This window comes from Treponema sp. R8-4-B8 (assembly GCF_054786175.1).
Genome location: NZ_BDHE01000010.1, coordinates 1 through 56,398, shown reverse-complemented (window position 1 = coordinate 56,398; position 56,398 = coordinate 1). Strand labels below are relative to the sequence as shown.

The 56,398-nt window shown below is 40.8% G+C and carries 54 protein-coding genes, 3 tRNA genes and 2 pseudogenes; 32 read left to right on the top strand and 27 right to left on the bottom strand.

Annotation, left to right across the window (positions count from 1 at the left end; translation table 11 throughout):
- The 4 genes from ACYVRA_RS03340 to ACYVRA_RS03325 form a co-directional block, all read right to left on the bottom strand.
- The coding region (locus ACYVRA_RS03340; protein WP_461251330.1) for a family 43 glycosylhydrolase at positions 1–1,419 on the bottom strand (1,419 nt) is incomplete at its 3' end.
- A 50-nt stretch (positions 1,420–1,469) separates the two neighbouring features.
- Positions 1,470–2,570, bottom strand: coding sequence for a hypothetical protein (locus tag ACYVRA_RS03335; protein ID WP_461251329.1), 1,101 nt, complete (start codon positions 2,568–2,570; stop codon positions 1,470–1,472).
- 121 nt (positions 2,571–2,691) lie between these two features.
- Positions 2,692–4,563 carry a glycosyl hydrolase gene (locus ACYVRA_RS03330; RefSeq protein WP_461251328.1) on the bottom strand — a complete coding sequence of 624 codons (1,872 nt, stop codon included), beginning with the start codon at positions 4,561–4,563 and terminating at the stop codon, positions 2,692–2,694.
- Between the two features lie 9 nt (positions 4,564–4,572).
- On the bottom strand, positions 4,573–6,552 hold the full coding sequence (locus ACYVRA_RS03325; RefSeq protein WP_461251327.1) for a sugar-binding protein: 1,980 nt from the start codon (positions 6,550–6,552) through the stop codon (positions 4,573–4,575).
- A gap of 312 nt (positions 6,553–6,864) precedes the next feature.
- On the opposite strand from ACYVRA_RS03325, the gene ACYVRA_RS03320 reads away from it, so the two are divergent.
- Together ACYVRA_RS03320 and ACYVRA_RS03315 are read left to right on the top strand one after the other, a co-directional pair.
- Complete coding sequence (locus tag ACYVRA_RS03320; RefSeq protein ID WP_461251326.1) at positions 6,865–7,656, top strand: AraC family transcriptional regulator; 792 nt, start codon at positions 6,865–6,867, stop codon at positions 7,654–7,656.
- A 144-nt stretch (positions 7,657–7,800) separates the two neighbouring features.
- On the top strand, positions 7,801–10,611 hold the full coding sequence (locus ACYVRA_RS03315) for an ankyrin repeat domain-containing protein (protein WP_461251325.1): 2,811 nt from the start codon (positions 7,801–7,803) through the stop codon (positions 10,609–10,611).
- 179 nt (positions 10,612–10,790) lie between these two features.
- Here the strand turns inward: ACYVRA_RS03315 and ACYVRA_RS03310 are convergent.
- The 4 genes from ACYVRA_RS03310 to ACYVRA_RS03295 all read right to left on the bottom strand — a co-directional run bounded on the left by ACYVRA_RS03310 (position 10,791) and on the right by ACYVRA_RS03295 (position 15,038).
- A tRNA-Arg gene (locus ACYVRA_RS03310) sits at positions 10,791–10,864 on the bottom strand.
- Positions 10,865–10,898: 34 nt separating this feature from the next.
- Positions 10,899–12,350, bottom strand: coding sequence for a hypothetical protein (locus ACYVRA_RS03305; protein ID WP_461251324.1), 1,452 nt, complete (start codon positions 12,348–12,350; stop codon positions 10,899–10,901).
- A 67-nt stretch (positions 12,351–12,417) separates the two neighbouring features.
- On the bottom strand, positions 12,418–14,715 hold the full coding sequence (locus ACYVRA_RS03300; RefSeq protein ID WP_461251323.1) for a SpoIIE family protein phosphatase: 2,298 nt from the start codon (positions 14,713–14,715) through the stop codon (positions 12,418–12,420).
- Between the two features lie 5 nt (positions 14,716–14,720).
- The gene (locus ACYVRA_RS03295) at positions 14,721–15,038 is read right to left on the bottom strand and encodes an STAS domain-containing protein (RefSeq protein WP_461251322.1); all 318 of its coding nucleotides are present in this window, start codon (positions 15,036–15,038) and stop codon (positions 14,721–14,723) included.
- Between the two features lie 121 nt (positions 15,039–15,159).
- Here ACYVRA_RS03295 and ACYVRA_RS03290 point away from each other — a divergent pair.
- The 4 genes from ACYVRA_RS03290 to ACYVRA_RS03275 all read left to right on the top strand — a co-directional run bounded on the left by ACYVRA_RS03290 (position 15,160) and on the right by ACYVRA_RS03275 (position 18,700).
- A tRNA-His gene (locus ACYVRA_RS03290) sits at positions 15,160–15,231 on the top strand.
- A 212-nt stretch (positions 15,232–15,443) separates the two neighbouring features.
- Positions 15,444–16,049 (top strand): hypothetical protein, encoded by a 606-nt coding sequence (locus ACYVRA_RS03285; RefSeq protein WP_461251321.1) that lies wholly within the window; start codon positions 15,444–15,446, stop codon positions 16,047–16,049.
- 283 nt (positions 16,050–16,332) lie between these two features.
- Entirely contained in the window at positions 16,333–17,016 is a 684-nt protein-coding gene (locus ACYVRA_RS03280) for a hypothetical protein (protein WP_461251320.1), read from the top strand.
- A 172-nt stretch (positions 17,017–17,188) separates the two neighbouring features.
- The gene (locus ACYVRA_RS03275) at positions 17,189–18,700 is read left to right on the top strand and encodes a transposase (protein WP_461251302.1); all 1,512 of its coding nucleotides are present in this window, start codon (positions 17,189–17,191) and stop codon (positions 18,698–18,700) included.
- A 203-nt stretch (positions 18,701–18,903) separates the two neighbouring features.
- On the opposite strand, the gene ACYVRA_RS03270 is transcribed toward ACYVRA_RS03275, so the two are convergent.
- The 7 genes from ACYVRA_RS03270 to ACYVRA_RS03240 all read right to left on the bottom strand — a co-directional run bounded on the left by ACYVRA_RS03270 (position 18,904) and on the right by ACYVRA_RS03240 (position 22,570).
- Entirely contained in the window at positions 18,904–19,134 is a 231-nt protein-coding gene (locus ACYVRA_RS03270; RefSeq protein ID WP_461251319.1) for a Y-family DNA polymerase, read from the bottom strand.
- A gap of 4 nt (positions 19,135–19,138) precedes the next feature.
- Entirely contained in the window at positions 19,139–19,507 is a 369-nt protein-coding gene (locus ACYVRA_RS03265) for a S24 family peptidase (RefSeq protein WP_461251318.1), read from the bottom strand.
- A gap of 131 nt (positions 19,508–19,638) precedes the next feature.
- The gene (locus ACYVRA_RS03260) at positions 19,639–20,070 is read right to left on the bottom strand and encodes a tetratricopeptide repeat protein (protein WP_461251317.1); all 432 of its coding nucleotides are present in this window, start codon (positions 20,068–20,070) and stop codon (positions 19,639–19,641) included.
- A 64-nt stretch (positions 20,071–20,134) separates the two neighbouring features.
- Complete coding sequence (locus tag ACYVRA_RS03255; RefSeq protein ID WP_461251316.1) at positions 20,135–20,482, bottom strand: hypothetical protein; 348 nt, start codon at positions 20,480–20,482, stop codon at positions 20,135–20,137.
- Positions 20,483–20,535: 53 nt separating this feature from the next.
- On the bottom strand, positions 20,536–21,672 hold the full coding sequence (locus ACYVRA_RS03250; protein WP_461251315.1) for a hypothetical protein: 1,137 nt from the start codon (positions 21,670–21,672) through the stop codon (positions 20,536–20,538).
- A 216-nt stretch (positions 21,673–21,888) separates the two neighbouring features.
- Complete coding sequence (locus ACYVRA_RS03245; RefSeq protein ID WP_461251314.1) at positions 21,889–22,197, bottom strand: Y-family DNA polymerase; 309 nt, start codon at positions 22,195–22,197, stop codon at positions 21,889–21,891.
- A 4-nt stretch (positions 22,198–22,201) separates the two neighbouring features.
- Positions 22,202–22,570 (bottom strand): S24 family peptidase, encoded by a 369-nt coding sequence (locus ACYVRA_RS03240; RefSeq protein ID WP_461251313.1) that lies wholly within the window; start codon positions 22,568–22,570, stop codon positions 22,202–22,204.
- Between the two features lie 331 nt (positions 22,571–22,901).
- Between ACYVRA_RS03240 and ACYVRA_RS03235 the strand changes: the two genes are divergently transcribed.
- From ACYVRA_RS03235 to ACYVRA_RS03190, 10 genes are all read left to right on the top strand, one after another.
- Positions 22,902–23,459: a hypothetical protein gene (locus ACYVRA_RS03235; RefSeq protein WP_461251312.1), complete on the top strand. Its 558-nt coding sequence runs from the start codon at positions 22,902–22,904 to the stop codon at positions 23,457–23,459.
- Between the two features lie 332 nt (positions 23,460–23,791).
- Complete coding sequence (locus tag ACYVRA_RS03230) at positions 23,792–24,613, top strand: hypothetical protein (protein ID WP_461251311.1); 822 nt, start codon at positions 23,792–23,794, stop codon at positions 24,611–24,613.
- 432 nt (positions 24,614–25,045) lie between these two features.
- Complete coding sequence (locus ACYVRA_RS03225; RefSeq protein ID WP_461251310.1) at positions 25,046–25,276, top strand: hypothetical protein; 231 nt, start codon at positions 25,046–25,048, stop codon at positions 25,274–25,276.
- An 11-nt stretch (positions 25,277–25,287) separates the two neighbouring features.
- Positions 25,288–25,527 carry a cytidine/deoxycytidylate deaminase family protein gene (locus ACYVRA_RS03220; protein WP_461251309.1) on the top strand — a complete coding sequence of 80 codons (240 nt, stop codon included), beginning with the start codon at positions 25,288–25,290 and terminating at the stop codon, positions 25,525–25,527.
- 493 nt (positions 25,528–26,020) lie between these two features.
- Positions 26,021–26,338: a hypothetical protein gene (locus tag ACYVRA_RS03215; RefSeq protein ID WP_461251308.1), complete on the top strand. Its 318-nt coding sequence runs from the start codon at positions 26,021–26,023 to the stop codon at positions 26,336–26,338.
- Between the two features lie 563 nt (positions 26,339–26,901).
- Positions 26,902–28,173, top strand: a complete 1,272-nt coding sequence (locus ACYVRA_RS03210; RefSeq protein ID WP_461251307.1) for an adenine-specific methyltransferase EcoRI family protein — start codon at positions 26,902–26,904, stop codon at positions 28,171–28,173.
- 721 nt (positions 28,174–28,894) lie between these two features.
- Positions 28,895–31,189, top strand: a complete 2,295-nt coding sequence (locus ACYVRA_RS03205; protein WP_461251306.1) for an SUMF1/EgtB/PvdO family nonheme iron enzyme — start codon at positions 28,895–28,897, stop codon at positions 31,187–31,189.
- Between the two features lie 307 nt (positions 31,190–31,496).
- A complete protein-coding gene (locus ACYVRA_RS03200; RefSeq protein WP_461251305.1) occupies positions 31,497–31,700 on the top strand; it encodes a hypothetical protein in 204 nt (67 codons plus the stop codon).
- Between the two features lie 295 nt (positions 31,701–31,995).
- Positions 31,996–32,613 (top strand): hypothetical protein, encoded by a 618-nt coding sequence (locus ACYVRA_RS03195; RefSeq protein ID WP_461251304.1) that lies wholly within the window; start codon positions 31,996–31,998, stop codon positions 32,611–32,613.
- Positions 32,614–32,675: 62 nt separating this feature from the next.
- Complete coding sequence (locus ACYVRA_RS03190; protein WP_461251303.1) at positions 32,676–34,100, top strand: leucine-rich repeat domain-containing protein; 1,425 nt, start codon at positions 32,676–32,678, stop codon at positions 34,098–34,100.
- Between the two features lie 267 nt (positions 34,101–34,367).
- Here ACYVRA_RS03190 and ACYVRA_RS03185 read toward each other — a convergent pair whose 3' ends face one another.
- Complete coding sequence (locus ACYVRA_RS03185) at positions 34,368–35,879, bottom strand: transposase (protein ID WP_461251302.1); 1,512 nt, start codon at positions 35,877–35,879, stop codon at positions 34,368–34,370.
- A gap of 119 nt (positions 35,880–35,998) precedes the next feature.
- On the opposite strand from ACYVRA_RS03185, the gene ACYVRA_RS03180 reads away from it, so the two are divergent.
- The 4 genes from ACYVRA_RS03180 to ACYVRA_RS03165 all read left to right on the top strand — a co-directional run bounded on the left by ACYVRA_RS03180 (position 35,999) and on the right by ACYVRA_RS03165 (position 41,860).
- Entirely contained in the window at positions 35,999–36,853 is an 855-nt protein-coding gene (locus tag ACYVRA_RS03180) for a chitobiase/beta-hexosaminidase C-terminal domain-containing protein (RefSeq protein WP_461251301.1), read from the top strand.
- A gap of 143 nt (positions 36,854–36,996) precedes the next feature.
- Complete coding sequence (locus ACYVRA_RS03175; protein WP_461251300.1) at positions 36,997–39,747, top strand: chitobiase/beta-hexosaminidase C-terminal domain-containing protein; 2,751 nt, start codon at positions 36,997–36,999, stop codon at positions 39,745–39,747.
- A gap of 260 nt (positions 39,748–40,007) precedes the next feature.
- Positions 40,008–40,832, top strand: coding sequence for a transposase (locus ACYVRA_RS03170; protein WP_461251299.1), 825 nt, complete (start codon positions 40,008–40,010; stop codon positions 40,830–40,832).
- Between the two features lie 203 nt (positions 40,833–41,035).
- Positions 41,036–41,860, top strand: coding sequence for a transposase (locus tag ACYVRA_RS03165; RefSeq protein WP_461251298.1), 825 nt, complete (start codon positions 41,036–41,038; stop codon positions 41,858–41,860).
- Between the two features lie 300 nt (positions 41,861–42,160).
- Here the strand turns inward: ACYVRA_RS03165 and ACYVRA_RS03160 are convergent, their stop codons facing one another.
- The 7 genes and pseudogenes from ACYVRA_RS03160 to ACYVRA_RS03130 all read right to left on the bottom strand — a co-directional run bounded on the left by ACYVRA_RS03160 (position 42,161) and on the right by ACYVRA_RS03130 (position 47,404).
- A complete protein-coding gene (locus ACYVRA_RS03160; protein ID WP_461251297.1) occupies positions 42,161–43,060 on the bottom strand; it encodes a nucleotidyl transferase AbiEii/AbiGii toxin family protein in 900 nt (299 codons plus the stop codon).
- Complete coding sequence (locus tag ACYVRA_RS03155) at positions 43,057–43,701, bottom strand: hypothetical protein (RefSeq protein ID WP_461251296.1); 645 nt, start codon at positions 43,699–43,701, stop codon at positions 43,057–43,059. The genes ACYVRA_RS03160 and ACYVRA_RS03155 overlap by 4 nt, the downstream gene beginning before the upstream one ends.
- A gap of 23 nt (positions 43,702–43,724) precedes the next feature.
- Positions 43,725–44,629 (bottom strand): annotated as a pseudogene (locus tag ACYVRA_RS03150) (IS1595 family transposase).
- 139 nt (positions 44,630–44,768) lie between these two features.
- Complete coding sequence (locus ACYVRA_RS03145) at positions 44,769–46,013, bottom strand: hypothetical protein (RefSeq protein ID WP_461251295.1); 1,245 nt, start codon at positions 46,011–46,013, stop codon at positions 44,769–44,771.
- 90 nt (positions 46,014–46,103) lie between these two features.
- Positions 46,104–46,994 carry a hypothetical protein gene (locus ACYVRA_RS03140; RefSeq protein WP_461251294.1) on the bottom strand — a complete coding sequence of 297 codons (891 nt, stop codon included), beginning with the start codon at positions 46,992–46,994 and terminating at the stop codon, positions 46,104–46,106.
- Positions 46,984–47,187: a hypothetical protein gene (locus ACYVRA_RS03135; protein WP_461251293.1), complete on the bottom strand. Its 204-nt coding sequence runs from the start codon at positions 47,185–47,187 to the stop codon at positions 46,984–46,986. Before ACYVRA_RS03135 ends, ACYVRA_RS03140 begins: the two co-directional genes overlap by 11 nt.
- The gene (locus ACYVRA_RS03130) at positions 47,174–47,404 is read right to left on the bottom strand and encodes a helix-turn-helix domain-containing protein (protein WP_461251292.1); all 231 of its coding nucleotides are present in this window, start codon (positions 47,402–47,404) and stop codon (positions 47,174–47,176) included. Before ACYVRA_RS03130 ends, ACYVRA_RS03135 begins: the two co-directional genes overlap by 14 nt.
- Before the next feature lie 327 nt (positions 47,405–47,731).
- Here ACYVRA_RS03130 and ACYVRA_RS03125 point away from each other — a divergent pair.
- The 9 genes from ACYVRA_RS03125 to ACYVRA_RS03085 all read left to right on the top strand — a co-directional run bounded on the left by ACYVRA_RS03125 (position 47,732) and on the right by ACYVRA_RS03085 (position 52,549).
- A tRNA-Arg gene (locus ACYVRA_RS03125) sits at positions 47,732–47,805 on the top strand.
- Between the two features lie 141 nt (positions 47,806–47,946).
- Positions 47,947–49,245 (top strand): tyrosine-type recombinase/integrase, encoded by a 1,299-nt coding sequence (locus tag ACYVRA_RS03120; protein WP_461251291.1) that lies wholly within the window; start codon positions 47,947–47,949, stop codon positions 49,243–49,245.
- Positions 49,246–49,747: 502 nt separating this feature from the next.
- Positions 49,748–49,927 (top strand): hypothetical protein, encoded by a 180-nt coding sequence (locus ACYVRA_RS03115; RefSeq protein ID WP_461251290.1) that lies wholly within the window; start codon positions 49,748–49,750, stop codon positions 49,925–49,927.
- A 21-nt stretch (positions 49,928–49,948) separates the two neighbouring features.
- Positions 49,949–50,248, top strand: coding sequence for a hypothetical protein (locus tag ACYVRA_RS03110; RefSeq protein WP_461251289.1), 300 nt, complete (start codon positions 49,949–49,951; stop codon positions 50,246–50,248).
- 176 nt (positions 50,249–50,424) lie between these two features.
- Positions 50,425–50,589 carry a hypothetical protein gene (locus ACYVRA_RS03105; protein ID WP_461251288.1) on the top strand — a complete coding sequence of 55 codons (165 nt, stop codon included), beginning with the start codon at positions 50,425–50,427 and terminating at the stop codon, positions 50,587–50,589.
- A 253-nt stretch (positions 50,590–50,842) separates the two neighbouring features.
- Complete coding sequence (locus ACYVRA_RS03100; RefSeq protein WP_461251287.1) at positions 50,843–51,262, top strand: VRR-NUC domain-containing protein; 420 nt, start codon at positions 50,843–50,845, stop codon at positions 51,260–51,262.
- Positions 51,263–51,284: 22 nt separating this feature from the next.
- On the top strand, positions 51,285–51,941 hold the full coding sequence (locus ACYVRA_RS03095; protein ID WP_461251286.1) for a phage baseplate protein: 657 nt from the start codon (positions 51,285–51,287) through the stop codon (positions 51,939–51,941).
- Between the two features lie 76 nt (positions 51,942–52,017).
- The gene (locus ACYVRA_RS03090; RefSeq protein ID WP_461251285.1) at positions 52,018–52,344 is read left to right on the top strand and encodes a DUF5681 domain-containing protein; all 327 of its coding nucleotides are present in this window, start codon (positions 52,018–52,020) and stop codon (positions 52,342–52,344) included.
- Positions 52,322–52,549 carry a hypothetical protein gene (locus ACYVRA_RS03085; protein WP_461251284.1) on the top strand — a complete coding sequence of 76 codons (228 nt, stop codon included), beginning with the start codon at positions 52,322–52,324 and terminating at the stop codon, positions 52,547–52,549. Before ACYVRA_RS03090 ends, ACYVRA_RS03085 begins: the two co-directional genes overlap by 23 nt.
- Before the next feature lie 22 nt (positions 52,550–52,571).
- On the opposite strand, the gene ACYVRA_RS03080 is transcribed toward ACYVRA_RS03085, so the two are convergent.
- The 4 genes from ACYVRA_RS03080 to ACYVRA_RS03065 form a co-directional block, all read right to left on the bottom strand.
- Complete coding sequence (locus ACYVRA_RS03080) at positions 52,572–52,820, bottom strand: helix-turn-helix domain-containing protein (protein WP_461251283.1); 249 nt, start codon at positions 52,818–52,820, stop codon at positions 52,572–52,574.
- Positions 52,817–53,296: a hypothetical protein gene (locus tag ACYVRA_RS03075; protein WP_461251282.1), complete on the bottom strand. Its 480-nt coding sequence runs from the start codon at positions 53,294–53,296 to the stop codon at positions 52,817–52,819. The genes ACYVRA_RS03080 and ACYVRA_RS03075 overlap by 4 nt, the downstream gene beginning before the upstream one ends.
- The gene (locus ACYVRA_RS03070; RefSeq protein WP_461251281.1) at positions 53,293–53,466 is read right to left on the bottom strand and encodes a hypothetical protein; all 174 of its coding nucleotides are present in this window, start codon (positions 53,464–53,466) and stop codon (positions 53,293–53,295) included. The genes ACYVRA_RS03075 and ACYVRA_RS03070 overlap by 4 nt, the downstream gene beginning before the upstream one ends.
- A gap of 81 nt (positions 53,467–53,547) precedes the next feature.
- Entirely contained in the window at positions 53,548–53,982 is a 435-nt protein-coding gene (locus ACYVRA_RS03065) for an HIRAN domain-containing protein (protein ID WP_461251280.1), read from the bottom strand.
- Between the two features lie 212 nt (positions 53,983–54,194).
- Between ACYVRA_RS03065 and ACYVRA_RS03060 the strand changes: the two genes are divergently transcribed.
- From ACYVRA_RS03060 to ACYVRA_RS03050, 3 genes and pseudogenes are all read left to right on the top strand, one after another.
- Entirely contained in the window at positions 54,195–54,446 is a 252-nt protein-coding gene (locus ACYVRA_RS03060) for a helix-turn-helix domain-containing protein (RefSeq protein WP_461251279.1), read from the top strand.
- A gap of 138 nt (positions 54,447–54,584) precedes the next feature.
- Positions 54,585–54,776 carry a hypothetical protein gene (locus tag ACYVRA_RS03055; protein ID WP_461251278.1) on the top strand — a complete coding sequence of 64 codons (192 nt, stop codon included), beginning with the start codon at positions 54,585–54,587 and terminating at the stop codon, positions 54,774–54,776.
- 779 nt (positions 54,777–55,555) lie between these two features.
- Positions 55,556–56,398 (top strand): annotated as a pseudogene (locus ACYVRA_RS03050) (ABC transporter substrate-binding protein); the annotation flags it as partial.

Genomic DNA, 56,398 nt, shown 5'->3' with positions numbered 1-56,398 from the left:
GATCCGCAGTTCAATCGCTCCGTAATCCGTATCAGCGTCAGGCGTTCGTATGCCAACTGTAAATTTTTTAGCCCCGCCGTCACCAAAATCAACGCCGTAAAGCGCGAGCCAGTCGCCGGTATCAATACTGGTTACAAGCATCTGATTGCTTGCGTCGGCCAACGGTCTGGTATAAATACCGCCCTGAATGCCGATAGTTTCAGCCTCATTTTGAATGTACGGGTCAAGATACTCTGCCTGTTCAACTCCTTTACGCGTCATAACTACAGGCGGTATGGAATCATTTGGGTTTATTGGCATGTTGTCAATAAAAGGAGAGCGCATCCTTGTAACGCCCATAGCTTCTCCCGCCTTTTGGGTGTGGTATATCATATACGTCCCGCCTTTAAACTCAAACATGGCATGGTGGACATTGGTATCAGTCGAGCCAAGCTGCGTTGCCGCAGTGGTTAAAACATTTGCACGTTCGCCAAACCCGCTCAAAGGTCCCGTGGTAGATTTCATATAGGAAATTGAACCGCCTCCCGTGTTAACGCTATACGAAAAATAGTAAACGTCGTTGATTTTTTTCATATCGCTGGCTTCAAACAGGTAAGGCACCTTCCAAGCTTCTGGATCTTGGGCAAGGCTTATCATGTCGTTGCCAAGTTTTACACGGCGCGCGTTCCCGGGATCTTCGCCGGATCCGCCGCCGCCGAAAAACAGATACGCCTGACCGTCATCATCAATAAAAACGCTCGGATCAAAAAGCCATGTAACCGCATCACAGGTTGGAGTATCGCGGTCTATCAGCAATTTGTTCAGAGGTGAAGTCCACGGGCCGGCGGGGCTGTTTCCAACAACAACGCCGATACCGTTCCCGCTATTTGCCCAGTATAAAAAGAACCTTGGCTTTCCGCCTACTATTTTCCATGCCGCAGTCGGCGCCCACGACGCGTTAACGCCTTCTATATTTACCAGCGGATTCCAATCCGTAACAAGCGGGTTGGTATTTTCAGGACCGGCAATATTCACCGCGCCGTGATCCGTCCAGTTTGCCAAATCCAACGAAGAAACGACGCGGATGCCCTGAATACCTTTGGCATACGAAGGAGAACCGCTTAAAGCGCCGTCGCTGCCGTACTCCAGAGTGTCATTGCTCATGTACACATATAACCGCCCGCTATATGTTAATACGTTGGGATCGGCGCCAAAAGCCTGAGTGAACAGCGGATTTCTGTGCCCCCAGATTTTCCATGAATTTGACATATCCGCAGGGAAGCCCCCGGATATGTCAAACAGAGCCGCCAATTCCTGCGCTGACGGCTGATCTTCCAAAATTGACACATTACCGCTTGGGGTATTGTCACTTTCGTTTGAACAGGCGGTAAAAGCGAAACATAATACTACTGCCAGTCCTATAAACATAATTTTTTTCATATGTTTCTCCAAGAAAAATTACATCTGTCATCATGCAAATGAGCTAATTGTTAAAAAGTGAATACCGTCCGCAGGTTTATTTTCTGCGTTTGTTTATTATTTACAGGGTCAAGCGGCTCATTTTCAAAGGAGTATACAAAGGCGACATAAGTGTTGGGCGCGAAGGTCGCCCTTATCTGCGGTTCAACATTCCAGAATCTGTAGGGAACGTCTTTAATCGATACGTCTCCGGCGTCTATACGGAAATTGAACGCCGCGCCAAGACTTAACCAGTCTAATATATTGTAGTAAAAACTGACCCTGGTATGCAATTCGTTGTACTTAACCCCTATATGATAACCAACGCGCAGTTGCGCGGTAAAATTCCGAGGCGCCCATTGCGCGTAGAACCAGTTAGTGTAAATCCTTGTCACCAGGTCATCGTCTTCGTTTTCCGTGCCTATGCCCCTCCACCAGCCGTTAACCCAGATTGAAAGACCGTCTACCACTTTTCTTAAAGCGCGTTCTTCCAACCGGTACATCATTTCCATGCCTTCGTTCACATTATAAACGTCCGATTCCCCGTCCAACCGATAACAAAAACGCCCGTGGAAATAGTCGTTGGTATATGAAATTCCAAGTACCGATTCCATCAGAATGTCGGTAAGGGTATTTTTTTCCGGGTAATAATTAGCGTTATTCCATGTGTTCAATACAAAACCGATATTCAGACCGGGTAAAATCTTGGGTTTTATTTCAGTCCGCACGCCTATCTGATTATCCAATTCCTGCCAAATATCGGGACCGCCCGCCGCCCAAGGTGATTCACCAAGCTTGCCGGCGACTATCCGCAGTTGTTCGTCAATAAAATTGCCGTATGCAAAAGCAAATGCCCACTGATTCGGCTGACTCATAGACCATGCCGTCTGCTCAAAGCGGACTTTCATGCCGATGATGTCCTTTTTCATGTGCAGATTCATCCTGAAACGCCCTTCGTTTGGACCTGCGTCATCATTGTTATGTATTCTTGCTTTTTCTTCAACCTTGTCAGGAGTTTCAACTTTTTCCCAGTAAAGACCTGTCTTCATCTCACCGGAAACTTCCAATGTTTGAGCGTATATGCCCGCTGTGAACAGTAATGCAAAAACAGCCATAAGTATTATTTTTTTCATTTATATCTCCTATATAGTGAGTGGGGAGTGGGGAGTAGGTTATTGTTAGTAGACTGTGCTTGATAATAACAAGCACAGCTTACAGACAAACCCTATTTCCCACTCCCCACTCTCAATTCTCTTACTTCGCAAACTTTATAGACACGATACTGTTAGCCGGTAAATAGAAATCTGCCGTTTTTCCGTCGCTCGCTAAAACAACAAGATGAGGCGCATGCCTATTACCCGTACTGTCCGAGATAATAGCGCTGGCGTACTGCGCATCGCCAAAATCCGCCGGGAGGTTTACCCTGATATTCTGCCCTTCCGCATCTGCGGTGGTGCGCTTGTCGTATATTACCAGGCTGATGGAATCTTCCCGCTTCTTTTCAGGCACCTGTTTTTCCCAATAGGATGCGGGATTTGCTTTTCTACGGAAAGCGGATGCTTTTACTTTAATGCTGCTGCTGTAGCCGGTAGTAGAGTTATTGTCACTGGTATTGCCGACTGCGGGATGGCCGGTAACTGTGGCGGGAACCCGTACTGTGTCGGTGGCATATTTTGCCCAGTGGGAAAGAATATAGCCGCGCGGCAGAATTTCATTGTTGACGGTTCCGAATGCGTTATCGCCAATAAAACAGTAGAAGCGTTTTAAGTACCACCAAACAAAAGCGTTTACATTGTCACATCTGACATCGTTGTCAACCGCATCAGCGAAAACCCATACAAACTCCCATTTGGAATCCTGTTCATAATTTCCTTCGCCTGAGTTAATATTCCATTCAGTCATCCAGACTTCTTTTCTGTTGTTATCGTTATCCGCTTGTACCGCCGTGTAGGAATTGCTATGGTTTCCATAGGTATGAAAAGCGTAAATGTCAATTGCCGCGTGTGCTGTGGGGTTATCCCTGGCAGCATTATTCCATGTAACGTTTTGATGCGCTTCACCGCTCATGACTTTTACGGATTGCGGGTTAACACTGTCATTCGGGTTAAGCGCTTTTCCTCCGCCGTATCCTGCTACGCCTGTCATGAATTTGCCTATTCCGCTAGTAGTGAAAAAATCCACCTGTTGCTGGCTAGTCCATTCGCAACCCGCGTAAGACGCCGGCCATGACGGCTCATTCTGAATGGAAATCGCATAAATAGGCGCACCGTAACTGGCCATGCTCCGGGCGTAATTTTTAAGATACTCCGCATAATCCCTATAATGTACGGGCAACAGATACGAAGGAGCGGTACCGGCTTCCGATTCGTTCACTTTCCACTCCGGAGGCGGGGTCCACGGGCTTGCCAACACATAGCCGCCGTACTTGTTCACCCGCTTGACAACTTCAAGGTACGTTATCTGATTGTTCATTTGAGGTTCAACCTCGCCGTTTATAACATCTTCCAGAGGTTTCGGCCAGATCATAATACGCAGTATATTAAAGCCCAGTCCGGTATCCGGATTGAACATAGTATCTATATCCTTGAGTTCCATATACCGCGCGGGTGCGCCGATTGCAAAAGCGTTGGACATTCCTCCAAAACCTCGGACATACTGTTGGTTTGCATTTGTTATATTAACGGTTACTGCCGGAGCCGCTTCCGCCGCGTCAAGAATTCTAACCCGGGCAGGATTACTTGTATTTGTTCGGGGCGCAGAACCTGTTTTTGTATTGGTAACAACAGCATAGTAAAAATTTTCCGTTTTGCTTCCGAGTTGCGGAGGATAGGAGGCGTTTTTAGCGCCAGTTATCTCTGTACCGCCGGTATTTGAGAACGTTGTATTTTCATACCACTGATACGTTATGGCTCCGCCGTCGCTTGCAGAGGCTTGTACTCTCAAATCCCTGATTGTGGCACCGGACACATAATCACCGCTAGTCGGGTGTATGCTGATAATCGGTAATGCCGACGTTCCGCTTGTGCCGGGATTTGAATTGTCCTCGGCGGGAGGAGTACAGGCGGTAAATAATAACGCTAATGCTAATAAAGGTATTAGCGCAAATAAAAACCCGTGTTTTCTCATATTATTCTCCTATTCCTTACTTGCTTTCAACGTTACAATGCCGAAACTCTTGACATTCTGGTACGCCTGGCTAGTAACGCCGTTCCATGTGAGAATGCCGTTACGCGTTGCCGCTATCGCGCAGGCGTTGACCTGCAGTTCAAGGCCGATTTCCGCTCCGTCTATTACCTTGTTGTCCGCGCCAAAAACTTGGTCATCATCGGTTCCGTAATGTACCCACGGAACCCTCATTATAACCACATAACCAATTTCTTTACCATCGCCATTCTTCTTTACCCATGTGCTAACCTTTTTATCAATTTGAAACTTGGTTATAGGATTGAAGGTTGTGGGAGCGTTACCCTTTTCGCCTGACAGCCATACCGTGCCGTCCGCGTTGGGCAATCCTGAACGGTACTGGTTGCCGTAGTTACCGGTTTTTTGGGCCTGCCACCGTTCGTTAACGAAGAATTCAACCGAATCGCGCGTATGAGCGTCACTGGGAACGGAATTACCTGTAACCGTAACATCAGTGCCGGGAGTATATGTAGACGAATCGCCTGAGACTGAAGCAGAACGGACTTTCGTTGCTCCTGTTTCAGATTCCTTATAATCCTTAAAGTCTATATCCCAGTACGACCAGAGTCCGTCATCGTCCCAGAGGACTTTTGCCCTTGCGGTCGTATGCCGTCCGTAATCAAATCCAAACCACGCGTTATACGATTCCGCAGTGTTAAGCCGGCTGACATCCAGCCAGCCTTTCATATCGCCTTCGCCTTCATCCGTAAAGTAAGCCGCTTCATTCCAGATTGGATCGATGTATTGCTCGGAAGAAGCTTTAATTGTAGGAGTGCCTTTATAAACGACCCCATAGCTTTTGGCGATGAACCGTACCTGGTACCAGTTGGTGGTACCTTTGTTAGCTGATGTTACCTTGATAATTAAATCAGACGCGTCCGGCGGGAATTGATAGGGTGATGTTCCGTCATAAGCGGTTGGTTCAGGATAAATAACAGAGGTTGAGGCAGCGCCCCTTGGGGGGGTTCTCGCCCACACAACAGTGGCTTCCTCATCGTTAGCTTCTATAACTACCGTAAAACCTTCTTCGGGCATCTTTCCATCCGCCTGGCAGGTACCACGTTGGGTAGAACCAGCAACGCCCCAGTTGCCATTACCCCAACTAGTACGGGGGGTTCCAAGACTGTCTGCATCTGATTCGCCAATTTTCACGTTTTTCAATGTCGCGTCACGTCCGATTTGAACTTCAATCTTATAGTAACTGATGTTCACTTGGTTTTCCGCAGTTACTTTGACAAATAAATAATCACCGTCGGCAAACGTATGGGTGTTATTAGTGGCGGCAAACGTGCCGTCTGCAGAAAATGCGTATTCTACAGTCGCGGTATTAGCACGAGGAGTTCCCACAATATTAGCATCAGTTTTTTTTGCATTACTCAGGCTTAACTTCCCGATATTTGTGATTTCATCCAATGTGACTGCCGGTGTGCCAAGTTCCGCAGTCACTTCCGCTACAGTCAGCGTACTTAATTGGCTATTAGCGTTCTTCAGCTGTATGTCAAAACGGTAATAATTAACGGTCTTCCCGTCCTCAGACGTTACCCGGATATACAAAGCCTGTCCAACGGAAATATCAAGGGTACTATTGGAATCAAATGCCGACGGTTTATCATAACCAGATGCCAAACCGTATGCCGCTTTTGCGCCGGCGGAAATTACAACATTTACTTGTACGCCTGCTAACTCTGAAGTATCGTTTAGCATTACAATTTTCGTATATTCAGTGTCGTAAAAATCATCATCATTCCATAAGCTGACGGATATGGGTGATGGAACATCTACAGCAGCGCCTTTAACAGTGATACTGGTAAGTTTCGCCTCAGTATTGTTCGACGAATCGCCGCAGCTTATCACAAAGCTTGCCGCGAGCGCGAGCGTCATAATAAAGACGGTCATTATCGCGGCGGATTTAAACATTTTGTGGTTTTTCATAAAATCTCCTTAAGATTTTTATAAGATTTATTAGGAATACTGTCCCGGACAGCCGTAAATTAACAAATACGCGATATGTTATTGTCACATAAAAAGCGCCTGATATCAAAGAAAGGGTAAATAATGCGTACTATGGATGTTACTATACATAACTAAATGATAATCATCAATGTAAATACTACATTTTATTGTATATATTAAATAATATTAACCTTAATACGGAAATGTAAAGTTGAATAAAATCAAAAAATATATATATACTATACAATCATATATAAATTAAATTTTAATATTTATTCTTTGGAGGAAATCATGAAGAAAATAACAAGCGAAGATTTTGTACCAAGAATATTTTATAGCGTTTTTAGAAAATGTCAACTTAAATGGCAGTTGCGTCCGCATTTTGTTGAACATTATGATATAACATATATTATTAAGGGAAACGCCCGTTATACAATTAATGGAAAGGATCATGAGCTAAGTCAAGGTGATCTTGTCTGCCTGTCCGAAGGCGTTGAAAAAGCGGCTGTAACATATCCTAAAAGCCTGATGCATTGTTTTTCCGTCAATTTTGATTCGCTTTACCCGTCATTTAAATATCCACCGCCGTCATTTCCAACTGTAAGCAATATCGGTCTTAGGCAGGATTTAATCGACTTGTTCAGGGAACTTACGATATGTTGGAATAATCAACAGGAAGGTTATAAAATGAGAAGCCGCGCCTTGCTTATGCTGATTTTGCACCGTCTGTCCGAAATTCTCATATACGAAATTGATAACATAACGGGAGATTACCGTATAAATAAAACAACTAATTTCATAGCGATGCATTATTCGGACAGTCTCACGGTGAAAGGTCTTGCCGAGTTGGTTCATTTGGATGAAGTTTACTTTGGACACTTGTTCAAACAACAAACCGGGAAAACGGTACACCAGTACATCACGCAGATACGGATACGAAACGCCGAAAATATGCTGCAAAGCGGCAGTTACAAAGTGTACGAGGTTGCCGAACAATGCGGCTTTAGCGATGTTATTCATTTTTACAAGGCGTTCAGGACGCTTCGCGGATTTCCACCGTCAAGATGTATACCAAGGAAATAAAAGGAATTAAATAGAAGAAATTAACCACGGAGTACACGGAGTTACACGGAGGAAGAGAAGATTTTCGGACTTAAACTCCGTGCAACTCCGTGTACTCCGTGGTTTTTATTTCTTTATTGCTTTTTTTATACCGATAATATAATTATGAAAAAGGCATTTTCTTTTCCCGTATTCTTTTATGTATTTACGGTTATTTTAGCGCTTATTATCAGTTGCGCGAGTACTGCCGCCGGTAAGCGTAAAGAGGCTCCCGAAGGCGAAATATCTCCTGTTTGGGGATTGTTACAAAAAGGCGATGAGAGCGCCAAATCATATTTTCAGGGTGAAGTCGACGTTAACGCGTCTGATCCTGCCGGAAGAACTCCAATTTTCTACGCGGTGGAAAAAAAAGACGCGCAGCTTGTGAGTTTTTTCCTCTCGCATGGGGCTAACCCCAATGTTGTCGATAATGAAGGACAAACCCCTCTGGGATTGTGCCTTAAAAATAATGATCTTAAAATAGCGGAATTGTTAGCTGCAAACGGCGCCGATATTCACAAACCAATACCATTCGCGGAAAACGCGTCTGTCGCGATTCTCGCGCTGGAAACAAATCCTATGATTTTTACGGCAATTTTAAATCCCGTGACAATTAACTCGACGGACGCTACGGGAAAAACAGTTCTTCATAAAGCCGTTATTATAGGCAATATGAACGCCGTAATGGAAATATTGGCGTCCACTTCCTCTTCCACAGCCTTAATCAATAAAAAAGATAATGATGATAAAAACGCTCTTGACTACGCCCTTTCAAGAGCGGATTCCAGAACTCATATCGCGATAGCCGAACATTTGATATTAGCTGGCGGCTACTGCGATAATCCCGTATTTTCCTACTTTGGCCCAGCCGTCCGCAGCGCGAATTATAATATCCGCAGAAATGAAGGGCTTGCGCCTATTCATTATGCCGTAATGGATAACCACACCGGTCTTGTGATATTCCTGCTTGAGAAAAAGATTGATCTGAATATAAAAACCACATCAGGTGCTACGGCTCTTCATGAAGCGGTAAGAATAGGAAATATTGACATTATTTCCATGCTTGTTAATTCAGGCGCCGATGTCAACGCGACAGACGCAGGCGGAAATACTCCTCTTCATGTCGGCATTCCCCCTGACGCGTATTTAAACGTCTTAGCCTTGTTAGTTTCCAGAGGAGCCGACGTCAATCTTCGCGACGAACACGGCGATACGCCCCTTCATATAGCCGTTATGTTAAATCGTTCTCCTGAATCCGTCAAATTATTATTGACTTCCGGAGGAGACGTGCACATCAGGAATATAAACGGAAAAACGCCGCTGTATATCGCCGTTCAGGAACGCCGTACTTTGTTAATCCCGCTTTTAATAGAATCCGGTTCTGAAATATTCGCATTTGATAATAATGGAGTAACGCCTTTTGAAATATCCGCAAAGGCGAATGACGGCACATATAATTTATTAATTACTAAAGAGACTGTTAATCAAAGGGACAGTTCCGGAAATACAATGCTTCATTCCGCGGTTATTAACCGCGCCCAATCCGAACAAATAGGACGCATACTTGACCAGCACGCACTTGTTGATTCAAGAAACAGGGACGGAGATACGGCGCTTCATATCGCCGTAAGGACAAATCAGAGGGAAACAGGCGAATATTTAATTGTCCGAGGAGCTAGTATTTTTTCTCTTAACAGCGCCGGTGAAAGCCCGCTTTCTCTCGCGTTAAAAACGGACAATATACGGGAATGGATTATTAATTCTACTACTATTACGTTAAAAGACGGTTTGGGAAATAATATGCTTCATTACGCCGCTGAATGGGGATTAAATAACATTATTTCTATAATTATAAGAAGCGGCATCTCAGTTGACACCCAAAACGCGACAGGGCAGACTCCTATATTTATGGCTACAAAATGCGACAGTCCGTCTACAATTAAAATATTTATTGATAATAACGCTAATTTAAACATACGCGACAGTCAGGGTAATTCCGTCCTTCACGCCGCAGTACGCTGGAACGCAATAAATTCACTTACTTACCTTATTTCATCGGGAATGGACATAAACGCCAATTCATTAAATGGCAATACTCCCCTACACGACGCAATTATTCTTAATCTGCCTGAAATTGAATCATTACTTATAAAACTTGGCGCGAATCTTGAAAGCAGAAATATTGACGGTAATACTCCTTTAATGGAAGCCATAAGATGCGGAGTCGCGTCTTCTATTGACAGACTTGCCTCAAGCGGAGCCGACACTTCAAGCAGAAATACCAATGGAGACACTCCTTTGCACATCGCTGTCGCAATGGAACGGATTGACATCGCGAATATTTTATTAAGAACAGGCGTTTCTATTCACGCCCGTAATACAAGAAACAGAACTCCTTTTCAAACTGCGCTAAGCATATCGCCTAGGATGGTATCGGCTCTTTTAGATAACAATAGAATTTTTATACCTGACGATTACGGCAATTCAGTTCTTCATATCGCGTTACTCGAAAGAACATCTGACGAAATAATAAACGCGATAGTAAAACAAGGAGCTAGAATAAACGCGGTTGATAATAACGGTAAAACTCCGTTACGTTTGGCGCTTGATTTGGAATTATGGCAAGCGGCAAAAATAATCGCCGATTCAGGCGCCGATCCTTTCTTTGTTTCGGCTGACGGCAAATCTCCTGCTGAAATCGCGTTTGCAAAAGGTGAGATTGCCATCAGAGCCGTTTTTTCTGGAAAAGCGATAAGCGCCAAAGACAGTTCCGGCAATACTATTTTACATTACGCCGCAAGATTAGGCGGTCCTGAAATAATTTCCATCCTTCTTGAATTAGGCGCGAACAGGAGCATAAAAAACATCGCCTCTGAAAGCCCCAATGACATTGCCGTAAGATGGAATAGAAGGGATAACGCTGAACTACTGAGATAATACGAAAGATTTTCACACAAAGAACACAAAGGAAGAGAAGATCACGAAGAAGAGGATCAGGGGTTTTTGTCCGAAAATTATGCGTGAGCTTCACGATAAGATAACGAACATAACCTCCTTTCCCTTCTTTGTGTTCTTTGTACCTTTGTGATCTTTGTGTGAGGTCTTTTCGAATAATGTGACAGACGCGGGATTTGAACCCACTACCTTCAGCTCCGGAGGCTGACGCTCTATCCAAGTGAGCTAGTCTGCCGTATTTTTTAATTTATCTTTTTGTTCGGGAATTGTCAATTGCCGGTGTCAAATACGGTATCTCCAAGTTTTTGACGGGAAATGTCAACTGATTGTCGGTATTTTTCTAACGCGTTTTTCTCTCTTTCAAGTTCATTGAATGTATAAATTGTTTTATTGTCTTTTATCTCTATTTGCGGGTTTGATATCGCGCCCATGTCTTTTATTACTCTGTCCGCCGCCGACGCGAGATCATCGGGGCGGCATTCCGACACGGACGGATTAAACGCGCTAATGTCAATATTATTTGGAGAAGAAAATATCTTGCTAAAACTAAAACGTTTAAAGTTTTTTAGTTTTATTTCATTGTTTTCTTTTTTTTCAATAAAAAAACGGGCAGTGGGAATAATCCAAAACAGAATGGAAAAAACAAGCGGAATTAACCCTAATGCGACTTTTATTAAGTTGTGAGGTTCATTTGCCATAAATGAAAAAAAATAATGAGTATAAGCGTAAAGTTTTGACGCGCTTTGGTACTGAATATCGCTTAATAATTGTCCAGCGTTAAAAGACTGATATAAAAAATATGAGCCAAATATTATGTTTACAGCGTTAATTACCGCAAACCAGCCGTTTGTTGATTTTTTATTATCAGAAAATATTTTTAATCTCTTTACAGGAGGAATAAGTTCGTCTAGTTTTTCTTTATCGGCGTTTAACAAAAGTTTGTCAAAACGGTAAACTATTGTTCCCTCTTCTGTAGCTTCGGGGCTTCCTTCAAACTTTGAACAGAAAGAGAGAATATCAGTCTGCGCTTCCTGACTGTTCTTTCCAGTAAACGCCATGTATTCGGCAAGGGAGATAACTCCCCTGTTTGCCTGAATGTACGATATAATCGCCTTGTATTCCTGATCTTCCCAATTTTTATTCGGGTCTTCTTCGCCAAAGACAAAAGAAAATACCGCCTTGTGCAATGGGCGCGTTTCGCTCTTTTGTTTAACATTTCTGCGTTCATACCCGTATCCATATCTTGGACGGGTCAATTCAGAGTAAAACCATATCCGCCAGATAAGATTGAATATGCCAAAGTTGACGGATCCGCCGCCCCTCTTCCCTCCCCTGCCGCCTGACTTTCCAGCTACTGATAAAAATACGCTTGCAAGCGCGAGCGCGATAAAAAAAATAAAATATCCTACAAGCATTACTACTATCCAGATTTTAAATAAAAAAGCGCTGGCGGTTTTTAAAAATAAAAATACTTTTTTTGCAGTCTTTTTAAGCGCGGCGCTTAATCCTCTGTAACGGCTTGTAAAACCATTGGGGAAATAATATAGAATTTCACCAGACTCCGTTACCCGCAAATGCCCGGAGTACTCATCTGCGGCTTTTGGCAAAAGTTCGTGAACAACGGCAAGAGACAGCGCAGTAGCCGCGCAAACGTCAGCCGCGACAGCGCCTTTCTTTCGTCGTTTAAGCGCGGTAATAACTTTTTGATATTCAGTTGACATTGATTTATTCTAGCATTTTAAATAATGGATAAGCTACCATTTACACCGGAAAAAATAACGTAAAACATTACGCGGTCAGCGGCGGCTTTTTTGAAATTATCAGTATATTTTTACCATCTTCCCGCGCGTACTCTACTCTATCCATAATTTTCTTGATCATATAAAGCCCCAAACCGCCGATTTCGCGCTCATTTATGGGTTTATTCAAGTCTGGGGCTTCATGCTCTTTCGGATTGAATGGCTGTCCGTTATCTTCAAATTTTAATGTTATTCCATTTTCCGTTGAGATTGAAATTTTGACTCTCCCGCCTTCCTGCCCATAAGCGTAATTTACAATATTGGTAAATACTTCTTCCACTGCAATTTCAATTTCATTTTGAATGTTGAGCGGATAATTTGTCTTTATTAATTTTGAGGATAAAAATTTAATCACTTCGTTAAGTGATTCTTTTTTAGCTTCAACCGTTATTTCATTTTTTGTATCAGCGTTTTTATTTTCATTTATATGCAGAGCCAGCATGGCAATATCGTCAGCCTGCTGTGCACCAGCGGCAAAATAATCCACTTCTTTTTTTATATTGACAATAAGTTCTTTAGGAGAAGATAATTTGTATTTATTAAGAGCGTCAAGAAGCCTTTCTTCTCCAAACAGTTCTTTGGAACCGTTCATAGCTTCCGTAACGCCGTCCGTGTAAAAATAAAGCGTATCGCCGCCGTTAAGCGTTATTTCCTCCTGCGCGTATTTTGCGTCTCTCATTACAGCTAACACAATTTGCGGTTTGCTTCTTATATATTCAAATGAACTGCCGTTCTTTTTTAAAAGCGGCGGATTATGACCGGCGTTGACAAAAACAAATCTGCCTGTAGGAATATTGTAAATTCCCATAATCGAAGTTACAAATATGCACGCGTCGTTATTTTGGCATAGCTTTTTATTTATAAACTCAAAAACATCTTTGGGGTTTTTATCGGATGAAAAATAATTAATCAGCGTTTTTGTGTTTACCATGAATAAAGAAGCCGGAATCCCTTTTCCGGAAACGTCGGCTATCACTACGGCAAGATTATCTTTATCAATAAGGAAAAAATCATAAAAATCGCCGCCCACTTCTTTTGCGGGAATCATTTCAGCGAATATATCAAATTCATCCCTTAACGGGAAAGCCGGAAACTTGGCGGGAAGCATGCTTGCCTGTATTTCACGGGCTATGGCTAGTTCTGTATTAATTCGGTTTTTTTCTTCGCGCTCATGGACATTTTCATCAATCGCTTTTTTTAAATCTCCAGTCATTTTGTTAAACGTTCTCGCGAGCTGTCCTAGTTCATCATTTGACTTAACATCTATCTTCTTGTCCAAATTCCCAAGCTCAATACGCTCAACGCCGCTTGTAAGATTTTTTATGGGAGTATTTATAAACATGGAAACAAACAAATACGCTAAAACCAGTATAGCTACAAACGATATTTCAATTATGCCCGTAAATAGGGAGTTCCGTTTTTCAACGTCTTCAAATATTTCTTTTTCCGGTATCTGAATTGACAAAAGCCAGCCGTTTTTCATGTAACGGCCAAAACGCAAATAGTTTATGTTTTTATATGTAAAACGATCAGATGAAATATCCCAGGGTATGCTTTTTAATGATTCTCCAGTAAAACTGTCGGTAAATACGCTTGAAATAATATAATCTTTGTCAGGAACGCACAATAAGACAAAACTGTTTTTTGTGGGATTAATCATTATTAATTTTTTAATTACTTCCTCTATTTCCCAGTCAACCGTGGTTATGGCGATTAACTTTCCATTTTTAAATATTCCCGCTCCCGCAGTCGTCATTAAGCTGAACGTGCCGGTATCATCGACATAAGGTTTTGTCCACACGACTTGAAACGGACGCGTAACGCCTTGTGATATTTCACGATACCAGTTTCTATTATGGTAATCGTATTCATCCATAAAAAAAATATTGTCGATTTTCGCTTTATTTGTAGTCTTGTCAAGAAACGCGTAAAAACCGGCTCGTAATCTGCCGCTGTTGAATGAATAAGGTTCAAACCAAAAGCCTCCGCCTACAGCGTTCACAAGAACGCCTACTCCGTCCAATACAAATTCTTCCCCGAATTTTTCCGATTGTTCTTCGTAACAAAGCTGTCCGCCTAACGCGTAAAAGACGGCGCTTCTTTCCAATTCTGCAATCATTTTATTTACTTTTTCAGTTTCAATATCAAGAGTTTTTTGTATGCTTTCAAGCCGAAGGCGTTTGTAATTTTCAGTTGTAGTAATTGAATAGATGATAAACGAAGCGCCTGTTAATATTATAAAAATAAGTACTATTACTAATATTTTTGTTCTGATTGAATTAATCACGATATTCAATTTGTAATAAGCATTTCTTTAAGGGCGACCATACCCAGAACTTTTTTTACAATTTCGGACGGATGTTCAATTTTTAAAGATCCGCCTTCTTCAGTCGCCTGTTTATAGATTTTTAAAATTACCCTTATTCCGATAGAACTAAGATACTCAACCTGCATCATATTAAGAATAATATTTTTATTCCCGTCGCTTAACGCCTTTTCAAGATTTAAAAGCAATTCATTTGCGCTATTTGAATCTATGCGTCCTTTAACGGAAATTTTGCAAATCCCGTCTATTATGTTTTGGGTAATTTCAAGGATGTTTTCCGCCATATTTTTCTCCTATAATGAAGAATTTCTACCTCATGTTTTATTATAAGCGAATAGAAAACAGTTGACAAGTTTACATATTGACAAAAACGCCAATTTTCTTCATATTAAAATAAATCTCATGGTGGATGTAGCTCAGCGGTAGAGTCCCAGATTGTGGATCTGGTCGTCGCGGGTTCAAACCCCGTCATCCACCCGTAATGTAATTCGTTGCTACATAAGGAATTAGTATAAAAGTCCTTGCCACGGGAGATCCCCGCGTAAGGCTCCAAATTAAAAAGTGTAGAAAAATCTGTAGAATTTTTCTACCAAGGAGCTTTTTATGCGTAGGGAATATTACCTTCACAAACGCAAAAATCTGAAATCAACGCCGATGACGCAGTAAAGATTGTTGAAACACTAAAAAACATGGGGCTAATTGACATTGCCGTCGTCAAGAATACAGGGCGCGGAGCTGTTCCTTTTACCGATTATCTTGAATCATTTTGGGATTATGACAAATCGGAATACATAAAAGACAGGCTTAGTCATGGATATAGATTCTCAAAGCGGTACGCTTATGAATGTCTTATCCGCGTCAAATCAGTATTAAAACCGTTTTTTCAAGATAAAAAATTAAACTGCGTGACTACCGACGATCTTCGGGAATTGTCAAATCAGTTGGCGGCTCGCGGTCTGGCGACATCGTCAATCAATCAAATTCTTCTGTGCGCCTGTACCCCATTAAAATACGCTTATAATCAAAAGTATATCGCTTCTAACCCGTGCCAAGGGCTGACCAAATTTTCAATTACCAATAAAGAAAGGGGAGTCCTGACGGAAGCGGAAGCGGCGGCGGTTTTTTCCGTGGAATGGAAAGACAAGAGGAGTTTTGTCGCCTCTCTCATAGCCTGTACGACGGGGGCAAGGCAGGGAGAAATTATCGTATTAAAGCCGGAATATTTGTTTTCATTCATGGCGGCATTTTTTCTGTTCAAAACTAACGGAAAAAATGAACGGCGAAAAAGTCGCTAAAGTTTCCGGGCATATAAGCTAAGCGGTATTCAAAAAATACGCCGATCACATTGAGCATAAAAATATTAAGGAAGTCGGCAACGCGGCGGCAGAATCATTCGTGCGGATTTTACAGTTTAAGAAGGCGGTATAGTAAGTGTGCTTTTTCCGTAACAGCCGCCTCTTGCAGTATTGCACAATTGTGTAAGACGCAGTTACAAGGCTGAACTTGACAAGTTTATCATCTATTTTACCCCTTGCCAACAATCAAACTTGCGTATATATTTAAGACAGGGAGACGCAAATGCCGACAAAAACAGCAGTAAAAAAGCCACTTAAAAAAAACATAAAAAAAGCACCCAAAAAGTCTTCATGGGGTACTATTGAAGAAGGTTTCAAACAACTTCAAAAATCCCAAGACGAAGCATGGAAAGTCCATCGTGAAACCGAAAAATCTTTAAAAAAATCCCAAGACGAAGCATGGGCGGCAATACGAGAAACCCAAAAATCCTCAAAAAAATCCCATGACGAAACATGGGCGGCAATTAAAGAAACCCAAAAGAACATCGGTGGTCTTAACAATACATTAGGCTCAATGGTAGAACGCATAATGACTCCTGCGCTTCCCCAAAAATTCAAATCTCTGGGCTTTACGTTTGATAAAATTACAACAGTACAATGGGCGGCACAGGGCAACATCTACGCCGAACTAGACGGACTACTGGAAAACGGCACACAGGCAATGGTAGTAGAAGTAAAAACCACCCTCGAAATTGAGGACATAAACGCCCATATAAAACGCATGGAAAAAGTACGCAAGTATGCCGATGACCACAACGACAAAAGGGAATTTTTGGGGGCAATAGCCGCAATGGTAATAAAACCCAAGCCAAGAGATTACGCATTAAATCAAGGTTTTTTTCTTATAGAGCCGTCAGGCGATGATGTAAAAGTTATTAAGCCGGAAGGGAAACCAAAAATCTGGTAAACTCTTTCTTTCTCTCTATTCTTTTTTCCCTGCTCTTTGCTATCTGCTCATAGTGCATATTACCTTTTCAAGAAAGTATACACTCCATAGAGCTTGTAGAAAAACAATAAATATCGCATAACAAAATAAAAAATTGACATAAGAAGAAAAACCGCGATATAATAAATTTATTATGGCAAGATATAAACATAGCGAAGCGGGAAACGGGCAGGGATTATTTTTGTCTGTAAATCTTAAAGAACAACTTCTGCCCGGGACATTTGAGTACATGCTGAATGATCTAATAGGAAAAAGAATAGACATAAGCATGTTTGACAAAAACTACAAGAATGACCAAACGGGAGCGAAGGCCATACCGCCTGGAGTGCTGATAAAGCTCATCATATACGGATACTTAAAAGGCGTAAAAAGCTCGCGCGGGCTGGATGAATTAAGCAGGAATAATATAACGGCCAAAGCCCTCGCGGAAGACATGGAACCCCATTGGACGACGATAGCGGATTTCATATCAGGCAACGGCGTGCTGTTTGAGGAAACATTTGTAAAGGTATTAGCTTACTGCGCGGAATTAGGGCTTATAGGCGGACAGGAATTCGCGGTTGACGGACTGCGGCTGCCGTCGAACGCGTCGCTGGAAATGACCGGAAGGGCGGAAGAACTGGAAAAGAAACTGAAAGTGTATCGCCGTATGGCGGAAAAGCATGTGGCGAAACACCGTCGGCAGGACGAACAAGGAAAAGGGGACGAAGAAACTGAACGGCATTATCAAGAACGGCAGAAAAAACTGAACAGGCGGATAGAAAAGATAAGCGAGTTTTTGGAAAACATGGAAAAGAAAGAAGGGAAAAGAGGGAAAGAGACGAGGTCGAACGTGACCGACAATGAAAGCGCGCTTATTTACAGTTCCAAAGAATACATACAGGGATACATAGGTTTGGCGGTATCGGACAAAAAAGAACAAATAATAATAAGCGCGCGGGCGGTAGGCGACGCGCACGAAGGCCCGCATTTTCCGCGGATGCTGGACGGCGCGCTGGCTAATTTGAAAGAAGCGGGGGTAAAAAAAAAGAAGAGAGCAAAAATGATAATGCTGGCTGACAAGAATTATTTCAGCGAAGAAAATTTGAAAGCCTGCAAGGAGCGCGGGGTGGAAGCGGTAATAGCCGACTTGGAATACAAAAAAAGGCTTGAAACAAATGAGAACAGGAAATATAACGCGGATGAATTTAAATACAACAAAAAAGGCGATTATTATAAATGCCCGAACGGAAAGAAGCTTGCTTTTAAAAAAACTGATACGGTAGGCGGGCATGAAGGGAGAGTGTATAAAGCGAACGTGAAAGACTGCCGCGTTTGCCCGCTTGCTTCGAAATGCCTGAAGAGCAAAAAAGATCCAAGCAAATTAATCGGCGGGCGTGGGTTGTTTATATCCGAGCGCAACGGCAGCGGGAGCTTAATCCGGGCGTTGCGGAAAAAACTGAACACCCAGGAATATCAGGATCTGTACGCGTACCGGATACAAATAATCGAACCTGTGTTTTCTAATATCGCCTACTGTAAAAGACTGAATCGTTTTTCATTGCGGGGAACTGGGAAAGTAAACGGCCAATGGCAGCTCTATTGCATGGTTCATAATCTTGGCAAATGCCTGAAAGGGTACAACTTAATGAATGGATACGCGTAAGAAACGGATAAACCTTACCGGAAGTGGTAACGGATATTTAAAAATAATTGTGTAGAAGTTTAAACTTTCAATAACACCAATTTTTATTTCTTTGAAGGACTACAGAATCTGTGAGAAATGAGTTTTTCTACAAGCTCCATATAGCGGTAGTCGGCTGTCAGGGTACACTATGAAAAAGTGGTGTCGGTTACTTGTGGGTAACCTTAGAGGGTGTAGTTACTGGAAAATATTTTTACTCCTAGTTTTTCCATTTTGTTTTTGTTCTGGAAAAATACATCTCCTCTCTTAAAGCCCAGGGCTTTACATTCGCCATTAAGGGCTATGACAATTCCGTCATTGTTTGATAATACCGCTATTGGGCTGTGGTATAAATCGGGGCGAAATATACGCTCGCAAGCGGCATAGAATGAATTGCCGTCAATGTGCATTAACATAAAATCAATGCTCCTTTATTGAAGTTGTAACAACTCCGATAATTTCGGTGTCATCATAAGTGGGTTTTATGTCGGTTAAATTGTTTGTAAAAACAGTAGAGCCGTTGCGTTCCGTCATAAGACGACATAAAAATTGCCCTTCGTGCCGTATCAGGACAAAGTTATTGAGTACAGGTGTTTTGGAGCGGTCTACTACAAGCAACGCACCTTTAAGCAAGCCTAGAGTTTCCATGTCGCCGCTGTCCAAGCGGAAAAAGTAGGTTGCCGCAGGGTTCTTAATAAGCAGATTATTGAGGTCAATAGCCGTATCTTCATAGCCCTGTGCCGGAGACGCAAAACCTGTAACTTTCCCACTAGCAGATAATTTATCCATGTTATAATTATACTATACACTTGTATAGTTTGTAAATAGCAAGGAAAAAAACGAATTCCATGACGCAAAAAATATACGCTATATATGGGGGTGGTCGGGAGTGAAGGTACACTATGAAAAAGTGGTGTCAGTTACATTTTAATAATAACATCTTCAATATCGGACATTAAACCAAGTTCCATGTCGAAAGCCAAATTGAGATAGTAAGAGGCTTTTTCCTCGTCTTTGGTTACGCCCAGACCGAATTTATAAGCTATGCCTATCCCTACAATGGCGTCAGTGTCGAAATCCATCATTAGCTCTTGGTATATTTCAAAAGCTTCATCTAAGTCTTGGGCTTCGCCATTACCATAGGTTAAAAGCCACGCAAGTTCTTTTTTTGAGGCTTCACTGCCTAATTCTATGGCTTTACGATACCACGCTTCGGCGGCTATGTAGTCTTTTGGAAAAAACTTACCTCTTGAATACATAAAAGCAAGCAAGCGCATTGAGCGGATATTTCCGTTTTCGGCTTTCTTAATTACGGCTTCTATTCTTTTTTTGACTTCGGAATGTTTAGACATTTAATTTTACTCCAATAAATCAGGCTATGATTAATTGTAAAATAAAATTGTATTAATATCAATATCACATCTCCAGTTCAATAAATGTATTACTTTTCAAATTCATTAGGCTGAATTTCCTGTACTGCGGCTCATCAGGGAAGGCGTATAATTGGGCTTTGCCAAACATCGTATCGTCTCCGTCAAATTCATAAATGTAATAATTGCCAAAAGGAGAAAAATAATGGAGATATATTTTTGGCTCTTGTGAAAATTTGCTATTACTGATTTTTGGGATAGTAGGGATAAGGGCGGCTAATCGGTTTATCTCGTCTCTAAAAATATTTTTGTGCTTGCGTAATTGCATAAGTTGGTCGTGCGGAAAGAATTTTGCTACCGCTTCCAAAGTTGCGTTAATATTTTTCTTTTTCATAATTTTTAGGAATTAACGCCGCCTTTTTATCAACGGCGTTAAATCTTATCCTCCTATTTGTTTGGTAGTCCTGGCGTTGTGTAGCCTGTGCCGGTTACATACCAATCTGTTGTGTTAAAATGATTTGCTCGATATTCATATCTGCTGACGCTTTTGTATGTGCTTGTTATATTAGATGTGTCTACTGCGTCATAGGGCGTTGGCTTTTCGTCGTCTGCTGACTCCCACGCTTCAACATTCCATAGGTGTTCAGAGATTTGCTCAAAGTGCGTTACATCTTTTGCCCACTTTGCGGCGGGGGCTTCGTTCATTATTACTGCGTCAAAAATTTTACCGCTTGCGTCCGTCAAATAAACTATGTCGGTCTTGTAAAGATATTTGTTTGAACCTTCTACCCATAAATCCCTAGCGGTGGGGCATGACTCGTAACCGCCCGATAACGAAAGATTATCACCTAATTCATTTACACAATTTGTTGAAAGCGTCCGCAAATGTAGGGTTATATATTCACCTAACGCAACATCAATGTTGGGGAAATTGTAAACAAAGGGATTGGCGGCGTTGTGCATTATGTGGACGCTGATACCCTGCAAATTGCCCGACCGTTTTACCCGAAACTCGATGTACTCCACTTTTTTTAATGTGTCCAAAAATTCGGGACGTAACTCGTTAATCTCAATAATCGGCGGCTCGATAACAGGCGGTATAACTGGCGGCTCTGTAGGTTGTTCAACTGGCGGTATCACTGGCGGTGGCTCTACTGGTGGTATAACCACAGGCGGCTCAACAATCGGCGGCGGTATTACTGGTGGTTCTGTCGGTGGTTCTACAATCGGCGGTGGCTCTACTGTAGGCGGTTCGACCACAGGCAGTATTACTGGTGGCTCTGTTGGCGGTGTCTCAATAATCGGCGGCTCGATTATTGGCGGTTCAATAATAGGCGGTTCGGGTATAGGTTGCTCTGTATCATTCGGCACTGGCTCAATTTCTCCCCCTTCGATAGTTTCAGGTTCGTTTGTTTCAGGCTGTCCCTGTTCCGCTCCCTGTTCCGTTTCGGTGTCGGTTTCCACAGTAGGCGGTAGACCTGTCTCGGTCTCGGTTTGAATTTCGTCTTGGCTTGCGTCATGTGAGCAACCACACAGGGCAAGCAGTAATGAAAAAATCATTACATAGAAAATTAGATGTTTCATTTTTCACTCCTCAAAAAAGATTTTTTAATCGCACAAGCGACACCTATATATGGGTGCGGACTATGCGTTTTGCTTTACTTTCGGAGAAAATTTTTTTACTTTTTTCGCTTTTTTGGCTGCTGTCTCGAGCGAAGCTCGGCAGCAGCCGATTTTAATGAAAAGGTACGCTATATATGGGGGTGGTCGGGAGTGAAGGTACACTATGAAAAAGTGGTGTCAGTTACATTTTAATAATAACACGACATCGGGGGCAAAACGGCTGTAAATTAAATTCATGCGAGCGGACATATCGGCATAGAGGGTGTAGTTACTGGAAAATATTTTTACTCCTAGTTTTTCCATTTTGTTTTTGTTCTGGAAAAATACATCTCCTCTCTTAAAGCCCAGGGCTTTACATTCGCCATTAAGGGCTATGACAATTCCGTCATTGTTGCTTAATACCGCTATTGGGCTGTGGTATAAATCGGGGCGAAATATACGCTCGCAAGCGGCATAGAATGAATTGCCGTCAATGTGCATTATCATAAAATCAATGCTCCTTTATTGAAGTTGTAACAACACCGATAATTTCGGTGTCATCATAAGTGGGCTTTATGTCGATTAAACTATTTGTAAAAACAGTAGAGCCGTTGCGTTCCGTCATAAGACGACATAAAAATTGCCCTTCGTGCCGTATCAGGACAAAGTTATTGAGTACAGGTGTTTTGGAGCGGTCTACTACAAGCAACGCACCTTTAAGCAAGCCTAGAGTTTCCATGTCGCCGCTGTCCAAGCGGAAAAAGTAGGTAGCCGCAGGGTTCTTAATAAGCAGATTATTGAGGTCAATAGCCGTATCTTCATAGCCCTGTGCCGGAGACGCAAAACCTGTAACTTTCCCACTAGCAGATAATTTATCCATGTTATAATTATACTATACACTTGTATAGTTTGTAAATAGCAAGGAAAAAAACGAATTCCATGACGCAAAAAATATACGCTATATATGGGGGTGGTCGGGAGTGAAGGTACACTATGAAAAAGTGGTGTCAGTTACATTTTAATAATAACATTGACACTATTCCCCAAAAATGATAAATTTCATATATATCCCAAATTTGGGATTTATATGAAATAAAGCTTCATATACAAGTAGTTATATGCAATACGCCCAGAGATTTTTTGAATATTTTTAAAAATGTGTTGATAATATTTTAATTGCTTGTTAAAATAAAAATATTAAGGAGAAATTTATGAACAAAGGAATTGTGGGTTTTTTTTCTTTTATCCTCTTTTTCATAGTGCAACAGGATGTTATGGCTGCTGGATTTTTGGATTATGCTGGTTCTGGACAATCACTCAATCAATTCAAAAGTCGTTACTCTGAAGTCAAAAATGATTGGGTAATTGGTGAAGCTTATATAGCAAATTATGCAGCTTCTAATTATTCATTGCAAGAATTTATGAGAAGATATACAGAAATTGAAAATAATAATGGAGGAATTGCACCTGGATATTATGCCATGTATGCGGCTTCAACAAATAGTCTTCAAATATTTATTCAACGGTATTATGAAATTAAAAATAATCCTGGCGTAATTCCAGAAGCATATTATGCTCAATATGCTTATTCAAAACACACACTTCAAGAATTTAAAAGAAGATATTCAGAAATTCAAGGAAATAGTGGAGGAATAGCACCAGCATATTATGCACAATATGCTGCTTCTGTTCATTCACTTCAAGAATTTAAAAGAAGATATTCAGAAATTCAAGGAAATAGTGGAGGAATAGCACCAGCATATTATTGAAGGGGCGTACTGCATATAACAGGCCGGTAAACGCGTCGCCGCCTTACGGCGGCTCGGGGTTCCGTTCGGCTAGGTCGCCTAAAGGCTCCCACGCCTCACTCCCCCCACATTTTTTTGCGCCCGAAAAACCGCTTTGCGGTTTTCTCCATCGGGCGCAAAAAAACGTCTTTTACCGCCGGAACGTTAAGTGCCATTAGTCCTAAACTTTATTGAGGAATAATTGCATTAATGGTTTTAAGAATGTGCCTTCGGCACGGTAGGCAAATTTTGTAATTAATGTGGGCTTCGCCCACGACCGCCTTACGGCGGCAAAAATTATAAAGGAGCGTGTTATGAAAAACACAATCAATTTCAAAACTATCCTACGGATAGTCGGGATTATCGCCCTTGTTGCGGTAATAGGGTTCTCAATGGTGGCTTGTGATGATGGCACTGGCAATAATGACAATGGAGACGGTACTGGTAGTAATAGTTCCAACACATCAATTAACGGCGCGTGGAGGGAAGTGTCCGGCGGAGTCGCCAGTGGAATGCTTGTTACTATCGAGGGCAGCAACGGTTTCTTTACGCAGGTTACGGGCGATTGGCTAAAAGCCAGGGATAAGGGGAATATCACTATCGGCGATGTGTTTATAAGGAATATCGCTTCAACGGGGAACCGTACATGGTCATGTCAGAATATATTGGTGAATGGAACTACTTACGCTCTTGCTAATTGGGCTGACGGCACGCTTACTTTATCCACCGATGGCAATACTCTTACTAAAAATACGCCGACTTCTGGGACGCCGGTTATTACTTATAGCAGGATTACCGATGGGATTAACGGCGCGTGGAGGGAAGTGTCCGGCGGAGTCGCCAGTGGAATGCTTGTTACTATCGAGGGCAGCAACGGTTTCTTTACGCAGGTTACGGGCGATTGGCTAAAAGCCAGGGATAAGGGGAATATCACTATCGGCGATGTGTTTATAAGGAATATCGCTTCAACGGGGAACCGTACATGGTCATGTCAGAATATATTGGTGAATGGAACTACTTACGCTCTTGCTAATTGGGCTGACGGCACGCTTACTTTATCCGCCGATGGCAATACTCTTACTAAAAATACGCCGACTTCTGGGACGCCGGTTATTACTTATACCAGAGTGCGGTAACGTAAGAATAATAATAAATGTAACTGACTCCATTTTATCACTGAATAAAATGGAGAATGTATTAAAAAATAATGGTGTACGGACTAACGGCACTTAACAAACGGTAAAAGTACGCCGCCCTGTTCGGGCGGCTAGGGTTCAGGCGGCTAGGTCATGGGCGTTGCCCATTCCCACGCCGCCTTCACCCACATTGCAAGCCCCCGCAATGCTCCGCATTGCTTTAATGGGGGCTTGCAACGTCTTTTACCTAAGAACGTTATACGGCATTTGTCCTAAACTTGATTTTAGAATATATGGATAAGGAATGGATGAATAAAAAATGCGCCTACAGTGTGGTTATCAATTATTGTATAATATGGGGAAAAAGCCTTATTTTCCCTATTTGATTGACAAAATTTGTTTTGTATTATATATTACATATGAGAGGTATATATGAGAAAAGCAATAACCCTGTTTCTGTTATTAACTATTGCCGGATTGTCTTTTGTTTCTTGCCAGTTTGACGATACAACTTACTGCCCCTATTGCGGCTCGTCACTCATAAAAGAAGACGGTAAAGGAGTATTGAAAGACGGCACAGAATTTCAAATGTATAAATGTCAGTCTTGTGGAAAACGTTTTGGCGTTGAAATGTTGAAACAAAATAAACCTTGGCCATTATAAGGAGGCTTAAAATGAAAAAGTATACTGTTTTTTTGTTGGCGGTTCTTGTTTTTATTACGGGCATTATTTTTACAGGCTGTCATGGTTATGAAGCAACTGTTAAATATTGCCCATATTGCAATTCCCTGGCAATAAGAGAAAAGGAATCAATACCTCATTATGGTTACAATAATTATGTGGATCTATATGAAAAAGTATTTAGTTGCGATACATGTGGTAAAGAATTTGGCATTGTTGATTGGATATATTAAGAGAATTTGCCTTATGTTAAAATAGGGCATGTCAGGTTTTTTTGGTAAATAAAATACTCTTTTTTTAATATAGTGTACGGACAAACGCCGTATAACAGGACGGTAAAAGTACGCCCCTTCGGGGCTAGGCTACACAAAAGCGTGTTCGGGCTTACGCCCTCTGCACGCTTTTGTTCCGCCACATTTGGGGCAGGGGTCGTTGCTACGCAACGCCCTATAACCTGCCCCAAACGTCTTTTACCGCCGGAACGTTATGTGCCAGTTTGCGCAAAAATGTGTATAAAAATATATACATATGCCATTCGGCATATATGAATTTAGGGCTTTTTTTGTAAAATATGCCTTTTGGCATATATACAAATTGGATTTCTGCGTTATAATTTAGGTTATGTTTCCGCATTGCGGAAAGACATAAAATGCGCCGTTGGCGCATATAGGAAATTTTGTGGATATTACCCTTATTAAACAGGGTAAATTAAAGAAGGAGTTTTTTATGAAAAATACACTCAAAGTATTAGGAATTATCGCCCTTGTGGCGGTAATCGGGTTTTCAATGGCGGCGTGCGGGGAAAAGGGTGGTACATTCATTATCGAAAATCGTACTGGAGAAACCATCAACGCTACTGTTTTTCGAGGTGGTTTGGGATCTGGTGGCGGATCTAAGGAAATTGAGAACGGCAAATCAGCGTCATGGACATTTGATGAAGATTGTCTGGTTAATTATAACTGGTATTCACATAATTTTTTTGGTTCAGGTAGCAACCCTGTGGATTACGGTAGAACTGTAACTGTTACGGCGGAAAGTAATTAGTGTCTGTTCACGAACACATCCGCAAAATTTACTAAAAACAGCCCTTTTCTGCCTTTGGGGACACCCCCCGATCTTTCGGGGGTACTCCCCAAATAATCATCATAAGGTATAATATAAAAAAGAATGGAATGGTATAAATAATAAAATAAAAAATATATTGGCAAAAGCGCAAACCGGCACATAACAGGTCGGTAAAAGTACGCCCCTTCGGGGCTAGGCTACACAAAAGCGTGTTCGGGCTTACGCCCTCTGCACGCTTTTGTTCCGCCACATTTGGGGCAGGGGTCGTTGCTACGCAACGCCCTATAACCTGCCCCAAACGTCTTTTACCGCCGGAACGTTATACGCCATACCCAAGATAGATACGCGAGATAAGACAACGGAAATATAAAAAAATATAAGAATGTATTAAAATTATGTGCCTTACGGCGCAATAGACAGGATTATAGCGGTTTTTTATTAGTTTTATTGTTTTGGGGCTTCTTGAGGAAGCCCCCAGCGCAATATGCGCTGGCATTTCCCCCTATCTTGACATTTTTTCAGTAAATAGGTATCCTATTGTTATGGAAAAGCAGTACATTTACATAGTTCAAGCCGCTACGGAAGAATCAAGGTGTAAAATAGGGAAAACTAACGACCTTAAAAGGCGTTTGAAAGAATATAACAGTACGACAGGCAAATCAAAAGTAAATGTCTCCAGGTATCTGTTCACTTGTGAAGTAAAGGATATGGCAAAGGTGGAAAATGATGTAAAAGAAAAATACATTATACTTCGGGAAGAAAAAAGCAAAGAAATATATTTTTACAATCCCGCTTTATTTAACGAATATGTCAAATTCATTAAATCCCATAAGCTGTTTGTAAAAGAGACTTTTATTAAAACTGAAGAGAAAAAACAGATAACAAAAATAGTGAAAAAAACGACCCCGTCTCTTGCGGAAAGAGGGTTATCACAAAAAGACGTGTTGCAAAAAGCGCAAAAAGTAAATAACGACGAATTTTATACCAGATACGAAGATGTTGAAAAAGAACTGTCAATGTATAATAAAAGCATTTGGAAAAATAAGACCGTGTTTTGCAACTGCGACGACCCTGTTGACGATGATGAAAGGCGCACGTCCGCGTTTACATTGTATTTTATACATCACTTCCAATATTTTGGCTTAAAAAAATTAATATGCACCCATTACAGCGGTCCTGTAGATTTATTTAATCAAGGCGCAAAGGGTTATATATTTACAAAAACAGGTTTTAAGGAATTCAAAAAATATCCCGAAGGTTATACGGGAAGTTTCGATGATCCCTTGTCATTGAAGATTCTTAAAGAAGAAGCGGATATAGTATGCACGAACCCGCCGTTTTCAAGAGCGGTAGATTATTGGGAAATTACTATTAAAAGCGGTAAGAAGTTTTTAATCATTTCTAACATAGCAAATGTTTTAACCACGGCATATCTTCCTTATTTCTATAATAATAAAGTATGGGCAGGTTATAATGAAGTGGATTGGTTTCAAACGCCTAAAAGGGAACTTACCAGAGCGGCAGGTTATTGGTTTACCAATTTTCCAATAAAAGACAGACCGAGATATAAACAATTAAAAATAATGCCGTTAAAAGATATACCTGATAAATATAAAAAACATGACGATTCCAAAATGTTATTAGTGGATAATAGCTTTATCCCTAGTGACTATAAAAAGCCTTTTGCCGTATCTACCCGCCCCATATTAAACGGCTTATTGGAAAAGGGATATAAACTTATTAAAGATAAGGAATACTATCCATATATAAATGGTAAAAAATGTTTTGCAAGGGTGTTGGTGCGGAAAGAATAAATGATATTAAGAATATTTTGTATAAATAGTACCGACGTAGTAAGATAACGGGGTGTTGTTGGTACGGCGCTTAACATACGGTAAAAGTACGCCCCTTCGGGGCTAGGCTACACAAAAGCGTGTTCGGGCTTACGCCCTCTGCACGTTTTTGTTCCGCCAAAGTTTTTTGCGCCCGTAAAAATGCTTCGCATTTTTCCTTATCGGGCGCAAAAAACCTTCAGTTACCGCCGGAACGTTACACGAAATACCCCTTGCAATGGTACTAAAATAAATTAAAGAAAAGATGAAGGAAAAAGAGCATAAAATTGTAAAAAATTCTTTTTGCCCCACGTTTATTCGTCTCAGTGCGCCGTCCTGGCGCACGGGTTTTATCCCAAAAGAGGGTCAAAAAGAAGAAGAAAAGGAATAAAGTATAGGAATAAGGAATAAATTAAATCATTTATAAAGCGGTCTACGACCGCAACGCCTTCGGCGTAATAGATATATGAAATAAATTATCATATATAAATCAAATTTAGGATATAAAAGGCTTGTATTATCCCCTATTTTCTTACAAAAAAGGGCATAATTCCCCCCTAAATTCCCCTTGCAAACCTTAAAAGATTACTATAAAATAATCGCATGGCTAATAAGAACATACAAACAGCCCAAACTCCAAGCTTAAAATTGCCTTCAAAAGGGCTTTTTCATATATCACACAACAAACAATAAGGAGTTTTTTATGAAAAACATGAACAAAACAAACGTGCTAAAAATCAGTATTAGCTTGTTAATGCTGATTTTAGCGGTAATCGGGTTTTCAATGGCGGCTTGCAGTAATGGAAGCACTGACCCAATACCTCAAACAGTCGCAACGCCGACAGCAAGCCCGCCGGCAGGAACTTACGCCGCCGCTCAAAGCGTTACCTTAAACACGGCAACCGCAGGAGCAAGCATTTATTACACCACAAATGACAGTACGCCGACAACGGGCAGTACGCTGTACAACGGAGCGATTACCATCAGCGCGACAACCACGCTGAAAGCCATCGCCGTTAAAGAAGGCATGAACAACAGCGCCGTACTGACTGCGGTTTATACAATCAGCGGAAGCAGCAGACCCACCGCCGTCAACATCACCATCAACAAGACAGGCGATGAAACAGGCGACAGCATAACCGCCTCGCCAACGTCTGGTCAAATTGGAGACGAGATAACCATCAACTATACGCTTGCAAATAGAAAGCATAACAACCGTCTTGTGTTTTCAGGCACAACTGCGCCAATCGCAGAAGTGGACATCGCTGAAACAGGCACAAGAACGTACACTATAGCACAAGAGGACGTAGCTGACGAAACTATAACCATTAATGCGGTTTTTACCCACTCAGACAAAACCCACGACACCATAGCGTTTGCGGACACAAATAACGAAACCAGAACTTATGGCACAGCGACATTCACCAAAGCGATTAGCAACACAGGTACAGGTACAAGAACGATAACTTATTCATCAAGCGATACGGCGGTAGCAACTGTAGACGAAACTAGCGGAACAGTTACAATAAAGAAAGTTGGAAAAACGACTATCACCGCTACAAAAGCGGAAGACGCCACTTATGCACAGGCAACAGCAGAATACGAATTGACCATTGATCCGTTACAGCTTACAATTTCTAATCCGACAGTTACCACGACAAAACAATATGACGGTACTACGACAGCAACAATTACAACATTAGGTACGCTGAACAATAAAGTAGTGAGCGATGTCGTAACCGTATCCGCCGAAGCAAACTACAATTCGGCTGATGTGGGAAACAACATCAATATTACCGTTGTATATTCTATTGAAGGTACAGACAAGGATAACTATATCAAACCAGTTAATTACACTACAAGCGGTTCAATTTATCCTATAGCCGTTACCCTCAACACCGTAATTGCAAACGGCTCGGATACGCAAACTACAACGCAGTTGACGCTGACCTTTAGCGAGGCGATCACCGGACTTTCCGCTGACGACATCACCCTTAGCGGAGTAATGGGGATAACCAAAGGAACGCTCGGCGGTTCAGGACCGGCGTACACATTGCCAATCAGCGGATTTATCACAGGTGGAACTTTGAGCGTAGCGGTGTCAAAAACGGGCTATACAATAAGCGGTTCGCCAAAAGATGTAACCATTTATTACTATACTATTATTACTATTACTAGCGATACAGGGATAGAAATGGTCTCAATCCCCGCCGGAACCTTTACGATGGGCAGTCCCGCAAATGAACCGAACCACTATAGCGAGGAAACGCAACATTCGGTAACATTGAGCGGATTTTCCATGAGCAAATATCAAGTGACGCAGAAGCAGTATCAGGCGGTGATGGGGGCAGGGGAAGATAGAAGCGATAACACTTACGGCAAAGGGGATAACTATCCGATTTACTCTGTAAACTGGTATGACGCAATAGTATTCTGCAACAAATTAAGCGTGATGGAAGGATTAGATCCAGTGTACAGCATTGGCGGCAGTACCGATCCTGCAAACTGGGGAGCCATACCCACTAGTAGTAACTCGACATGGAATAGTGCGGTAATGGACAGGAGCAAAAACGGTTACCGCCTGCCGACTGAAGCGGAATGGGAGTATGCGTGTCGGGCGGGGACGATAACGCCGTTTAATACGGGAGACAACATAACTACAGATCAGGCGAATTATAACGGTAATTATCCGTATAATGGCAATGCGGCAGGAATATACAGAGAAAAGACGACGCCTGTAGGAAGTTTTGCGGCAAATGCGTGGGGCCTGTACGATATGCATGGGAACGTGTGGGAGTGGTGCTGGGACTGGTATAGCTCAAGTTATTATTCGAGTAGTCCAACTAATGATCCATCGGGCGCGTCCTCGGGGTCTTACCGCGTGTTTCGCGGCGGGAGCTGGAGCAACGGCGGCGAGTACCTGCGTTCGGCGGGACGGTTCTCCCTCGGCCCGAGCGGCCGGGACTGCACCTTTGGTTTCCGGCTTGCCCGCCCCTAGTTTAACAGGCTCAAGAACAGGTAATGCAGTGGTAACTGACACAACTTTTCGGTAGTGTCGCTTGATGAGTAAACAACGCTAGATGTAGCGTATAAAATAACTTGCTCGTATGAGCGAGTAACGAATTGTAACGCGAATGGTAGCTGTTACCTGAATTTCATAGTGTCGTCAAGAAATTGGCGACACTACCAGTAGTGGACACGCCGAGTGCGGGGAAAAGGCATGAATTTACATAAAACGCTCGTTGGGCGTTTAGTTTGCCGTTGGCAAACAAATAAAACAAAGAACGTAAAGGAAAGAGAAAATTATGGCAGACAAAGTAGCGACATACGCATTTACTGACAAGGAAGGTTTTGAAGCGGCAAAAGACAAGATTCGCAGTGAGTTAGGCGATTACAGTTGGGATCGCGGAACAACAAACGATTATTGGTTACTGCATATTCTGAGCGATTGCGACAACATTGGACGTGCCTCGCAGATTTGTTCAGGTTACGGCGGAAAACCGTATTAACTACTGAAAGATACCCGCCAGTAGAAGCGGTTTTATTGGCGGTTAATTTCTCATTTGAAGATATAAGGAGAAAAAAATTTTACCTGTAATAAATGACGGCTATTTTGAAAACAGCATAAAAAGGGAAATAGCCAGTCTAACTAAAAAACAGAAAGCGCACTTTGCATGGCTTTGTTCGTTAAGGGCATTACCTTTAATAAGCGTAAATAACTTTAATTATTGGAAGCCGGATTATTTGGGGCGGTATTCTTCGCTAAATGAATACTCTGTATTTAATAATTTATTAACAACATTTATGACAATCGATTTATCCGCCGGTATCATATTTGATATACCATTCAAGAAAGTAAATATATTTTTAGCAGGACTTCCATACCTTGCCAGTGATACCGCTGACTATACAAAATTTTATGCTGAAAATAATACAAATGACCCTATTGCCTTTCAAGCCTTAGCCGCAGGATACGCCCTTAAAGCAATTGATTTAGCCGCTGAAATTGTATATATCTTTGATAATAAATATACTCCAAATGATAGCAATGATGAAAGAATTTTATTTCTTGCTCAAAATGTAAACAGCGCATTTTCAACAGTATTGCCTTCTCATCATTCTTATCTAAAAGATAAATTACATGATTTAATTTTATCAGACATATATAAATTATCCAAAAATATAACCGATGAATTCGATAATGATTTTTCCATTTATGACGGATTATGGATGAATTTTAAAAATAATTTAAATAAAATTGGTTTTGATTTTTGGTTTGATACCTATGATAATTTATACAACAATAATTTTAAAATTGACATGGAATATTTGTCTATCAGAGTAGAAGAATATGATAAAATAATTAGTGAAGAAACGCCGACCGATTGGACACGCAGGGTGTCTGACACCACTTTTTTGTAGTGTCGTAATAAAGCCGACCACCGCTATATGTGGGGTAGGTTAATAAAAGAGGAGAAACAAAAATGAAAACGACAAACAAACTTTTAGGACTTATTGCAATAGCAATAATCGCACTTACATTTTTCGCTTGCGGAGACAAAGGAGACGATCCGCCGCCGCACGTACACGAATGGGAATGGAGGGTAACAACTCCCGCAACAACAGAAGCGGACGGAGTAGAAACAGAAACCTGTATCACTTGCGGACAAACCAACGGTACACGCACCATAGCAAGAATACCATTTATCAATATTGACGGCTTGGAAACATGGCTAAACAGCAAGCCAGCCAATACCGCAGAAACACCATACAACATAAAGTTAAATATTGATGATGAGGAAGATTTTGCTAGACTACTAACAACACTTTATGCCGATCCAGACAAATACATCTACCTTGACCTTTCCGGCAGTACAATAACGACTATTCCTGATTATGCTTTTTTTGATTTTTCTACATTTAATAAATGCACCACACTTACTGGAATAACAATACCGAACAGCGTTATCCAAATTGGGGAAGGTGCATTTATATTTTGCGAAAATCTTGCAAGCGTAATTATTCCCAATAGTGTTATTAGCATAGGATTTGAAGCTTTTAGTTTATGTAGCAGCCTTACCAGCGTAACTATCCCAAACAGCGTTACTAGTATTGCGATTCCTGCTTTTAGCAGTTGTACAAGTTTAAGTACAATAGATGTTGCCACTGGTAACACCGCGTACCTTTCCCAAGACGGCATATTGTACAATAAGGATAAAACCGTTTTACATACATATCCGGCAGGAAAAACGGACGTTTCTTTTTCTATACCAAGCAGTGTTACCACAATTGGAGATTACGCTCTTTATTATTGCAGCAACCTTAAAAGCGTAACTATACCAGAAAGTGTTAAAAGCATTGGGAAGTCTTCTTTTTCCCGTTGCACTGGCATTACATCATTAACTATACCAGACAGCGTTATCAGTTTTGGTTCCAGAGGTTCCTTTTCTTATTGCAGCAACCTTGAAAGTGTAATGATAGGAAACAGCGTTACCAATATAACTGAAGAGACTTTTTACCATTGTACCAGTCTTACTAACGTAACCATAGGGAACAGCGTTACCAGTTTTGAGCATTATGCTTTTGGAGGTTGTAGCAGTTTGAATAACATAACAATACCCAATAGCGTTACTACTATTGGGTATCGGGCTTTTATTAATTGCACAAGCCTAACTAGCATAATCATACCAGATAGTGTTACCAGTATTGAAGGTGATGCTTTTTCTGATTGTACTGCCCTAATTAGTGTAACATTTAAAGGTACGATTGCTTCAAGCAAGTTTGGACGATTCAACGACCTCGGCGACTTGCAAGGCAAGTTTTACGCAACGGACACAGCCAACGGAACGCCTGGAACATACACAACAACTGCACCAGTAAGTAGTAGTTCGGTGTGGACGAAACAGTAATATAAAGCATTTATCCCACGCCCTTGTACATCATTGCGGAATAACACAAGGTATATGGTGGTGGTAGGATTTTCGGGTGTCTGACACCACTTTTTTGTAGTGTCGTAATAAAGCCGACCACCGCTATATGGAGCTTGTAGAAAAACTCATTTCTCACAGATTCTGTAGTCCTTCAAAGAAATAAAAATTGGTGTTATTGAAAGTTTAAACTTCTACACAATTATTTTTAAATATCCGTTACCACTTCCGGTAAGGTTTATCCGTTTCTTACGCGTATCCATTCATTAAGTTGTACCCTTTCAGGCATTTGCCAAGATTATGAACCATGCAATAGAGCTGCCATTGGCCGTTTACTTTCCCAGTTCCCCGCAATGAAAAACGATTCAGTCTTTTACAGTAGGCGATATTAGAAAACACAGGTTCGATTATTTGTATCCGGTACGCGTACAGATCCTGATATTCCTGGGTGTTCAGTTTTTTCCGCAACGCCCGGATTAAGCTCCCGCTGCCGTTGCGCTCGGATATAAACAACCCACGCCCGCCGATTAATTTGCTTGGATCTTTTTTGCTCTTCAGGCATTTCGAAGCAAGCGGGCAAACGCGGCAGTCTTTCACGTTCGCTTTATACACTCTCCCTTCATGCCCGCCTACCGTATCAGTTTTTTTAAAAGCAAGCTTCTTTCCGTTCGGGCATTTATAATAATCGCCTTTTTTGTTGTATTTAAATTCATCCGCGTTATATTTCCTGTTCTCATTTGTTTCAAGCCTTTTTTTGTATTCCAAGTCGGCTATTACCGCTTCCACCCCGCGCTCCTTGCAGGCTTTCAAATTTTCTTCGCTGAAATAATTCTTGTCAGCCAGCATTATCATTTTTGCTCTCTTCTTTTTTTTTACCCCCGCTTCTTTCAAATTAGCCAGCGCGCCGTCCAGCATCCGCGGAAAATGCGGGCCTTCGTGCGCGTCGCCTACCGCCCGCGCGCTTATTATTATTTGTTCTTTTTTGTCCGATACCGCCAAACCTATGTATCCCTGTATGTATTCTTTGGAACTGTAAATAAGCGCGCTTTCATTGTCGGTCACGTTCGACCTCGTCTCTTTCCCTCTTTTCCCTTCTTTCTTTTCCATGTTTTCCAAAAACTCGCTTATCTTTTCTATCCGCCTGTTCAGTTTTTTCTGCCGTTCTTGATAATGCCGTTCAGTTTCTTCGTCCCCTTTTCCTTGTTCGTCCTGCCGACGGTGTTTCGCCACATGCTTTTCCGCCATACGGCGATACACTTTCAGTTTCTTTTCCAGTTCTTCCGCCCTTCCGGTCATTTCCAGCGACGCGTTCGACGGCAGCCGCAGTCCGTCAACCGCGAATTCCTGTCCGCCTATAAGCCCTAATTCCGCGCAGTAAGCTAATACCTTTACAAATGTTTCCTCAAACAGCACGCCGTTGCCTGATATGAAATCCGCTATCGTCGTCCAATGGGGTTCCATGTCTTCCGCGAGGGCTTTGGCCGTTATATTATTCCTGCTTAATTCATCCAGCCCGCGCGAGCTTTTTACGCCTTTTAAGTATCCGTATATGATGAGCTTTATCAGCACTCCAGGCGGTATGGCCTTCGCTCCCGTTTGGTCATTCTTGTAGTTTTTGTCAAACATGCTTATGTCTATTCTTTTTCCTATTAGATCATTCAGCATGTACTCAAATGTCCCGGGCAGAAGTTGTTCTTTAAGATTTACAGACAAAAATAATCCCTGCCCGTTTCCCGCTTCGCTATGTTTATATCTTGCCATAATAAATTTATTATATCGCGGTTTTTCTTCTTATGTCAATTTTTTATTTTGTTATGCGATATTTATTGTTTTTCTACAAGCTCTATGTGGGGTAGGTTAATAAAAGAGGAGAAACAAAAATGAAAACGACAATCAAACACATCGGACTTATTGCAATGGCAATAATCACAATGGCTCTCATCGCTTGCGGAAGTGATGACACAACGCCCGAAACATTTACCGTAACATTCCACGCCAACGGAGGAACGCCCGAACCGACCCAGCAAACAATCGAAAAAGGCAAAACAGTAACAGAACCGCAAGTGTCGAAGCCAAATAATACCCTTGACGGTTGGTTCAAAGAAACCGCCTTTACCACACAATGGAACTTTGCAACAGACACCGTAACCGCCAACATTGACCTATATGCAAAATGGAAGGAAACAGTCGCCACGCCGACCGCAAACCTTGCGGAAGGCACATACACAGTAACGCAAAGCGTAACCCTAAACTGCACAACCGAAGGTGCAAGCATTTATTACACCCTTGACGGCACAGCCCCAACCGCAAGCAGTACCCTTTACAGCAGTGCAATTTCTATAAGTGCGACAACAACATTAAAGGCAATCGCCGTTAAAAGCGAATGGAACGACAGCGGAATATTTACCGCAGTGTATACCTGGCCTGTCGGATACATAACGGAATTTGACACCAACGCCCAAATACCAATTTGGCAAACGGAAGGAGTTACTGACGCACAAGCACAAACAGCGTCAGGTAATATAGCAGCCGGATATGGTGCATTGCCGTCCTTATATAAGCATGTGATGAAAAATAAGGTTAAAGAATATCGTATAGTGGACGATGTGAATAGTTTTGACCAAGACGGAGCAAAACGAGTTATTTATATCAATATGAATGCCACGGCTTTAGAAATTCGTAATTATTTACGTGATTATGTTGCTCCAGAATTGGGTCTTATTCCCAATGAGTAACGCCGAGTAACTGGACACGCAGGGTGTCTGACACCACTTTTTTGTAGTGTCGTTAGTAATATATGCAACCGCACCAGCGTCAGGCATTATTTTGGAAAAACGCCTTTTAAGGCTTTTTCATATATCAACACAAGGAGTTTTGTATGAAGAATGTATTTAGAGTTTTAGGGATTGCCCTCATTGTAGCGGCAATCGGGTTATCAATGGCGGCTTGCGATGACGGTAACGGCGGCGGCATACCAAAGAGTTCCGCAAAAGCCATAACCGCCTTTACTTTTGCAAGTCCGGCGGCGACAGGGACAATAGATGAAACCGCAAAAACAATCGGCGTAACCGTACCCTACGGAACGGAAATAAACGCCCTCACGCCGACGGTTACTCACACGGGCGCAAGTTACAGCCCGACAGGAGCGCAAGACTTTACCAACTCAGTTACCTACACTGTAACGGCGGAAGACGGCTCAACCCAAAATTACGCCGTAACCGTAACTATTGCCTCAGTCAGTGCAAAAGCCATAACCGCCTTTTATTTCACAAACCCATTGGCGACAGGCACAATAGATGAAACCGAAAAGACAATCAGTGTTACCGTACCCTTCGGAACAACAGTAACCGCCCTCACACCGACAGTTACGCACATAGGAGCAAGTTACATCCCGACAGGAGCGCAGAACTTTACCGTCCCTGTTACTTACACCGTAACAGCGCATGACAACTCAACCCAAGATTACACGGTAACAGTAACCGTTGCTCCAATCGGCGGCACAGCCCCGACAATCACCACCGCATCATTGCCCAACGGCGTAGTGGGAACGGCTTACAATCAAACATTAACGGCAAATGGAGACACGCCCATTACATGGACTCTTGACGGCGGTACATTGCCGACAGGTTTAAGCATTACAGGAAACGCAATTACAGGAACGCCGACAACAGCGGCAACATCTACATTTACCGTTAAAGCGACTAATGCCGCCGGAAGCGTCACAAAGCAGTTATCAATCACCATTAACGGAGCTACCCTGTCAAAAGCGGCAACGCCAACTGCATCACCGTCAGCGGGTACTTATACTTCGGTGCAGAGCGTTACCTTAAACACCACAACCGCAGACGCGAAGATTTACTACACCACCAACGGAACAAACCCCACGGCTTCAAGTTCGTTGTATTCGGGAGCGATAAGTATTGACACGACAACCACCCTGAAAGCCATAGCCGTTAAAGACGGCTGGAACAACAGCGATATAATGACGGCAGTGTATACCTTAAATCTGCCAATCACGCTGACCGAGAATGTGTGGGCTGACGGTTATCTTGCCGGTGGATATGGCGGCGAACAACGGTTTAAGTTCTCCGCAACCGCAAGCACGCAGTATGTACACGTCAAAGGCTCGCAAGGTTTTAGTGTGAATGTTCAGGTGTATGACTCAAGCGGCAATCCGGTTGGTAACTCATTTTATGTTAATGAATATGTGGAAGTCAAATACCTTTCCCTAAGTGTTACAGAGGGGCAGGTATACTCTATAAACGTATGGACTAGCAGTGCAAGCGACAGCACGTACCAGATTTTGTTTAATAAGTCCGCATTCCTTCCGTCAGTCGCAACCCCGCTTACCGAGAATGTCTGGGCTAACGGCAACCTTCCCACATCGGACGATGTGCAGTGGTTCAAGTTCACCGCGACAGCAAGCACGCAGTACATACACGTCAGTTTCGGCACGCTGACTGATCTGTATGTTCAAGTGTATGACTCAAGCGGCGCTGCGGTCGGAAGCGAGAGTAATTTATATGGCACTACAAAATACGTTTCCCGGACTTTAACGGTCGGAGAGGAGTACTATATAAGGGTACGACCTTACGGTTCCGACAGCGGCATGTACCGGATTGGGTTCACTGCCTCAATTGTCTCGCCCGGCGGCACAACCCCGCTTACCGAGAATGTCTGGGCTAACGGCAATCTTCCCACGTCAGACGATGAACAGTGGTTCAAGTTCACCGCGACAGCAAGCACGCAGTACATACACGCCAGTTTCGGCACGCTGACTCGAATGTCTGTTCAGTTGTATGACTCAAACGGCGTTGAGGTTGGAAGCAATAGCTATTTATCTAGGTATACATCACGTTATGTTTCCCAGACTGTAACGGCAGGGCAGGTGTACTATATAAAGGTACGGCCAGACGATGGTAGCGGCACATACCGAATCGTGTTCAATGCAACATGGTATCCGCCCGAAATAATCCAACTTACCGCCAATACGTGGGCAGACGGCAATCTTCCAACAGAAAACGATGAGCAGTGGTTCAAGTTCACCGCAACCGCAAGTACGCAATACATACACGTCAATTTCAGCACACCGACGGAGTCGAACAGATATTCTCTGTGGTGTCAGTTGTATAACTCAAGCGGCGCTGCGATTGGAAGCCAAATAAGTTTTGGCACTGCCACTGCCTTATCCTTGAATGTAACCATCTCCTTGAATGTAAACATAGGGCAGGAATTTTATTTAAAGTTATCGCCAGCTTCTTACAGCGGCACATACAAGATTGCGTTTGGTACGTGCACGATAGTGCCAGCAATGTTACCCGACGAAGGAGACATAACCACGCTTACATTTGATGTCCCGGGCAAATACTATGGCTCAGGTTGGGTTACGAATTGGTTCAAGTTCACCGCAACCGCAAATGGGCATTATATTGTTATGAACGGCGGGACTATTAATGTTCTTGTGTATGACTCAAGCGGCGGTCCACTTATAGACCTGATACAGTTATATGAAACAAGTTACTCAACCAGAAGAACTTACGTTAGTTTAACGGCAGGGCAGGAGTATTATATACAGGCAGATTCCAATGGGAATGGTTCTATTAAGTTCAATACCACCGGTAGTTGGTAACAGGACACGCCGAGTAACTGACACCCAAATTCGCTAGTGTACCTTGCCTGTCAGGGTACACTAGATATAGCGTACAGGACGGCAATTTAAAAAAAATTAAAAAATCTTTCCGCTAAAGTAAAGCAAAATGACATCTCCACGCCATATATATATTGTAAATCTTTTTTACGGTCTTGTAAAAAAACATTTATCGTATTCAGCGGAAGCCGAGCTTGCTCGAGTCTTCCGCTAAAATAGCAAAAGAAATTGTGGAGGTATTTATGCGAAAAACAAGAGTGCTTATTGACAATGCTTTCTACCACGTTACTTCCCGAACTAATGATAAAATCAGGGTCTTTGAGAACAACTTGGGCAGAAAAATTATGCTTATTACCCTACAGGACGCTAAAGACAAATTCCATTTTAGGCTGACAAATTTTTGCGTTATGCCCACGCACATTCATCTTTTAATACAACCGCCCCCGACAGCCAAATTAAGCGTAATTATTCAATGGCTAAAAATTATGACGGCAAAGCGTTGGAACTTTATACACGGCTCAATAGATCACCTGTGGGGGGACAGGTTTTTTTCTAGGGCTGTCAAGGACGATGAGGAATACCATTTTATTGATAACTACATTGACCAAAACGCCGTTGTTGTCGGGCTTGCCGATACCCCCGAAGATTGGAAAGCGTCAGGGGCTTTTTATAAAAAACGTGGCATTACAGGCTTGGTAGACTTTGACCGCTTCGACAAAAAGCCGATACCGCTTTTGCCTACCATTCCTTTTACAATTTCCAATTTGATACCCCCTGCCCAACTTGCCCACATTTTACATTACATCGGGGCTTATGCCGTTGCTCTGGACAGGCTCTATAATTTAGTTCCATTAATACCTAAACTTGGCGAGACTAGGGAAAACGAACCTACACACACATACCTACATTATTACACGCCCACGCATAATTATTTTATCTATGAGTATGACGGAAAGAACACAATGTACGGCACTTTTACTGGCGTATTGGAAACAGCGACAAGGCAAAAGTTTAATCTTTCCGACTTGCTTAAAAATCCGCTGATGAAACTTGAATTGAATTTTTAATATTCTGTAGTTTTACCAAAGTAAAAAAATCTGTCCACAAGGTAGCGCAGAAGTAACTGACACCCAAATTCGCTAGTGTACCTTGCCTGTCAGGGTACACTAGATATGGTGTATAGGACGGCTAATTAAAAAATATTAAAAAATCTTTCCGCTAAAGTCAAGCAAAACGCATACTCCACGCCATATATAGGCGAGGAGTATTTATGCGAAAAACAAGAGTGCTTATTGACAATGCTTTTTACCACGTTACTTCCCGAACAAATGATAAAATTAGGGTGTTTGAGAATAACTTGGGGAGAAAAATTATGCTCATTACCCTACAGGACGCTAAAGATAAGTTTCATTTCCGGCTGACAAATTTTTGTGTTATGCCTACTCATATTCACCTTTTAATCCAACCGCCACCGAAAACAAATTTAAGTGCCATTATGCAATGGTTAAAAATTATGACGGCAAAGAGGTGGAATTTTATTCATGGTTCAATCGATCATCTGTGGGGGGACAGGTTTTATTCAAGAGCGGTTAAAAATTATGATGAGTATAATTTTATTGATAATTACATTGACCAGAACGCAGTTGTGGCAGGGCTTGCCGATACTCCAGAAAATTGGAAAGCGTCAGGGGCATTTTATAAAAAACGAGGGATTACTGGCTTGGTAGATTTTGACCGCTTCGATCAAAAGCAGATACCGCTTTTACCTACTATTCCTTTTACGGTTTCTAATTTGATACCTCCCAAACAACTTGACCATGTTTTGCATTATATCGGGGCTTATGCCGTAGCTTTGGACAGGCTTTATTGTTTAGTTCCTCAAATACCCAAACTTGGCGAAACAAAGGATAATGAACCTTCACATACATATCTACACTATTACACGCCCACGCATAATTATTTTATCTATGAGTATGACGGAAAGAACACAATGTACGGCACTTTTACTGGCGTATTGGAAACTGCAACACGGAAAAAAATTAACCTTGCCGACTTGCTTAAAAATCCGCTGATGAAACTTGAATTGAGTAACTGACACCAATTTTTCGGGAAAAAACGGCATAACAACACCGGTAAAATTCTAGACGTTTTAGAATTTTAGAAATAAAGAACGTCACTTTCAGGGTTAATGAAAAAAAATTGCCCAAAAATGTTACTTCTTGGACAGCCCCAACTCTGGCGGGAATCCCGCCAGAGTTGGGTGTCCCGAAGGGACACGGGTCAAGGGCGTAGCCCTTGCCGACGTTCACCGTTAGGTGAACACTAGTCGGTATATCTATGGTTCACTGCGTGAATTATCGTTGTAACTTTAATACACTAAAATAATCTATATTAATTATTTTAACTGGGTTATTATATTTGTCAATAGTTCTTTATTTAACAATATTCTATATTTATTTAACGTTATTGTTTTTATATCATTATTTAATTCATCTAAATTAAGTCCTTCCATTCTTTTAAATAAAGCGTTTTTCGTCCATTCCCTGTCCGCTTTTATATGTAATCCCTTGAAATCACCTTTATAATCTAATTTGTCTGACAAAAAATTATAATTAGGTTTAATTCCTTTATTAACATACCATATAAAATCATACCAATCTCTACCTTGATCTATTCTTTCAATTATTTTTGATTCTGTATTTGTTTTTTCTCTTGTTAATACCGCATTTAATTTACCAGCAAACAAGCTAGGCAAATCAAATACTCTTACATTACATTTATTAAAATTATCAGCTTCTTTTATTTCGTCTATAAAAGTATTTACAGAATAATTAGTTTCTAATTTAATTTCAATTTTTTTCCTATTACCTTTATAAGTGAATTCAACAGGTACTATATCTTTTTTATGAAATATTCCTATAAGAGAATCGCTTCTTAATCTAATTATTTTATTTCCAAATCTGTCATGATCCATTTCATACAAAAAATCGACACCGTATTTTTTGCTGTATTCTCTAATTTTCTCCCCGTAAGGAACCCATGAGAAATCATCAATATTATTGTTTTTCATAGTAAAATCTAAATCTTCTGAATACCTTTTTAATCCGTATAACATTCTAATAGCAGTTCCACCTTGAAAAACGTTATTTTCAAAAAAATCTGTTTCAGACAACCCGGGAAGTATTATTTCTTGCATAATTTCGCGTAATTCACATCTGAACAAATCTTTATCATTTTTTATTTCATCATTATTAGAAACAAGCCTATTTTTAGTATATTCATACAAATTATTCATAATTTTAATTCCACTCTGGATATTTCAAGAAATCTTTCAATTTTACAATCTTTATAAACACCTTGTAATTCATCAAAATCTTTACTAGTCAAGTCTTCTTTAAGGGAATATTCAGAAATTCTTAAAACTTCATATAAATTATCAATACACCACGGCCAGTTCTTATTTTTAAAATACAAAAGATCACACAAAGCCCTTAACGGTTTCGCAACTTTATATGTTCCTTCAAAATCTTCTTCAATATAAATACCTGCAGGATTAATATCTTTATACAATGGAATATATATAAAAGAGCCGTAGCGTGAAGTATCAACCATTTTATCTTGACCATGCGTTACGCTTGTTACCGAAAATATCATTTCTGGTATCCAGTTATAATCAGACAGAACGTATTGCATGCTTACATAAGAATCGGGATCAATCATTTGTGATAAAACACATTTAGGAATAACTGTATTTCTATATTTAGAATCAAGCGTATAAATATCGCCGTATACGCGGTCAATATATTTTTTTTCCAAGCCCTCTAAAAGTTCTTTTTCAAAAAGAATTTTATCATATCCTCTTTTTTCAAAATCAACAAAAGTAAATAAAGAAGGCAAACTGCGATCTTTTATCAAGATATTTACTAAATTATTCATTATAACCCTCATTTAAATAAATATTATTCGCCTTTTCTTTTTATTATATCATTATTTATTACCATGTCAATAATAACAGCATGTTCCAAAAGACGGTAAAATAACATTCCACGTTTAATAGACTTTCGTCTGTTAAATCTAAATGTAAATTCATCAAGATAATAAGCAATATGTTGATCAGAGACATAACCTTGCAAAGTACCCATAATCCATCTTTTAAGCAAAGAAATAACAAGATGTACTTTTGGCAATAATTTTTCCTCTCCTTTTTCTGACATTATTTTACGATTATAACCAAGCTTTTCTATATTATTATAGCCTAACCATCCATCAGTTATAATATTTGAACCTTTTTCAACACATTCTTCTAAAAACGCATCAATTCTTTTAGATGAGCCATCATTTATAACACCCATTCTTATTCTTCCTATTTCATTTCTACCTTCACCTTTTTCAACCGTTACAATAACAAGAACTTTATTATCAGTACTCCTACCTCTTTTCCCTCCTGATTGTTTTCCTCCAATAAAAGCTTCGTCAACTTCTATCGTCCCTTTAAGTTTTTCTCTTCCCTGACGTACCATAGCGACTCTCAGCTTATGAAGCCAAGTCCAAGCTGTACTATAACTCCCAATACCCAATATTCTTTGCAAACCTAACGCGCTTGTACCATTTTTTTGAGAAGTAACCTACCACATAGCCTTGAACCATAAATGCAAAGGCTTATGAGTATCTTGAAAAAAAGTGTTAGCGGTCAAATGATTTTGATGTCTGTATTTTTTACATGTAAACAAATTGTCATTTACAATCTAATAATCCGTATTTCCACAATTATAGCAAAAAATCCTTCTCGATATTTGAGATTAAAAATATAATTTCTGCAATCTTCTTCTGAACCCAATTTTTTTTCAAATTCAACTAAATCCATAGGATATATTATACCTTAATTATAACACAAAGTCAAGTGTTTGTCAAGTGCATACCTATTTTATTTTAAATTTTTTTAAAATATAAGTAAATAAATTTCTTGGTTTTTTAATATTTATTTTCTTAATATAAGTTTTTTTCTAAATAGGTTTATTAATAGTTGATTTTGGCGGAAGAAAATAATTATTTACCCATTGTAATATTTTATTAGCTTGAGGATTAGCCATTGATATTAATATTTCTTTTAATATAATAATAAAATTATTAATTTTTTGAAAATTAGTTTTTACTTGTTTTAAATAAATATCTGCTTCTTTATTATTTTGGTCTGCTTCTTCATTTTTAGCTTTTGCTGAATTAATAATTTTTTCTTTTTCAATGTTTGCTGATTTAATAATATTTTCTTTTTCAATGTTTGCTGATTTAATAATATTATTTTTAGTATTATCTGCAGCTAATTTTATTTGTTTCCCTTTTTCCCATGCCTCATTGATAATTATTTTTTTGTTTTTTTCAGCATCATCTTTAATTAATTGCGCTTCATTTTCTTTTGACTTTGCTTGTTTAAATAAAATTTCTGTCTCTTCCTTAACCTTATTAACATTTTCTAATTCATTATTAATATAGTTTTCAAGTTCTACCTGTTCGCTTCGTGAACGTCTGAGCCATCTTGGTCCAAACCGTTCTAATCCATAGAACCTTCCTAATTCTTGGTAAAAATTATCCTGATAGCCAACCATTGCTTCCTTGTAAGCCTTTGTACCTTCATTATATTTTTTTGATAGTTCATTTTCAGACATATTTTTGCGATCTTTACGGGAAATATTATATTCAGATCGAGCTAAAAAACCGGGATGAAGATTAAATTTTTGTCCAGGGTTTTTTGCACATAAAAAGTGCCAGTGAGGGTGTTTTTTCCCTGCGTTTTGTCCGTGGAAAGGTTCGTCATCATGCCGAAGAACTAAATTTAAATCATCGCCGTATTCTTTTTTTAACCATTTAATTAAGTCTTTTTCAAAAGAAGCAATTTTTTTATCGTATTCCTTTTTATCTTCATTATCGTTAATTGGAGGCCATGAAACTACTCCTGCCAATAATGCGTTTGCGTCTACCCTTACTTTATGCTCTCTTGCATCTTTTGTTTCATCGTACCACACTTTTAATTTTTGTCGAATTGTTTCAAATCCATTTTTTTTATCTCCATAAACAACGACTGGTTTTAAAGGTTTTTCGATATGAGAAATGTATCCGTTTTCTCTACTCGCTTCTCCTAAAACACTATCAATTGATATATTTCCGATTTTAATTCTTTTATTGTTTATAGTACGGAAGACATCTCTTCCTGCCTTGGAAACAGCTTCAATATGTATAAATTGATAATTCATATTATTCTCCTTACGCTTTATTATTTTTAACTTGTGACAGCTCCTAGAAGCTTTAACAAGGCTTCTTGGAAAATTTATTTTTCTATTTGATTATTTTATATCTTTTTTATAATTTCCCAAAAGTTTTGCCGCTTCATTCTGACCGTTTTCAATTAAGTAATTTATTATTTCTAAAATATTTACAAAATCGTCCGGTATATTAGTTAATTTTTTTTTGATTTCCTTTTTTTTATTATTAGTAGTTTTTAGCGATTTTTTTTCTTCAATAACAGACTTATCCTTTTTATCTAAATTTTCTATTGTATCAAAATTATTTGTTTCTATGTCTAAATTAACTATTTCGGTTGATAAAGTAACATTATTTTCGTTTTCATATTTTTTATGCTTTTCACCCTTTAATTTTTGATACGCTTTATTAATTGTAGTTTCTCCTTTATTAATCTTTTCCTTTGTTTCATCGTCAGCATTGTCATTTACAATTTTTGCGTGAGCCATTGTACTGGGCGAAATCCCAAGTTCCTTACTTAAAATTTCCGAACTTCTTCCCGACCCGTCACGATTAACCTTGTTAATTAATTGACTTGCAGCTTTTAGAATTTCTCCTTGTGTTAAATTTCTACGGCTTGCCTGTCTTTTAAAAGTGTAATGCTTTGCTTCTTCTAAAGAATCAAAATCCTTAAAATCTACAAAAATTTCTTCAAGGCCTGCTTCTTTAGCCGCTTCCAATCTTGTATGCCCGTCAACGACAAATTCTCCCAATCCCTTTATTTTTCCAATAACTACGGGTTCAGCTGGATCAAAACCAGTTTGTTTCATAGAAGAAACTATTTTTTCTTTCACATCTTTTTTTATAGAAAAAAATCCTGATATTTCCGGATGAATTTTTATTTCTGACGTTTTCATAATGTTAATTTTTTTTTCAGAATTCCGTTGTTCAACATGACCATGACTAAAAAATTTCTCTAATATTTTAATTTTCATTTTTTTCTCCTTTTTTAGTTTCTTCATTGGCTTTTAAACCAATGATTTTCATATTATCTGGCAGAGTTCTTCTTCTTGATAACTCAAAACGACCCTTTCCATCTCGTAAAAACAGACATAAATTTACTTCTCCATAAAGCAAGCTATCCGTTTCTTTTTCGAATTCATTCAGGATTTTTTTAGGAATTTTCATGTTTTACCTCCTCATTAATTAATTCTTTTTCGCTAGACGTTAAAGTTGCCTTGATACTGCAAAAAGTAAGAAATTCCGAAAGGTCAGATTCAGTGAAAATTATTCTATCTCCAATTAAATGATAAGATAACTTGCCCGCCATGCGGTAACGGTCTAGCGTTTCGACAGAAACACGTAGGGACTGCGCCGCTTCTTTTCTATTGTAAATACAATTCATAATTTTTCTCCTGAATAAATCTTATCATTTTAATTCCCATTTTTTTATAAATTTTAATTTTATTCAAAAAATATTTTTTATCCAAATCTTTGATTAATATTATATTGTTATATGAACAAATCTAAAAAATTGAAATATACTATTTTCAATATAGAAAATAGTATGAGAAAATATTCAATATCTGTGGAATTCTCTGGTTGACTTTAATAATTATCTACTATAATATGCCACTAAGGAGCCGTATGGACGGCTAATTCCAATGGATGTTTTGCGATTGTGGATCTGGTCGTCGCGGGTTCAAACCCCGTCATCCACCCTAAGACTCCAGCGCCTGTAGCTCACCTGGATAGAGTACCAGACTTCGAATCTGGTGGTAGCCTGTTCGAGCCAGGCCAGGCGCAGAAGGCTAATTCTTTACGTTGTAAGGAATTAGCGGGAGGACTACCCTACAAAGGGCGTTCTTAATCATTGCGTATAACGAAAACGGCACATAAAAACGACACATGGAATCGTTTTTCAATGCCGTTAGCAAGGATTAGGACATGAAAAATCTTCCGTTCTCCGTTTTCAAGAGGGCAGACCGCCCATGTTATTCAGTGTCATTCAAGAACGAGGCAACCGGGGAATATTATCCGGCAATCAGTACTCGGCAAAAGACCGAAGCGGAGGCGTTAAAAACCGCCTTCGCATGGCTTCGCGACGGGATACCCCAAAAGCGGAAAACCGTAAGGGTTCAAATTCAAGATTTGTCCATTAAAGACACGGCGCGGAAAATAAAAACGAAAGCCGAAGCGGAAATCCTGATCGAGGAATTGAAACGGACGGGATGGATAAAAAGCTATGTGCTGGCCGAATCACCGGCAGCCCAGGATTTTACTTTGTTTTTAACTGAATTCTGGGATTGGGAAAAATCACCGTATATAAAAGAGAAGCGGCGCAAAAACCACGGCATACACCGCAGGCATTGCAAACTCCAAAGCCAGGCTATAACGCTTTATTGGGAGCCTTTTTTCAAAGGGCGTTTTTTGGGCGATATTAGAGCGACCGATATTGACGCTTTTATAAACCGCATAGGGGAGAAAGATTTATCGGCTTCACGGAAAAATGGAATTATAAAGGCCGGAACAAAACCTCTCCGATGGGCTTTTTCAAAAGGGAAAATCGAAACAGATCCGACAAGGGGACATCTTCTTTTCTCCGGCGCAACGCAAGAACGGAACGTATTATCTCCTGCCGCCGCAACCGCCGTTTTCCGTGTTGAGTGGAAGGACGAAAGGGCGAAACTTGCCAATATGCTGTCTGCCGTTACAGGCATGAGGCAGGGCGAAATCCTAGCATTGCGTCTGCAGGACTTGGGATCTGACTGTCTTTATGTACGGGGCGCATGGGGCGGCGCGGACGGATTGAAACTTCCAAAAAACAACAAGCCCCGGACTGTTGAACTGCCTTTTCCTGGTATATTGCTAGGGCTTATTGATCTGGCGAAGAAAAACCCTTGGGGCGTATCTCCTGATAGCTTTATTTTCTGGACGGAGTATAAAGACGGTGTTCCTATGCAAGGCGCGATGTTTGTAAAAGGACTCCGCGCTGCGCTAGTAAAAAGCGGCTTTTCAGAAAATGAGGCTGAGAAATACGTTTTTCATTCTTGGCGGCATTTTTATACGACATATCTTATGGGAAAACTTGAAAAGAAATTGTTGAAATCGCAAACAGGACACCTGACAGATGAAATGCTAAACCATTACGGGGAACACCGTATAGCCGGAGACAGAGAACGGATACAGCAGGCGCAGATTGAAACCTTTGGCAGTTTAATACCTTCGGGGCAAATGCATAACTGAAATGTTATGTGCAATTGAAATGTTATGTGCAATTGAAATGTTATGTGCAATTTTAACTCTTTTATTCTCATTATTTGTCTTTCTTTGTCTTTCTTTATCCTTATTCAGTATTTAATTGCGTAAAATAAAAGAGAAAAAAATAAAAAACATCTTGACAAAATAACATTACATAAGTATAATGTAATTGTATAAAAGATAACTAAACACGGACAGCCGTCACCTATCCTGCCGGGGATAGGCATGGATATAAGCCATGCTTTTTTTCCGACAGATGGGTGGCGGCTTTTTTTGTGTTTAGAAAATTTCATTTTGGAGGAATTATGAATACCATTTCTTTACAAGACAATGTTTTATCGAGGAAGGCGGCCGCCAATTACTTGGGAGTATGTATGGCGACTTTGGACAGCTTAAAAATCCCTAGAACGAAGGTGAGGCGCAGGGTACTGTATCGGCAATCTGTGTTGCTTCAATGGCTTGAGAAAAACACTAAGGAAGTGAAAGCATGAACCAGAGCAAGGCAGAGGCGATGATTACGCGTCTTTTGGTAAATGCCGCTGAATTAAAATTTGGCTCGGTTTCTGTTACCGCTAAAGTCCATGACGGCCGGGTTACGGAAGTGTTGTACACCACCACAGAAAATACGCGGGAAATTGAAGCCGCCGCAGTAAAGGCGAAGAAGTAATCCTCGCAAACAGGAGTAATAATGGCAGACAATGAAAAATATAAAATTATATCCCTGACATTTTTTAAGGATTGGCATGAACTTGCCAAAAAATACAATCTGACAAAAGAGCAATACGGCGCGGTTGTCTATGCGATGTGCGAGTATTGTTTTTATGATAAAGACACCGAACTAGCACCGCCGCAGGGCATAATATATGAAATGGCAAAATCATCGATAAATGCGTCAAACAAAAGAAAACTTTTGGGACATCAAGGCGGTTCTCAAGGTAAAGGCGGCGCACCAGCCGGAAATAAAAATGCTGGTAAAAAAAAAGTGTAGATGACGATCATGTAATCGGTTACAAGGAAAAAACATTTTTACAAATATGGGAGCAATGGGGCGATCCGTTTTCTGAACACTACAGAATATGGGATAAAGAATGGTGGAATGAATTCTGGGATAATTGCCCATACACTCAAAAACAAATATATAAGGCTTTACGGAATATCCATTATTTGGTAAACAAGGGAGATTATGAGCGCAAATATATTTCAAGTGATCCATGTAAATTTATTCAGGGAGGAATGATTGACCGTGGTTTATCGGATGAATTTGGCATATATGGTTGGGAATATGATCATAATACCGATCCGAATCTTGAAAAACTCCGTAATGACTAACCAACTAACCCATTGTTCCCGCATTGTTTATCAATGCCGGAATGAAAACAATAGCACCCTATTGAATAAAACAATAGCACCCTATTGAATAAAACAATAGCACCCTATTGAATAAAACAATAGCACCCTATTGAATAAAACAATAGCAATGTAAAGGAGAAGGTAAAGGTAAAGGTAAATGTAAAAGAGAATATAAATAAAAATGCACATATAAAAAAATTGTTGTTACACAACAATGGGTTGTTTTTTGTGTGTGAACAACAACAAAATTATTTGTTTTTTAAGAGGAGATGATAATTTGACGCCCGAAGGACGCATCAAAGCTGACTGTCTGCTGTATCTGGAACGGCACGGTTTCTTCGTTTGGAATAACCCTTGCGGGGCAGTGCGCATTGCCCCGGACAGGTGGCTTCATTTTGGGCGTAAGGGATCATCTGATATAATCGGAGTACTGCCGGACGGGCGGTTTCTAGCCGTAGAAATCAAGGCAGCGCATGGGCGGCTCTCACAAGAGCAATCGGCTTTCTTGGAAAAAGTACGGAGCATGGGAGGCGTAGCCGTGATCGCGCGCTCGATCCGGGAATTGGATACCGCCCTCCGAAATGAGGGATATGCCAATGACGGCCCTCTGTTTAATGATAACGCCGCGCCGTATGGCGGGGAAAAAATATAAAGACAAAAGGAGATGAAATGATATGGCAGAAATCGCTTTTCAATACCAAATACCTCAAAAAATGATAGGCACTTTTGTAGTGGACTGTTTCATAGCGGAGCATTACCAGTTCTCTAATTCGGTTACGGAAATACCTGTAGAAGAAGGCAGTAATGTATCGGATAACATTGTTGAAGATCAAGACGTTGTATCGGTTGAAGCATTTATTGGAAATGCAGCGTTTGAAGTGATGACAATAGACGGCAATACTATTTCAAATCTACAAGCCCCTGATAGAATGGCAAGGGTAATACAAGCGTATCAGGAATTAAAAAAACTTTCAAAATCAAAACAATTGCTTGACGTTGTACTTGGATTGGAGACGTTTCCTAACATGGTTATCACTTCATTCAAAATTGACCGCGATGTGGAAACAGGCGCGAACCTTCCCTTTACAATGGAGTTCAAAAAAATAAAAATCGTCAAATCCGACACTACAAATATTAACGCTTCCAGTAGTAGCGGAGGCGCAGGTGGAGACCAGACCGCAAGTACTAAAGATCAAGGAGTTGCCGGAACAGAAAGACCTAATGACAGTCAGGCAAGAGCGGAGTGGCGGCAAAATGTGAAAATGCGCGGGGAAACGCCGGAAGCGAAAGCGGATTATCAGAGGAAATGGGGAGTGCCTTATCCGCAATGAACAATGATATGGCAAACTGCCCCGAACATTATATATTCTGCTGTAAAACTGATAAATAACAGAGGGAAAAAAGGAAATGGGAAAGCCGTTTGAGAAAAACGATCCGCGAATTAACAGAAAAGGACGCCCAAAAAAGGGAGAGTGCATGACCGATATATTGAATTGGGCGTTGGATCAGGAAAGGAAAATAACTGACGGCAAAACGGAAAAAACTTTGCTGCTTCGTCACGCGCTCGCGGAAAAACTTATCAGCAAGGCGGTTGATGAAGGCGATATTGTGGCAATCAAGTATATTTATGACCGCTTGGACGGGCGGCCAAAAGAAAGCATAGAATTGACAGACAGCGCGATAGACGCCAAATTAAGGGAGATTATGAATAATGGCAATTTGCAAGAACAGTAAAACGGCGATTCAAATTATTAAGACGATCACCGAAAACATGAGGGACGGAACGCAAAAAACCGCTTTGCAATCAGTCGCGGAATGGATACATGAACACGCCTATGACATTCCTGATGATCCAAAGGAACGCCGCAGAATAGCAGAGCAATTAAGACGTGAACTTGGTCTTAAATATGCTGCTTTCGGAACAACGGAAAAAAGATAATGAAAACCGCCGCAAAATATTTTTACTTTGTATTTTTACATATAGTTTCACCATTTAGGATTGCATCAGCGGCCTCTGCTATTTCATAGTCGGCAAACTGTTTGTTACGGTATAAAAATTCTTCAAGCTCATCTTGTTTGAAAAAAAGCCTGCCTCTGCCACCGGTTGGCTTGTGGCATGGGATTTTTTTCCAATGCACAAGTTTGTAAATATATGAACGTGTATAACCTAAAAACTTCGTTGCTTCTTCCAATGTCATAGGAGTCATCATGCGTTGTATCCTTCTTTTCTTTTCCGGGGCATGCGCCCCGGAGCGTTCGCCCTTGCAGGCTTTGTGTTTTTAGGCGGTATCAGAAATTCACCATTTTTGTCAAAAATTGGAGGATCCTCAATTTCGTCTTTCTGTACCGGAATATTTATAAAACCAGAAAAGCGGTGCCGGAAATTTTGATCCTTCAGTTTTTCCCAGAGTGTTTTGGTAAGCCCCGCAGACCACGCGTAGGACCGTAACGCTTCAATGTCATGTTCATAAAAAGTTACCCTGTCGTTTGGATTTCCAACAGGCGCGAACGCCTGTTTCATAAAGCTGATTTGTTCCTGCATCATTCCAAATAAATGGTCCATATAGTCAAGTTGCGTGTATACGTCTTCGCGCATTTGATTTGCGCGATTGATAAAATCATAAAGGCGCGTCAGAAAAGCCGCCTTGTCATAGTCGATATACGGTTCTTTGTTTTTTGTTTTCATACTATCCCCCCCATTAATTTAACCGGATTAATACCAACGGCGGCGCAGTAACCCTTGCCTCTCTCGGTTTTAAAAAACCACACCGCGCCGTCTTTTATGGCTTGTTTTATTATTGCCGTTATGAGATTTTTGAAACAATTTTCGCTATTGTCAGCGGGTACTTTTTTCATAATGTTTTCTCCTTTCCGTAATTTATGGGAAGCCATACGGCCCCCAGCCGGAAGCCCCGAAGGGCTTCACGATGTTATGTGCTATACCGCCAGGGCGACCCGCGCCCCGAAGGTCGTTTTGTGAGTGCGGCCCCATGTGCCGGACACTAACCGCAATGCCGGAAGTTTAGCGCCCAGTACCGAAATAACGGCAGTTAAATTTGCCGGAACATAGCCAAGCCGATACAAGCCCTTGCCATTGGTTACCCCGACCAGTACCGCTATGGCATTCTTGTCTGCGGGGTTGTTTTCTTCCGGCACTAATACCGCCTTAATCTGATCCGGCTTGTAAGCAGCAAGCCTTTTTAACGCTTCCTGCCTGTTGCCAAAAGAAGTACCTTTTACCGCCAGTTCCAAGCCGCCGGCTTTTACGATTGCCCAAGCTTTCACGAAAGCCGCGCTCTTATCCCCGCCCATGCGCGAAGCAAGCCGGTTGGCCAGTGTTACTACTTTGCTTTTCATTTCTCTGTTTTTCATTTCATACCTCCATAATCTCTTTATACTTAATAATATATAGTGATTTACTTAATGTTGTCAAGTAATATTCTAAATTATTTTCAAGAAAACCTACATTTTTTGCTAAAATGTAGGTTTTCTGCTTATATCTTGTATAGTAAAAGCCTTAATTTTATGTTTTTTATGCTTTACAATGTAAAGAAAATAGACTATATAATATACAAGGGGATTATATGGATAATGAAACAATGATAAAAATGGCTTGCGCTCATAAGGGAATAAGTCAGGCAGAATTAGCCAGATTGTTAGGTGATACGCCTGCCAATTTTAATCAGAAGGTTAAAAATGACACTTTCAAAAAAACAGACCTTGCGGTTATTGCCGAAGCTCTAGGTTTTACTTATGAAACATTATTTAAGTCATCTGAGGGCACAGTGATCGGCGGTGTTGTTTCTATACCTAAAAAAGCGAAGGGCAAGAAGTGAAAAACCGGCAGAAAACGCTTGACAATCACTATGGATTGCCGAAAAAATAGCAAATATTAATTAACTTGTGATATATTTTAGTTTATAAGCGTTTTCTGCCGGGGAAATGCGAAAGTTTATGATTTGGGAGAATCAATAATGGAATTAACGGCAGAACAAGACGCAAAATTCAAGGATTTATGCGCGGAAATCAAGCCCGGCGAATACGGCAAGGTTGTTGTCGCTTTTACAGGGGAACCGGGTAACTTCGTCCAGATAACAGGAGAGAAAAATTTTAGGTTCCATAGCGAGACTTCCATGCCTACCCACGGAAAACCTAGAAATGGGTAAGATACAACTGCCCCGGAAATAGCGCATAACAAATAAAGCGTATCGGACTGTTTTTTATGCCTTACAGACATTTTCTAAAATGCCCCAAAACGCGCGAGGATTGACGCTATCAAGTTTTCTTTGCCATTTAATATAATAATGTGTTGTTATGTTGTGCCGTTGCTTTCGGGGCTGTCTCTGCGATATTAGCAGAAAATATCGACACAAAAAATGACATAAAAAACCGTAATTTTTAATATTGCTTAATACGCTTAAATAACTTTATATATGTTATCCCCTCTTGTAATCCTTTGCCCTTTTATGATTTAATAACTCTTAATAGTGCGTAATGATTTTCAGTAGTGCGATATGTGAAATACTTCGAATCTGGTGGTAGCCTGTTCGAGCCAGGCCGGGCGCAGAAGGCTAATTCCTTATGTGATAAGGAATTAACATGTTTTTGAGAAGTCACCATTATTGAAGTAGAGGCGTGATTTCCTAGTTTTTCACTATTTTGCAAAACATGTGCAAAACAAGTGCTGACGGAGGATTGAAGTTATACATCATAATGATACTTCAAAGGAGCCTATACCGTTTAGAGGGTTGTGCAGTATTTTCCGCAGTGTTGCCTTGCAAGGTAGATATGTGTTTATTTAAGAATAAAACCACGTAGTACACGGATGTCCAAATTCTTCTCCCTTGTTCGTGTTGGTTCGTGGTTAAAAATTCTTCCTCTTTCTTCATTGTTAATTGCTAATTCCCTAATTGCAATTTCCCACCCATCTCGTCATAATAACAATATGAAAATAATAGCATTATGTCTATGTTTAATACTATTCTTTTCCGCCTCCTGCACAAAACAAGAAGAAATGTCCCTAGCGGAACTAGAAGCGCTAAGTGCCGAAGGACTTGCGGAACTGCTCGCCAAAACGGTAAACAAACCGTGGAGAGGCGAAGAATTCATCCCCGGAAAAATAGGCGGAACATGGTTTACGGTAATGAACGAAGACCCAAAAAGCTTTAACCACCTCATCGCCGAACAGGACTCCTCCACATCCTCGGTAGTAGGTTGCATGACGGATTATCTTCTGGAATACGACGTTGTGGCAAGAAGTTGGAAACCCAGAGTCGCTTCCGCGCAAATACAAGTTGACGAAAAAAACGGCACAATGCAAGTCATCTTCACATTAAGGGACGACGTATACTGGAGCTACTATAATACTGGTAAAAAAGTCAAAATAACAAGCGATGACGTAATCTTTTGGTACGATGAAATAGCCGGCGACCCCGACTTTCAAAGCTCAAGTTATTACGGGCAATTCTTAACAATGCCGGACGGCAGCGAAGCCCACATCGACATTGAAAAAATTGACGAGCGACGTTTCGCATTTCTCTTTCCAAGAATAATAGCGGAGCCGTATTTAATGACCAACATGGACTTCGGCCCCCGCCACATATACGAACCTGCGAAAAAACAGGGCGGCGTGGAAGCAGTCAGAAACCTGTTCAGCGTCGCCGTAAACCCGCAGACAATACCTTCAATGGGCGAATGGTTTTTAATTGAATACACGCCCGGGGATGAATTCTTCGCCTCTCCACGGTTTGTTTACCGTTTTGGCGAGCCGTTCCGCAACTCCTTCGGC

Bases quoted from the DNA above. Each gene is read 5' to 3' on its own strand.
- ACYVRA_RS03190 (WP_461251303.1), top strand. From the start codon at position 32,676: ATGAAAACGACAAACAAACTTTTAGGACTTATTGCAATAGCAATAATC.
- ACYVRA_RS03280 (WP_461251320.1), top strand. From the start codon at position 16,333: ATGCCGACAAAAACAGCAGTAAAAAAGCCACTTAAAAAAAACATAAAA.
- ACYVRA_RS03325 (WP_461251327.1), bottom strand. From the start codon at position 6,552: ATGAAAAACCACAAAATGTTTAAATCCGCCGCGATAATGACCGTCTTT.
- ACYVRA_RS03335 (WP_461251329.1), bottom strand. From the start codon at position 2,570: ATGAAAAAAATAATACTTATGGCTGTTTTTGCATTACTGTTCACAGCG.
- ACYVRA_RS03255 (WP_461251316.1), bottom strand. From the start codon at position 20,482: ATGAAAAAGAAAAATATTAACGCAACTTTGGAAGCGGTAGCAAAATTC.
- ACYVRA_RS03180 (WP_461251301.1), top strand. From the start codon at position 35,999: ATGAAAACGACAATCAAACACATCGGACTTATTGCAATGGCAATAATC.
- ACYVRA_RS03230 (WP_461251311.1), top strand. From the start codon at position 23,792: ATGAAAAACACAATCAATTTCAAAACTATCCTACGGATAGTCGGGATT.
- ACYVRA_RS03240 (WP_461251313.1), bottom strand. From the start codon at position 22,570: ATGGATAAATTATCTGCTAGTGGGAAAGTTACAGGTTTTGCGTCTCCG.
- ACYVRA_RS03200 (WP_461251305.1), top strand. From the start codon at position 31,497: ATGGCAGACAAAGTAGCGACATACGCATTTACTGACAAGGAAGGTTTT.
- ACYVRA_RS03245 (WP_461251314.1), bottom strand. From the start codon at position 22,197: ATGATAATGCACATTGACGGCAATTCATTCTATGCCGCTTGCGAGCGT.
- ACYVRA_RS03075 (WP_461251282.1), bottom strand. From the start codon at position 53,296: ATGAAAACAAAAAACAAAGAACCGTATATCGACTATGACAAGGCGGCT.
- ACYVRA_RS03225 (WP_461251310.1), top strand. From the start codon at position 25,046: ATGAGAAAAGCAATAACCCTGTTTCTGTTATTAACTATTGCCGGATTG.
- ACYVRA_RS03120 (WP_461251291.1), top strand. From the start codon at position 47,947: ATGAAAAATCTTCCGTTCTCCGTTTTCAAGAGGGCAGACCGCCCATGT.
- ACYVRA_RS03165 (WP_461251298.1), top strand. From the start codon at position 41,036: ATGCGAAAAACAAGAGTGCTTATTGACAATGCTTTTTACCACGTTACT.
- ACYVRA_RS03250 (WP_461251315.1), bottom strand. From the start codon at position 21,672: ATGAAACATCTAATTTTCTATGTAATGATTTTTTCATTACTGCTTGCC.
- ACYVRA_RS03185 (WP_461251302.1), bottom strand. From the start codon at position 35,879: ATGGCAAGATATAAACATAGCGAAGCGGGAAACGGGCAGGGATTATTT.
- ACYVRA_RS03260 (WP_461251317.1), bottom strand. From the start codon at position 20,070: ATGTCTAAACATTCCGAAGTCAAAAAAAGAATAGAAGCCGTAATTAAG.
- ACYVRA_RS03115 (WP_461251290.1), top strand. From the start codon at position 49,748: ATGAACCAGAGCAAGGCAGAGGCGATGATTACGCGTCTTTTGGTAAAT.
- ACYVRA_RS03145 (WP_461251295.1), bottom strand. From the start codon at position 46,013: ATGAATTATCAATTTATACATATTGAAGCTGTTTCCAAGGCAGGAAGA.
- ACYVRA_RS03305 (WP_461251324.1), bottom strand. From the start codon at position 12,350: ATGTCAACTGAATATCAAAAAGTTATTACCGCGCTTAAACGACGAAAG.
- ACYVRA_RS03295 (WP_461251322.1), bottom strand. From the start codon at position 15,038: ATGGCGGAAAACATCCTTGAAATTACCCAAAACATAATAGACGGGATT.
- ACYVRA_RS03080 (WP_461251283.1), bottom strand. From the start codon at position 52,820: ATGATGACTCCTATGACATTGGAAGAAGCAACGAAGTTTTTAGGTTAT.
- ACYVRA_RS03090 (WP_461251285.1), top strand. From the start codon at position 52,018: ATGGGAAAGCCGTTTGAGAAAAACGATCCGCGAATTAACAGAAAAGGA.
- ACYVRA_RS03155 (WP_461251296.1), bottom strand. From the start codon at position 43,701: ATGAATAATTTAGTAAATATCTTGATAAAAGATCGCAGTTTGCCTTCT.
- ACYVRA_RS03135 (WP_461251293.1), bottom strand. From the start codon at position 47,187: ATGAAAATTCCTAAAAAAATCCTGAATGAATTCGAAAAAGAAACGGAT.
- ACYVRA_RS03220 (WP_461251309.1), top strand. From the start codon at position 25,288: ATGAAAAAGTATACTGTTTTTTTGTTGGCGGTTCTTGTTTTTATTACG.
- ACYVRA_RS03265 (WP_461251318.1), bottom strand. From the start codon at position 19,507: ATGGATAAATTATCTGCTAGTGGGAAAGTTACAGGTTTTGCGTCTCCG.
- ACYVRA_RS03205 (WP_461251306.1), top strand. From the start codon at position 28,895: ATGAAAAACATGAACAAAACAAACGTGCTAAAAATCAGTATTAGCTTG.
- ACYVRA_RS03060 (WP_461251279.1), top strand. From the start codon at position 54,195: ATGGATAATGAAACAATGATAAAAATGGCTTGCGCTCATAAGGGAATA.
- ACYVRA_RS03235 (WP_461251312.1), top strand. From the start codon at position 22,902: ATGAACAAAGGAATTGTGGGTTTTTTTTCTTTTATCCTCTTTTTCATA.
- ACYVRA_RS03270 (WP_461251319.1), bottom strand. From the start codon at position 19,134: ATGTTAATGCACATTGACGGCAATTCATTCTATGCCGCTTGCGAGCGT.
- ACYVRA_RS03110 (WP_461251289.1), top strand. From the start codon at position 49,949: ATGGCAGACAATGAAAAATATAAAATTATATCCCTGACATTTTTTAAG.
- ACYVRA_RS03055 (WP_461251278.1), top strand. From the start codon at position 54,585: ATGGAATTAACGGCAGAACAAGACGCAAAATTCAAGGATTTATGCGCG.
- ACYVRA_RS03175 (WP_461251300.1), top strand. From the start codon at position 36,997: ATGAAGAATGTATTTAGAGTTTTAGGGATTGCCCTCATTGTAGCGGCA.
- ACYVRA_RS03320 (WP_461251326.1), top strand. From the start codon at position 6,865: ATGAAGAAAATAACAAGCGAAGATTTTGTACCAAGAATATTTTATAGC.
- ACYVRA_RS03195 (WP_461251304.1), top strand. From the start codon at position 31,996: ATGACAATCGATTTATCCGCCGGTATCATATTTGATATACCATTCAAG.
- ACYVRA_RS03285 (WP_461251321.1), top strand. From the start codon at position 15,444: ATGGGGCTAATTGACATTGCCGTCGTCAAGAATACAGGGCGCGGAGCT.
- ACYVRA_RS03130 (WP_461251292.1), bottom strand. From the start codon at position 47,404: ATGAATTGTATTTACAATAGAAAAGAAGCGGCGCAGTCCCTACGTGTT.
- ACYVRA_RS03160 (WP_461251297.1), bottom strand. From the start codon at position 43,060: ATGAATAATTTGTATGAATATACTAAAAATAGGCTTGTTTCTAATAAT.
- ACYVRA_RS03140 (WP_461251294.1), bottom strand. From the start codon at position 46,994: ATGAAAATTAAAATATTAGAGAAATTTTTTAGTCATGGTCATGTTGAA.
- ACYVRA_RS03065 (WP_461251280.1), bottom strand. From the start codon at position 53,982: ATGAAAAACAGAGAAATGAAAAGCAAAGTAGTAACACTGGCCAACCGG.
- ACYVRA_RS03315 (WP_461251325.1), top strand. From the start codon at position 7,801: ATGAAAAAGGCATTTTCTTTTCCCGTATTCTTTTATGTATTTACGGTT.
- ACYVRA_RS03215 (WP_461251308.1), top strand. From the start codon at position 26,021: ATGAAAAATACACTCAAAGTATTAGGAATTATCGCCCTTGTGGCGGTA.
- ACYVRA_RS03170 (WP_461251299.1), top strand. From the start codon at position 40,008: ATGCGAAAAACAAGAGTGCTTATTGACAATGCTTTCTACCACGTTACT.
- ACYVRA_RS03070 (WP_461251281.1), bottom strand. From the start codon at position 53,466: ATGAAAAAAGTACCCGCTGACAATAGCGAAAATTGTTTCAAAAATCTC.
- ACYVRA_RS03095 (WP_461251286.1), top strand. From the start codon at position 51,285: ATGGCAGAAATCGCTTTTCAATACCAAATACCTCAAAAAATGATAGGC.
- ACYVRA_RS03275 (WP_461251302.1), top strand. From the start codon at position 17,189: ATGGCAAGATATAAACATAGCGAAGCGGGAAACGGGCAGGGATTATTT.
- ACYVRA_RS03210 (WP_461251307.1), top strand. From the start codon at position 26,902: ATGGAAAAGCAGTACATTTACATAGTTCAAGCCGCTACGGAAGAATCA.
- ACYVRA_RS03085 (WP_461251284.1), top strand. From the start codon at position 52,322: ATGGCAATTTGCAAGAACAGTAAAACGGCGATTCAAATTATTAAGACG.
- ACYVRA_RS03330 (WP_461251328.1), bottom strand. From the start codon at position 4,563: ATGAGAAAACACGGGTTTTTATTTGCGCTAATACCTTTATTAGCATTA.